37 protein-coding genes and 1 riboswitch (1 of these 38 running past the window's edge) are annotated in these 57,671 nt (G+C 55.8%); of the genes, 23 read left to right on the top strand and 14 right to left on the bottom strand.

Translation table 11 applies throughout. From position 1 onward, the window contains the following. Positions 1–146 precede the first annotated feature (146 nt). The 3 genes from VFX97_06590 to VFX97_06580 all read right to left on the bottom strand — a co-directional run bounded on the left by VFX97_06590 (position 147) and on the right by VFX97_06580 (position 4,561). Positions 147–413, bottom strand: coding sequence for a DUF4242 domain-containing protein (locus VFX97_06590; protein HEX5702847.1), 267 nt, complete (start codon positions 411–413; stop codon positions 147–149). 28 nt (positions 414–441) lie between these two features. Further along, positions 442–2,646: a S9 family peptidase gene (locus VFX97_06585; GenBank protein HEX5702846.1), complete on the bottom strand. Its 2,205-nt coding sequence runs from the start codon at positions 2,644–2,646 to the stop codon at positions 442–444. Positions 2,647–2,773: 127 nt separating this feature from the next. Next, positions 2,774–4,561 carry a peptide MFS transporter gene (locus VFX97_06580; protein HEX5702845.1) on the bottom strand — a complete coding sequence of 596 codons (1,788 nt, stop codon included), beginning with the start codon at positions 4,559–4,561 and terminating at the stop codon, positions 2,774–2,776. A 282-nt stretch (positions 4,562–4,843) separates the two neighbouring features. Here VFX97_06580 and VFX97_06575 point away from each other — a divergent pair, with 282 nt between their 5' ends. Then, entirely contained in the window at positions 4,844–5,428 is a 585-nt protein-coding gene (locus VFX97_06575; GenBank protein HEX5702844.1) for a hypothetical protein, read from the top strand. 59 nt (positions 5,429–5,487) lie between these two features. On the opposite strand, the gene VFX97_06570 is transcribed toward VFX97_06575, so the two are convergent. The 4 genes from VFX97_06570 to VFX97_06555 form a co-directional block, all read right to left on the bottom strand. Beyond that, positions 5,488–5,985, bottom strand: a complete 498-nt coding sequence (locus VFX97_06570; GenBank protein ID HEX5702843.1) for an ankyrin repeat domain-containing protein — start codon at positions 5,983–5,985, stop codon at positions 5,488–5,490. A 741-nt stretch (positions 5,986–6,726) separates the two neighbouring features. After that, complete coding sequence (locus VFX97_06565; protein ID HEX5702842.1) at positions 6,727–12,249, bottom strand: RHS repeat-associated core domain-containing protein; 5,523 nt, start codon at positions 12,247–12,249, stop codon at positions 6,727–6,729. A gap of 142 nt (positions 12,250–12,391) precedes the next feature. Next, positions 12,392–14,275 (bottom strand): hypothetical protein, encoded by a 1,884-nt coding sequence (locus tag VFX97_06560; protein HEX5702841.1) that lies wholly within the window; start codon positions 14,273–14,275, stop codon positions 12,392–12,394. Positions 14,276–14,331: 56 nt separating this feature from the next. After that, positions 14,332–16,539 carry a hypothetical protein gene (locus tag VFX97_06555; GenBank protein HEX5702840.1) on the bottom strand — a complete coding sequence of 736 codons (2,208 nt, stop codon included), beginning with the start codon at positions 16,537–16,539 and terminating at the stop codon, positions 14,332–14,334. Positions 16,540–17,340: 801 nt separating this feature from the next. Further along, positions 17,341–17,416, top strand: a riboswitch (SAM riboswitch). A 147-nt stretch (positions 17,417–17,563) separates the two neighbouring features. Here VFX97_06555 and VFX97_06550 point away from each other — a divergent pair. Continuing rightward, a complete protein-coding gene (locus VFX97_06550) occupies positions 17,564–19,450 on the top strand; it encodes a bifunctional homocysteine S-methyltransferase/methylenetetrahydrofolate reductase (GenBank protein HEX5702839.1) in 1,887 nt (628 codons plus the stop codon). A gap of 118 nt (positions 19,451–19,568) precedes the next feature. On the opposite strand, the gene VFX97_06545 is transcribed toward VFX97_06550, so the two are convergent. Next, the gene (locus VFX97_06545) at positions 19,569–20,162 is read right to left on the bottom strand and encodes a hypothetical protein (GenBank protein HEX5702838.1); all 594 of its coding nucleotides are present in this window, start codon (positions 20,160–20,162) and stop codon (positions 19,569–19,571) included. 41 nt (positions 20,163–20,203) lie between these two features. Then, positions 20,204–21,955 carry an amidohydrolase gene (locus VFX97_06540; protein ID HEX5702837.1) on the bottom strand — a complete coding sequence of 584 codons (1,752 nt, stop codon included), beginning with the start codon at positions 21,953–21,955 and terminating at the stop codon, positions 20,204–20,206. Between the two features lie 192 nt (positions 21,956–22,147). On the opposite strand from VFX97_06540, the gene VFX97_06535 reads away from it, so the two are divergent. Next, positions 22,148–23,284 carry a hypothetical protein gene (locus tag VFX97_06535; GenBank protein HEX5702836.1) on the top strand — a complete coding sequence of 379 codons (1,137 nt, stop codon included), beginning with the start codon at positions 22,148–22,150 and terminating at the stop codon, positions 23,282–23,284. Positions 23,285–23,292: 8 nt separating this feature from the next. Here VFX97_06535 and VFX97_06530 read toward each other — a convergent pair whose 3' ends face one another. Then, complete coding sequence (locus VFX97_06530; GenBank protein HEX5702835.1) at positions 23,293–24,186, bottom strand: TIGR01777 family oxidoreductase; 894 nt, start codon at positions 24,184–24,186, stop codon at positions 23,293–23,295. 149 nt (positions 24,187–24,335) lie between these two features. Between VFX97_06530 and VFX97_06525 the strand changes: the two genes are divergently transcribed. The 3 genes from VFX97_06525 (at position 24,336) to VFX97_06515 (ending at position 36,904) form a co-directional block, all read left to right on the top strand. After that, complete coding sequence (locus tag VFX97_06525; protein ID HEX5702834.1) at positions 24,336–33,311, top strand: Calx-beta domain-containing protein; 8,976 nt, start codon at positions 24,336–24,338, stop codon at positions 33,309–33,311. Positions 33,312–33,514: 203 nt separating this feature from the next. Continuing rightward, entirely contained in the window at positions 33,515–34,195 is a 681-nt protein-coding gene (locus tag VFX97_06520) for a Crp/Fnr family transcriptional regulator (GenBank protein HEX5702833.1), read from the top strand. A 1,005-nt stretch (positions 34,196–35,200) separates the two neighbouring features. Further along, entirely contained in the window at positions 35,201–36,904 is a 1,704-nt protein-coding gene (locus VFX97_06515; protein HEX5702832.1) for a hypothetical protein, read from the top strand. A gap of 30 nt (positions 36,905–36,934) precedes the next feature. On the opposite strand, the gene VFX97_06510 is transcribed toward VFX97_06515, so the two are convergent. Both VFX97_06510 and VFX97_06505 read right to left on the bottom strand, forming a co-directional pair. Then, complete coding sequence (locus tag VFX97_06510) at positions 36,935–38,503, bottom strand: alkaline phosphatase family protein (GenBank protein HEX5702831.1); 1,569 nt, start codon at positions 38,501–38,503, stop codon at positions 36,935–36,937. Positions 38,504–38,712: 209 nt separating this feature from the next. Next, positions 38,713–39,504, bottom strand: a complete 792-nt coding sequence (locus tag VFX97_06505; protein ID HEX5702830.1) for a thiazole synthase — start codon at positions 39,502–39,504, stop codon at positions 38,713–38,715. A 214-nt stretch (positions 39,505–39,718) separates the two neighbouring features. Between VFX97_06505 and VFX97_06500 the strand changes: the two genes are divergently transcribed. Together VFX97_06500 and VFX97_06495 are read left to right on the top strand one after the other, a co-directional pair. After that, complete coding sequence (locus VFX97_06500) at positions 39,719–40,012, top strand: RDD family protein (GenBank protein ID HEX5702829.1); 294 nt, start codon at positions 39,719–39,721, stop codon at positions 40,010–40,012. Continuing rightward, complete coding sequence (locus tag VFX97_06495) at positions 39,994–40,260, top strand: RDD family protein (GenBank protein ID HEX5702828.1); 267 nt, start codon at positions 39,994–39,996, stop codon at positions 40,258–40,260. Before VFX97_06500 ends, VFX97_06495 begins: the two co-directional genes overlap by 19 nt. Positions 40,261–40,335: 75 nt before the next feature. Here the strand turns inward: VFX97_06495 and thiS are convergent, their stop codons facing one another. Both thiS and VFX97_06485 read right to left on the bottom strand, forming a co-directional pair. Continuing rightward, on the bottom strand, positions 40,336–40,554 hold the full coding sequence (gene thiS / locus VFX97_06490; GenBank protein HEX5702827.1) for a sulfur carrier protein ThiS: 219 nt from the start codon (positions 40,552–40,554) through the stop codon (positions 40,336–40,338). 13 nt (positions 40,555–40,567) lie between these two features. After that, complete coding sequence (locus tag VFX97_06485; GenBank protein ID HEX5702826.1) at positions 40,568–41,299, bottom strand: hypothetical protein; 732 nt, start codon at positions 41,297–41,299, stop codon at positions 40,568–40,570. 309 nt (positions 41,300–41,608) lie between these two features. On the opposite strand from VFX97_06485, the gene ndhC reads away from it, so the two are divergent. From ndhC to VFX97_06410, 15 genes are all read left to right on the top strand, one after another. Continuing rightward, the gene (ndhC, locus tag VFX97_06480; GenBank protein HEX5702825.1) at positions 41,609–42,091 is read left to right on the top strand and encodes an NADH-quinone oxidoreductase subunit A; all 483 of its coding nucleotides are present in this window, start codon (positions 41,609–41,611) and stop codon (positions 42,089–42,091) included. A 41-nt stretch (positions 42,092–42,132) separates the two neighbouring features. After that, positions 42,133–42,762 carry an NADH-quinone oxidoreductase subunit B family protein gene (locus VFX97_06475; protein HEX5702824.1) on the top strand — a complete coding sequence of 210 codons (630 nt, stop codon included), beginning with the start codon at positions 42,133–42,135 and terminating at the stop codon, positions 42,760–42,762. A gap of 24 nt (positions 42,763–42,786) precedes the next feature. Then, positions 42,787–43,326: an NADH-quinone oxidoreductase subunit C gene (locus VFX97_06470; GenBank protein ID HEX5702823.1), complete on the top strand. Its 540-nt coding sequence runs from the start codon at positions 42,787–42,789 to the stop codon at positions 43,324–43,326. A 79-nt stretch (positions 43,327–43,405) separates the two neighbouring features. After that, a complete protein-coding gene (gene nuoD / locus VFX97_06465) occupies positions 43,406–44,623 on the top strand; it encodes an NADH dehydrogenase (quinone) subunit D (GenBank protein ID HEX5702822.1) in 1,218 nt (405 codons plus the stop codon). Positions 44,624–44,685: 62 nt separating this feature from the next. Next, positions 44,686–45,216: an NADH-quinone oxidoreductase subunit NuoE gene (nuoE, locus tag VFX97_06460; GenBank protein HEX5702821.1), complete on the top strand. Its 531-nt coding sequence runs from the start codon at positions 44,686–44,688 to the stop codon at positions 45,214–45,216. A 71-nt stretch (positions 45,217–45,287) separates the two neighbouring features. Then, positions 45,288–46,568: an NADH-quinone oxidoreductase subunit NuoF gene (nuoF, locus tag VFX97_06455; protein HEX5702820.1), complete on the top strand. Its 1,281-nt coding sequence runs from the start codon at positions 45,288–45,290 to the stop codon at positions 46,566–46,568. Between the two features lie 44 nt (positions 46,569–46,612). Further along, positions 46,613–48,883, top strand: a complete 2,271-nt coding sequence (locus tag VFX97_06450) for a molybdopterin-dependent oxidoreductase (GenBank protein ID HEX5702819.1) — start codon at positions 46,613–46,615, stop codon at positions 48,881–48,883. A 125-nt stretch (positions 48,884–49,008) separates the two neighbouring features. After that, positions 49,009–50,082, top strand: a complete 1,074-nt coding sequence (gene nuoH, locus VFX97_06445) for an NADH-quinone oxidoreductase subunit NuoH (protein HEX5702818.1) — start codon at positions 49,009–49,011, stop codon at positions 50,080–50,082. A 97-nt stretch (positions 50,083–50,179) separates the two neighbouring features. Continuing rightward, complete coding sequence (locus tag VFX97_06440; protein HEX5702817.1) at positions 50,180–50,845, top strand: NADH-quinone oxidoreductase subunit J; 666 nt, start codon at positions 50,180–50,182, stop codon at positions 50,843–50,845. Between the two features lie 10 nt (positions 50,846–50,855). Next, positions 50,856–51,161: an NADH-quinone oxidoreductase subunit NuoK gene (gene nuoK / locus VFX97_06435; GenBank protein ID HEX5702816.1), complete on the top strand. Its 306-nt coding sequence runs from the start codon at positions 50,856–50,858 to the stop codon at positions 51,159–51,161. Positions 51,162–51,256: 95 nt separating this feature from the next. Then, positions 51,257–53,428, top strand: a complete 2,172-nt coding sequence (nuoL, locus tag VFX97_06430; GenBank protein ID HEX5702815.1) for an NADH-quinone oxidoreductase subunit L — start codon at positions 51,257–51,259, stop codon at positions 53,426–53,428. 59 nt (positions 53,429–53,487) lie between these two features. After that, on the top strand, positions 53,488–55,044 hold the full coding sequence (locus VFX97_06425; GenBank protein ID HEX5702814.1) for an NADH-quinone oxidoreductase subunit M: 1,557 nt from the start codon (positions 53,488–53,490) through the stop codon (positions 55,042–55,044). Between the two features lie 158 nt (positions 55,045–55,202). Beyond that, on the top strand, positions 55,203–56,750 hold the full coding sequence (locus VFX97_06420; GenBank protein HEX5702813.1) for an NADH-quinone oxidoreductase subunit N: 1,548 nt from the start codon (positions 55,203–55,205) through the stop codon (positions 56,748–56,750). A 1-nt stretch (position 56,751) separates the two neighbouring features. Next, positions 56,752–57,243, top strand: coding sequence for a hypothetical protein (locus VFX97_06415; protein ID HEX5702812.1), 492 nt, complete (start codon positions 56,752–56,754; stop codon positions 57,241–57,243). Between the two features lie 22 nt (positions 57,244–57,265). Further along, positions 57,266–57,671 carry the 5' portion of a hypothetical protein gene (locus tag VFX97_06410; protein HEX5702811.1) on the top strand. Its footprint extends 527 nt past the window's final position, so the window shows 406 of its 933 coding nt (coding positions 1–406); its start codon is at positions 57,266–57,268; its stop codon lies off the right edge, out of view.

Genomic DNA, 57,671 nt, shown 5'->3' with positions numbered 1-57,671 from the left:
GCGAACCAATGTTGGACAAACTAGCAGCAGCCAAAGCTTCAGTAGATCTGTCAGAGTACGCCCTTGAAAGAGGAATCTATATGAAGATCAATTACTTCAACGCGGATCACACTCACACTCCCTCACTCTGCACCGTTGATTGGTTGTTACTGCGGTGTTAAATCCAGCGCTTCAACCACGCGAGTAAATGGGATGTTCGCTTTTTCGTTGACTGCCTTAACGTCATCAGCATTGCCAGCCTCAAACAAACACATGCAATGCGCTTCACCCGGAACAAAGGTCGTTCTGATGTAGCGAACAGGTTTACCGTCAGCGGTGAACTGGTTACTGGTTTCGATTGCAGCCTTCTGCGCCGCGGCCAATTGATCCATCTGGATGCCGGGCAATTCGCGCTCAACCATATAAACAGGCATTCTCAGGTCCTCCTCATGTAATGAAATCCTACAAGTTCGCCAAAATGAAATCCGTCATCATCTGTCGCATGTGCTTGAGCAGCAGCGGATCGGTCACGCCGTGGCGCGACTTGGGATAAACCATTAGCTGCACTGGCTTGCCGCTCTTCTGTAGCTCGTAAAGAAACTGAATCGTGTTCGACATGTGCACGTTGTCGTCGATGGCGCCGTGAATCAGGAGCAGCTTGCCGTTCAGGTTTTTGGCGAAATGCAGCGGCGCCGACTTGCGGTAGCCCTCCGGATTATTCTGCGGCGTGTCCATCAGACGCTCAGTGTAAATGGTGTCATAGTTCCGCCAGTCAGTGACTGAGCCGCCGGCAATTCCGACCTTGAATGTCTGGCTGTGGGTGAGCGCATAGGTCGTCATGTAACCGCCGTAGCTCCAGCCCCAGATGCCGATTCGGGAACCATCAACGTATGATTGTGACTTCAACCAAGCGAACCCGTCTTCAATATCGCGCAGTTCCAGTTCACCCAGATTCTTGTAAGCCGGCCAGGCGGAACCGGCTCCCTTGCTACTGGCGGTGCGGTTGTCGCAAATCCAAATGATGTAGCCTTTCTGCGCCAGCATCTGATGCCACATGAACGTCGCTCCGCCCCACGCATTGCGAACCTGCGGCGCTTGCGGACCGCCGTACGTGTAAGACCACACCGGATATTTCTTCGACGGATCGAAATCCGGCGGCTTGATCATCATCGCTTCCATCGTGAAGCCGTCGCGCGTCTTCACGTTGAGCAACTCAACCTTGCCGAGCTTGTACTGCGCCAACGCGTCGACTTTGTTCTCGTCGATCACGCGTACGAGTTTCCCGGCCGCATCGTAAAGCCGCACCTGGGTCGGGGTGTTCACGTCAGACCAGGTGTCGATGAAGTGTGTCGTGTTGGAATTAAACGACGGCCGATGATTCCCTTCCGTCGTGGTCAATCGGCTTAGCCCGGTTCCGTCGAGCTTGATCGAATAGGCGTTATTCGCAATGTAGCTGTGTTCGGTGCCGGTGAAATAGATCGTTCCCTTCCCGTCGTTCACTTCATCAAGGGTGCGGACGTCCCAATCACCTTTCGTCACCTGCCGGATCAACTTTCCGTCGGCGCCATAGTGATAAATGTGCTCCCAGCCGTCACGACTGCTGAGCCAGAGAAACGAACCATTGTTCAGCCAGCGCAGACCTTCATCGACGACTTCGACCCAGGCCTTGCTCGTCTCGCGGAAGAGATTGGACGAGCTGCCGTTGTCGGGATTCGCGGTGTTCAGGTCGAGATACGACTGAATGCGATTCTGCGCCTGATACCAAACCTTCTTGCCGTCGGGAAACCAACCGACGCGCACAATCAACAAATCTTCCGGCATGTACTTGCCGGTGTCGACCCAGGTGATGTCGCCGCCGGCTGCGTTGACGACGCCCAGCTTTACAAGCGGATTCGCTTCGCCGGCTTTTGGATAGGGTGTGTTCTCGAGAACTTGGTCAATCGGAATGTGATCGACGACCGGAAAATTAGGCACGGGATTCTCGTCGAGACGAAGAAAAGCAAGTCGTGTCGAGTCCGGACTCCACCAGTAAGCGCCGAAATTACCGCGGCCGTAGAGCTCTTCCTGATAAACCCAGTCGAGCCGTCCATTAAAAATCTTTTCGCCCCCATCGCCTGTCAGGGCCCGTTCGCGTTGGGAAGCGAGGTCCGCCACATAGAGATTTCCGCTGCGCACGAAACTTATGAACTTGCCGTCCGGGCTGAAGCCTTCGCCGACTTCTTCCTGCGGACTGTGCGTCACCCGAATGGCGCGATCGTTTCCGAACTCGTAATAGAACAAGTCGTTCGCGTGGTTAATCAGCACGCCGGTCTCTGCCGGATTCATTTGATAAAAGGTCTGGTTCGCCAACCGCCGGGCCGCGTCTTTCATTCCGGGGAGCGCGGCAAACGCAGCTTCCATTTTCGCCGCGTTGTAGTACGGCTCAGACTTTCCGGACACGGCATTGACCTTCAACAAGCGCGGGAATGCGTTTCGATCGCGGCTGACCACCGTGAAATGGACGCCGTCCTTCAGCCAGCGGGGACTGACTGGCGAGCCGCCAAAGCTGACGCGCTTCTGCGGATCGAAGATGTCGTCAATGGTTAATTGCTTGTTTTGCGCGAGCGCCTGGGCCGCGACGCCGGTAACGATGAAGAATAGAAGAATGCTTCGTCGGAATATTTTCACTTGATTCATCTCCAGTAGAGATTAGGGTAAACGCAGCGCGGAAAAGCAAAGAGGCAACAAAGGCTTTCACCCTTGCGCCTCTCTGCAACTTATCACGAGCTTGCTCCCAATTCAGTTTACGAAAAGCTCACACGCCCGGCATCGCTCTCTTCAGCGGCTTCAGCAGTACTGCGAGCACAATCGCCATGAACAGGGCCATACACGCCAGGACCAGGAAGAAGCTCGACTGCAGCCAGATGTCCCAGTAGACGCCAATCTGCGTGAGCTTGTTTCCGATGGCCGTAGCCACAAACCACCCGCCCATCATCAGACCGCGGATACTTATCGGCGCGACCTTCGAGACCAGCGACAGACCCATCGGCGAAAGCATAAGTTCGCCCAGCGTCACGATCATGTAACCGAGGAAGAGCCAGAACCCCGATACGTGAAAAAGATAGGCGTTATCCAGAATTGCAGCCCGGTGAGAATCTCCAAACCCGGGGGCGACCGAGTTGACGGCCGCGATCATCTTTTCCTGACCGCTCCTCATACGCGCCTTCTCAGCCTCCGTCAGCGGGGGCTTCCCGGCTTTTGCATTTTCTTCGTCCGCCTTCTTGATGTCTTCCTCGCTTGATGCAGAGAATTTCACGCCGCTGACTATCTTCTTCCCTTCCGGTTTAGCGGCAAAGAAGCCCTTCACCGAATTCCAGAGCCCCGGTTCGACGGGCGCCGCGGGCGGGGCCGGAGTTTCCGCATTCATGATCTTGTCAACCACGTCTTTCGGAGCGCCTTGAGCGACCAGATTCGTGGCGACGCGTTCATTTATCCGGAACGCGCCAGAAGCAAATTGATCAGGAGTTTTCGGTGCGCGTTCACCCATACTTGCAGCCATCCACAAAACCAGGAACGAGAGTCCCGTAAGGGTCATGCCAAACGCCATCTTTGTCGGTGTGGCGGGTTCCTTGCCCTTGCGATCCAGCCAGCCCCAAAACCAGACGAGCGGAAACGTGAGCGCGAGCACCCACATGGCATTTATCGATTGAGAAATAGTTCCGGGAATGCTCGTATTGTCTTCGGCGAAATAGGTCAGGGTTGAGCTGTTTTGGTGAAACACCATCCAGAAGACAATGACGATTGCGAAAATGACAAGGAGCGCAACCACGCGTTTCCAGTTCGGGACAGCCAGCATGTCCGCGCTTCGCCCCGCGTCTCCGCCGGCGCCTTTCGCGTGACCACCTTCGTCCTGATCGCTAACACCATGTGGCGGAGCATCTGTCGCAGTGGCGGCCGTGTCGGCAGCCTGTTGGGCATCGCGGGACCCCTTCTTTCGGTCGGCGCTCAGCACATGCTGTTTGAAGTACCACAGAGTTCCCACCGAAATCAGCATTCCAAATGCGGCGACCGCAAACGCGGCGTGAACATTAATCGTCGACTTTACAATCTGCATCACGATCGGCGCCGCAAATGCACCGACATTGATGCCCATATAAAAGATGTTGTAGGCACGATCCTTGAGGTGACTGCCCTCGGGATAGAGGTTGCCAACCATCGTTGACACGTTCGGTTTGAAGAAGCCGTTACCGATCACCAGGCAGACAAGAGCACTGTAAACCGCCCACAGTGCTTGAATTGAGAGCAACCCATGCCCCGCCATGAAGAAGAAGCCACCGATCATCACGGCCTTGCGATAACCAGTGATGCGATCGGCGACGAGTCCGCCGATCAGCGGGCTCGCATAAACAAACATCAGGTAGTTGGCGTTGAGCGTGGTCGCCTCAGTCGCCGTCCAGCCAAATCCGCTGATCGGGTCGCGCAGGTACAGCGTAAATAACGACAGCATCGAGTAGAAGCTGAACCGCTCCCACATCTCGGTGGCAAACAGGACGTACAGACCCTTCGGATGAGTCGTAACGCCAACCTGATTGTTGGTGGCCATATTGTTGTTTTTCGCTCCTCTTCAGTCGTTCAACGAACTAGCGGAGAGAGATGGTTAATTATTTAAAGGCATTCAGCCAGAAGCTACCTAGGGCTGTCAACTTGAAAACGGTCTAAACATTGGCTTTGGGCGCGCTGAATTCTCACATTTAAGTTGTGGACGATCTTCGGATTCTCACGATACGATGCCCTGGCGCGCGCGCCTCGCACCCGAAGTCGCCGCTTGAAAAGTATTAATCGGCGGCTTCAGGCAGTGGCGAAACTGGTTCATAAAGGAGCGATGATGAACAAAATCTTGTTTGTGGCCCTAGCGGCGCTTTGCCTGACCGTCGCCGGCGCTGTTCTGCCGCAACGCGTCGTGGCTCAACCAAAAACGCAGGATGTCGTCTTCGGTCCCGTCAGTACTTACAATCACAAAAGCGGTTGGTTCTCGCTCGCGCGGCCCGGAAATTGGAATGTGACGGACGTCAGTGCTGCGGGCGAAGCAGTTGTCTCAATCATCGATCCGACTGAAAACGGCGTCGTCGTGGTGCGCGTCTACGAGCCCAGCCGCGTCTATACGCAAGCGGAACTCGGTGAAACGCTCAAGGCCTTTCTCCGCTTACGCCTGGGTAGTTTCGACGCTTTCGAGATGGGCGATTCGAAGTCGCAAAAGGACGGCAGCCTGGGACTTTATTTCAAATACAACTCGGTGGTGAAGGGCGTCACCTACAAAATGTACGGGGACGCGTTCATCGAGCAACACAACGGCTTAATTGGCTTGATCACCCTCATCATGCCGCAAGACCAATATGATGCGAAGCAGAAGGATGCTTACGCGATGGTGAACAGCTTTCGGGTAACCGGGACAGCGCCGAAAAAGGGGTGAGATGTCAAGGCTTAGTGGTCGTATCTTTGCGATCCTTCGCAGTCGGGTAAGACACGTCTTCATTTGCACTTTGTAGATTCTGCGGCCTTCAACAACTCGGCTAGCGACTGATGACCCTTTGCCCGAGCAATCTCTCGCGCAGTACCGGCCGAGCTTCTGTAACAGACGTCGGCTCCCTGGATAACCAGCATCTTGATAACCTCTGTGTGTCCCCCAGAAGCAGCGGCGTTCAGTGGAGTATTCTGAAACTCTGCAACCCGATTCAGATCCGCCCCATTCTCTATAAGTAGACGAACTGCCTCATTTTTCCCCTGCATCGCAGCAGTTTGTAATGGCGGGTAGTAGTCGTAGACGGACCCCTCAACGTTTGCCCCGTCACGAAGCGCCTCTCTCATCTTCTGAAGGTCACCTTCCAATGACGCTTTGACGAGTTTTAACTGAAGCTCGTAACACACCGGACTGTAATCGTCGTCACCCGAAACGTCGGTGAAGTAGCGAGGACCGCAACGCTCACCTTTGTTTTGATCGGTTTTTCGCAAAGGTATTGGATTTCGCATGATTTCCTTCTGGCCGTGCGGTGATATCCGATAGTCAGACCCTTTCGTTGAGCCGTTACTGCATGAAGGAGTCAAACTTCCCATTACCAAAATACCTATGATGAGAAACATAAGCAGTTGCTCGTCTCCTTTCGGTGTTGGGACTCTTCTATCGCTTCCCATTACGTCTCCTCACAACCGCAGGTTCGTGGGAAGTGTTCGCCATGTTGTTCGTAAAAGAAAAAAGGGGGGTCAGGCCTGCGATTTTTTGATAATGCTCCAGTCTCCACCAGTCTCCAGTGGCTTCATCGAACTCGACGCGATTGATAGCGGAGAAACGGAAAGCCGGCACCCACCGCGAATTGAAGAATCGAAGGCCTGACCCCCAGTTGAGTTGAGAGAAGGCGTGACCCCATTTGAGTTGAGATTCGCGGAACTGATACTCAACGGAAATCGGTCTACTCGGCAGTTTGTGTAAAGTGGAGTAACGCCCGGCTCACGTATATCAGACTGCAGCACCATGTTCGCTGTATACCTTGCAAGCGGACAGGCTTGTCGAACGCTAGTGACTCAGTAAGTTTGCTTCTCAATATTTCATTTGCGTTCGGTATCGATGGCAGATCGAGCTCTTCGGCCCATATTCTCGGCGCTTCCAAGTAGTTTCGGGCGCGAATCTGCGAAATATAAGTACCATTGCGAAATTCAAAAAAAAACGTATAGAGGGCCATGTTTTGCTCCAGTGTTAAGTCTTTACCGACATCTCTAGCGCTTGCCCTTTCTGCCGTGGGATTCCGACTTTTTCATGCGGTCAAGCTGCTTTCGAATGGCGGCCTTTATTTTTTCAACCAGCTTTTTATCGTCTGGTGATTTGTTCGGTTTCGAATTCGCCTTTGCAAGTTCTTGCTTCAACTGTTCAAGCAACTGCCGCGCTGCTTCCACGCGATCAGGGTTGGCCTTTCTCGCGTCTCTATCGCCCTGGCTGTAAAAATTAGGATCGACAATCGGCAGTCCTTGATTCACAGGCTCGCCGAGTGCCCATATCGTCGCAATGACAGCGGTACCAAGAAATAAATATGCGTTACCTCTGCCGCCACGTCTAGCCGCTATAGTTAGGCCAGTGGCGAGTGCTACGCTGTACTCAGTTTGATTTTGCCCAACAATCGAAAACCCATAATACGCGTCGGAACCGGCCGGAGCGTTCCGATCAGGCCCATTTGGATTTAGCCTAACCCGCCCGTAGTTCGTGTTGAATTCCATTTCACTCGCCGTTAAAGGCGTGTACAAAGGGTTCCCGTTTGCGTCGCGGGCCTTGGAGATTTCGTTGTCCCAACGCTCTTGTGAAAACCAGACAATATGTTTTCCGTCGGAAGACCTTACCCAGATTTCGCCGGTCGGATCAATGTACATAAGGGGACTGTTGAGCGCGTATGTGTAACGATTCCAACTTTGCGGAATTTGTCGCTCGGCGCTTGCTAACAGCGGATCGACAGACAAAAACCTGCCTTGCGTACTCGAATAGTAACGTGCTTCGAAGAAGTCGAGCTCGGTCTCGCTGTCCCGCTCTTTAGAGGTGAACTTTTGGCGCACGTTGTCACCGGCAGGGTAGCCGGGAACACCCGTACGCAAATTCGACGGCACCTCTTCACCAAACGGCAAATAATCATGCCGTGAAGCATTGGCCAGCGATCCCGTCTGATCGAATACCATCCGCGGCGTGCCCAGGTGATCTGAAACGAGCCAACGGAGATCGACACTAGTGCCGCTTCCGGCCGTAAGTGCTTCATTGGCCTTCGTGCGGAGTTCAGAGATGTGGGCAGCCTTGATATCGTAACCGTTCGCCAACGCCGGGTCTGTATAGCCACCGGTTGAAAGTGCCAGCTCCATCCGCGCTTCATCCAATTGCGTACGTAACTCAGTTACATGCGACGCTTTGATCGTTGTGACGCCCGCCGTGATTGATTCAGCCCAGCTGGCCGGCTGAAGTCCGGCATGGACGCGCGCTTGATTGATGGCCGTTCTTAATTCGTTAAGATGCGCAGCCTTAACGACTGATGTTCCCACAACCAAAGGATGGTCGGTAAAGGTGAACGCACTTCCGCCCGAACCAACCGTCACTGTCGCGGTAACCAACAACTCGTCGTTGCGATAGCCATACTCTTTGGAGAGCTGGGTTCCGTTCGACGTATATTCCGCCAGCAACTCGCCGCCGAGGCCATAAACCTGCCATGTCTCAAATCCGCCGACTTTCCGCTTCACCCGGCGGCCGTCACCATCGTAAAAATATTCTCCGGCGACGTAGTTACCTGATTGGGTCTCTTTCGTCATCCGATTCTCGGCGTCGTAGAGACGTTCGATCGCCTGCTGTCCGGTTACCGCGCCACTGTAAGTATCTTTCCAGAGATTCCCCCCGGCATCGTACCGCATGCTTCGGGAAGATTCGGCCAAAGCCAAGTCGCCCGGCGCATACAGCCGGTTCGTACCTGTCTCTAGTTCGAAGTTAAGATTGTTAACACCGCCAAAAGTTTGACTTGTATTAGTGTCAATACGGCGATTGCCGTAGCGATCATAGAAGTACGTTTGCTTGAATGTGTCGTTGCCGGTCCCGTTGAGTTTCTCGCTGACTGAAGTCAGGCGATTCAGCGCGTCGTAGGCGAACCTGTCCTGGAAAAAGCTGTTACCGGGAATGTAGTTCTCCTGCCGCAGAAGGTTTCCGTTATTGTCCGTGCCGCTTCCACCCTGAACAAAGTTGCTGCTGTAATAATTCACAATGGCGCCACGGTCGCCGTTGGCCGGATCGGTCGCAAACGAAACTGTGCTGGCGCGCAAATCCCAGAGTTGCCCGCGAACGTTGTAGCGTTGCTTGTGATAGATCGGTGTCGTGGTTCCGAGCTTCTCTTCCTGCAAGCCACCGAACGTCGAATAGCTTAGGCCGCTGGCGTACGTCCGCGGCGCTCCTCCTTGACCAAGATTTCCCGTGAACGCGAGGTTCTGGGCGTCCTTGTCAGCCAATCTCCCGGCGCCATCGTAATTGTAGGTAACTGAATGACCTGACGGGTAGGTCATCGTCTTTACATGTCCCGCGAGATCGTATGTGTAGCCGATCAAGTAACTCTGTGCCCCGATCGTCTGGGTCGCACCGAGAGCACGGCCCCTCGCGTCGTAGCCGCTGTAGCTGTAAGCGGACACACTGGAGCTAACCGAAGCCAGACGGCCGTTGCCATTACTAATGGCCCCAGAGTCGTACACGTAGGTTACTGTGGGTGTGCTGTCTGAATAGGTGCGGCTGGTCACGCGATTCAGGTTGTCGTAAGCAAAGGTTGCCCGCACTCCGCGCGCGTCGGTCTTGAAAAGGAGGTTGCCGTTGGCATCGTATCCATTTGCCTGGCACTGACCGGCAGTGACGGTGCCATAGCAGATCGTCCCGCTCTCGGGATTGGTTGCTGAAGTAAGTTGCGCCAATGAGTTGTACGTGAAGGTGCGGGTCTGCGAACCTTGGGTGACTTCCAACAGATTCCCCAGTAGATCGTACGTGTAATTCGTGGGCTGTATCGGAGCGCCATTGCCATCGTCCAGGGCGCCTGTGATCTTATCGGGCTCGTCAACTCGCGCCAATCGTCCCAGGGCATCCGTAAGAGTGCGTCTAAGCTTCCCGGCTTGATCGGTGACTGTCACCATCGATCCAAGTGGGGTCGAGGTGCTTCCGGTGTAAGCGTTGGTGAACTGGGCGCCATCCGGCGTGGTTACCGAAGTGACGCGCCCCAGATAGTCGTGAGCATTCGTCGTCCAGTGATTCTCTGGATTGATGGCCGCATTCAGACTCGTAGTGCGATAAGGATTCGACGTCCGCCATGACCGGCCCATCAAATCGTACTGGATGTCCTTCGTCAGGTAGGTGCTGCCTTCGTTCAAAAACGAGCGACAGGGCCTGCCTAATTTATCGTAGTACTGGTAAACCTCTACCACTCGGGTAGAGTCGAGCGACGTTTGAGTCCTCACATAGAGGTCGCCGGGTAAATCGCCGTAAGCATAGCTGGTCGATCCGCCGCCGCTCGGTCGCGTGATCGTCGCGGGCCGATTAGCTGAGTCGTAGGCATAGCTGGTGGTTTTCCCGTTGGCGTCAGTAAGTGAAGTCATCAATCCGGTGTTGGCGTTGTATTCCGCAGTCGTGATCAGAGCGGTCGTTGAACCATGTTCACCCGTTGGATCCGGCACGGCTGTAGTGGCGGTAGTTTGATAGGCATATGAATAGCCGCTCGAGTAAGTCAGCTGAGACTGATTGCCTTTCGCGTCCCAAATGTTTCTCACGTTTCCAAATTGGTCATACTGCACATGTGATTGCCGATAGCTGTTGGTAGTGTTCAACCAAACGCCTGTGGTCGTCGGGAGCCCGCGCAGATTGGTTCCCGGATCTGTCCAGCCGCCGATGGCGCCGCCGTACGTTAATAGCGGATAAGTACCCACCTCGTCATAACTTGTCTGTGACTGGGCCGCGATGGTTGACCCTATCGTCACCCGAGTGGAGGTCGGCAGGCGCAGCAGATTCCGATCACGGTAGGCGGCGCGGGTACTTGAGCTGATGCCTGAATCGTTTACCAGATAGGTAGCTTCCTCAGAGCGTAGCAGCGATCCCGGGGAAATTGATCCGATCGCCAATGTTTGTGCGCTGCTTTGGCTGATTGACGTGAAGTCGTAATGATTCGTTGCGATGACATTCAAATCATCGTCGTAGGACATCGTAGTGGTGGAAGTAAGGGCGTTACTTGTTCCTGTATCCAGCAGGATGTGTACCTGCTTTGTCACTCGCGGGTTGCGGGCCGCCGTGGCCCAACCTCCTGAAGTTGGTCCCGAAGTTGTCCAGTGGCTGAGTGTTCGTCTAAGCATTGCGCCACCGGCGATCGGCGGGGCTGGCTCTAACAGACGTTCTTCAAAGGGCAGGCTCAACTCTGCCCACCCAAATCCAAATTTGTCATAGCCTTGAGAAGTTTCCGCTCTTATCAGTTGTTCATTGACAGTTTTGTCGGGAGCAGTGGTGCTGACGGTTAGTACAAAATTGCTTTTGGCAGCGGCATAGTGCCAGTGAACTTCATCCGCGCTTGCTCCGGTTGGGCTGAGCCATCGATCAACCACTCCCCGATTACCCTGATCATAAGGCGTCTCTAAAAAGCTCGCCCCCGATACTGCTGCATGATCGAACCGCTCGTACGCGCCGGTGGGATATACAACCTTCGTGATCTCGGCAAAAACATTGTATGTGAACAGGTAATGCTGGCCATTGGGCAGTATGATTTCGGCCAGCACGATGGGGTTGAATTTTACCGAAGCGGGAAATCCCGGACCGTCGTAGAGGCGGCTTGCGCCATCGCCGATGAACAATCCTGGCGAACGCGGGTTCCAGGTCTCACCGAGTCCAAAGGTCATATTAGTCTTGTAGTGCAATTCATCGCTGGGGTTCGTCAACGCATTTTCAAGCGTGCTCCAGCGCACACTGTATGAGGCGGGGGTGCTGGTGGTTGAGGGGATGTTGTAAGTATAGGTATTAGCGCTCGGTGTCGCAGGCAGTGGCACATCCAGAACCCGGCCCTGAGTATCAGTCCATTGCCGACTCGACGCACTGTAACTAAGCGTGTTGCCATTGCGATCGATAAACTGGGCATTCGTGCTGCTCAAGACATAACGCGCGCCGTCAGGCATGTAAAGGATGCCGTCGGTATAGGATGATGCGTCGTAGCGCAGGTTCGAACCGTCTACTGAATAATATATACCTGCAGTTGCCGGCGAGGTTGTGGGCGTGTCATTAATCCTTAGTTCGTGGGACGACCCGCCTGGCATGTGTACTTGAATCCGGTTGATGTAATAACCGCCGGAGTCCCCACAGTCGCCGCAGAAAGGAGTACCATCGCTGTTGTAGTGCTGGCTCTGACCCGTCCACTCTATGATTGGAATATCGGCAGATGTGGTCCAGCCCGCTTTGGCCCACTCGCTGAACATTGGAATAGATTCCGTGCGCAGTAAGCCGCCATTGCTCAGCCATGATTCCTCGTAAGCAATGCGCCACTGCTTGGAAGAGTAAGACAAACTTATAGGCACACCTGTGCCCCCACGTCCTGGATAATTGCCAATTGGGACCTCAATGCTCAACGCCAGCGTCGACGGGTCTACTGTCATGGCACTCCGCAGCGCTTGGTCCGGCTTGTTATGCGTGTACTGGATCGACTGCGCGCTACTGAGAACCGGCAGTGTTAGCAGGATTAACTCAACTGTGAAGAGCAAGAAAACGGCCGGCATTAAGGCACTTCGCTCGAAAGAACGAGCTGCCGCTTTTCTTTCAAGCGAGAGTGATTTGGTTGTTCTTAACAACAGATGCAGTGACATAATGACTCCTACGCTTAAGTGCGAATTTCCGCGAGTTGTAGGGAATTCCTGGTAACTACTGCAAGCTCAGCAACACCAGAATCTCGCCCTTACCTTTGGCAAGAGGTTCGAGTGCCTTGCCGATGATGGTGCCGGGGCGATGAATCTGAACGCCACCGAGATTGACTGCGTCTGATTTCATCGCGACACCGGCGATGTCACTCGTTACGAGCAGATCGCCGATCTGTATTGCGCCGCGTGACGCATCAACTTTCATGCGCACTCGGCCGGTCGTGGCGACCAGAACTTTGCCCTCGCCGCCTTCACCCAAAGTGATGCCGGGCTGTGCCGAGATCACTCCCGCTACGCGCGTGTCGTATGCCTGCGCTGAAGCAATGACTTGATTGGATTTGGTTGTGTCGAGAACTACGACGGTACCCGCGGCAAGTTGTTCAGACGATGGTACCCATTCGGCGAGGTCCTGGTACTTAGCCTTGATGTTGCCGGCTTCAATTGTTCCCGTCGCGTTGAGGTTGCCAGTTCCCGATAATTTTAGATTGCCATTGATCTCTAATTTTTCAGTCGGCGCATTCGTGCCGATGCCAACGTTGCCGCCATTCGGTTGCAGTACGGTGCCACTCTTGCCGTATGCGCTACCCCCATCAATAACGATGCCGGTCTGAAAGTTTACGGTTAGCTGCTGGTAGTTCGGCGCGCTCCATGACCCCGCCGATTTGTAGATTCCGTAGTTAACGTTATCTGCGGCCCAGAAGAAACCGGGTGAAGCCGTGGAGCTGTAACCGCTGTTGCCGAACGTTAGCTGTCCCGAGGTGCCAAGATCCAGCGTTCGCTGCGGGTTCGAAGTCCCAATGCCGACGTTGCCGCTCGTGTAATTAATGTTGCCGCTGCCGTTCGCCCACTGGGTGTTGATAATGGGCGACCCGTTGACGTTGAGAGCAGTCGCGTTAATGGCGCCGTTTACGTCAAGCTTGTATGAAGGATTTGGATTGGATAGGCCGATGCCGATCGTGCCGGTGTCGAGAATTCTCATGCGCTCAGTTGCGGCTGACGCTGGGCCACCCGTATAGAACTGCAAATCCTTGTTAGCTCCCGACCAGATAGCTGCCCGCCAGAAACTGCTAGAGGTAAATTCAAGCTTGGAAGTTGCCAGGTCGCCGGAGATGACTCGCCAGATTGAATTCGAGGAAGCGCTGCTGTCGTCGGCGTGTTGAATTCGCCCAATCAACTCAACGCCGGCGGTAAGATCGTAAATGTGAAGTTTTCCCCCAGGGGCGGTCGTGCCGATCCCGACTTTGCCGCTAGAGTCAATGCGCATTCTCTCTGCGGTAGCACCTGCAGTGGGCCTGGTATGGAATACCAAATGACCGCCCGCGTTTGCTCCTGAAGCAAGATTGATAGATCCAATTGCCGCTTGAAACTGTGGGAGCGCGTTTCCGAATCCGATCAAGGCATAGTTATTAGCCGTGGTATTTGAATTGTTTATGAACATTCCCATGTCAGAACCGGTGGGTGTGCCTGTATTAGGACTGCTTAACTGACTATGCAGCTTGACTGCCGGATTCGTCGTTCCAATGCCGAAGTTGCCGCTGTCGGTTAGCACCATGCGACTCTGCGCTGGATACGCTATACCTCCGGTTTGAAAGGCCAGACCGGGCAAGTCAGGACGATATTGAATTGAAGCCCTTCCGGTACCTGTTGTAGAAAACCGGAATACCGGAACAATGGTGCCGGACGTCGCGGTATCGAGCGTCAGCCCGCCGTTGTCCTTCACAATCTGCAAGGCGTCTCCCGGGCTGGTCGTCCCGATTCCGGCGTTGCCGCTGCCGGGAAAAAGGTTTGTGTTTTGACCGGCCGCGCTTACCCACGCCGCAGCCAGGAATATCGACGCGAGAACTAGTCGCGTGGTGCAGGTGATGTTCAATTCGGAATGAACTGTCATAGAGAACCTCTTTCGGAAAGATTCGATTTACAACGCTTGAGCTGATTAATCTGAAGCTACTGCAAACTCAACAGCACCAAAATCTCACCCGAACCTTTAGCGAGCGGCTCAAGCGCTTTGCCAATAAGCGTGCCGGGACGGTGAATCTGCACGCCGCCAAGGCTGATTGGTTCAGACTTTTTCGCCACGCCTTCCTTGTCGCTGGTGACCAGGAGATCGCCGATTTCAATCGGGCCGGCTGATGCGTCAACTTTGATCTTGACGCGTCCGGTGGTGGCGACCAGCACTTTGGTGGCGCCGCTTTCGCCCAACGCGATTCCGGGTTGTACGGAAATCACTCCGGCAACGCGCGTGTCATAAGCTTTCGAAGAAGCGACCACCTGATTGGATCTGGTGTGATCAAGAACGACGACTGTGCCGGCGTCGAGGGCTTGGGAAGACTCGACCCACTCGGCGACGTCCTGATATTTGGCATTGATTGTGCCCGAGATATTAATGTTGCCGGCATTGGGGCCAGTCCCGGTTACATTGATGTTGCCCAGAACTTCAAGCTTCGCCGTCGGGGCTGTTGCGCCGGTTCCGATCCCCAAATTGCCGTTAGCGCCAAGAGTCATCTTGTGCGCGCCACCGGAATACCAGTTGTAGCCGGCGGTAGGGCTGACACCAAAGTCCATACTTCCTGCGGAGACGCCAAGGCCATAGATGTTGCCGTCGACGCCGTCGTCATAAAGTCTCAATTTGAAATTAGTGCCTGCGGCATTGCTATAAGTTCCACCCAGTGACAACCTCGAGGGGTTGGCGCTGGGACTCCCGGTCTGCGCGCCGATTTGCAGATTGCTGGCCGGATTGGTTGTGCCGATGCCGACGTTGCCATTACCGCGAATAATTGCTTGAACACCGCTGGAGTTTTCGAAAGCCGCGATTGTGTCACCACTGGACACCGTCGCCGCCTTCGCGCGAAAGCCATTGACACCACCGTTCACATCAAACGAGTAGACCGGGGTTATTAGGCCGATGCCGACAGAGCCCCCATGTGGGTTGATCACGATGTTCCGCCATGCGACGCTTGGATCATGATGCCGAATGGAGAAAGTCGTGGCGTTCTCTTCTATGAACTCGAGACCTCTCGATCCCGCGACCGCACTCGTGCCAAGGTAGACTTTTCCGCTTGTACCATCCACACGTGTGCCGCCCGCCACGTGTAGTTTGGTCAAAGGCGAACCAGTGCCAATCCCGACGTTGCCGGTGTTGAAATAAATATTGGATCCGGCGGTGGTCCACTGCGAACTACCGCCCCCTCCGACCTGCGACCACGCAGTCTTGCAGTCCCCGGCGATACAAAGCCCTCCGGATGCATTGATTTGCCCGCCTTGAACATCGAACTTAAAGCCGGGACCTGCTGTACCGATCCCTACATAGCCATCGTCGCGGACGTGCAGGAGTGAGCTGGCGGCACTGTTCTTAACGCTAAGCCCCACACTTGCGGAGGTACTCCCCGTACCAATGATTTCCACGCGCGCTACGGGCGTCAGGGTCCCGAAGCCGGTACGGTTGTCCCGAGTGACTGCTAAGGCTTCTCCTGTTCCGACCACTCTCAGCATGCGGACGGTGCCTCCCGAATAGAGCCCGTGATTTGCTAACCCCGTACCGTTGATGAGTAGTCCATCGGCAGTACCTGCGTAATAGGCGTTGGAGGAGTCGACGTGAATGTTAGTAACCCAGGCGCGGTTTGACATGTCACCGCGAAGAGTAGCCATGCCGATTTTATTGACCTCAAAGGCGTTGTATCCGTTCACGTCTTTGATGAGAAACATACGTACAGTCGGGCTGGTATACAGCCCGTAGTTAGCCATGTTGGCGCCATTGATAGTAAAGGCATTATGCTCGGCGGTGGCGTAATAAGCGCCATTGAAGTTTGGAGCGATCGTGAGGGCGGAAGGCACCTGATCCATGGCAGGATTAAAGAACAACGCTCCACTCGGATTGATGTAAGACCTCAAGGTGTCATCCGAGGTGCGAAATTCCAACAGGTTTGCGGTCTGCGATGTGGCGCCCTTAACTTTCACCGCCGCCACCCCAGGCGTGCTGCTGTTAATCTGAAGGGCGGCGGAAGGGGTAGTAGTGCCGACGCCGACATTGCCAGTGGCGGGGAAAGTGTTCGTCTGTGCATCAGCATTCTGGTGACAGACCGCTAAGAATAAGAATGCAACGCCCGCGGCTCCCAGCCGGAATCGCAAACTCAGTTTTTGTGAATAGTGTTTCATCGAATTCTCCTTGAGCGAATTATTGAAGACGGAGTACCAAAATCTCTTTTCGAACCTTTCTGGAGCGTTCGAGCGCTTTGCCAATCAACGTACCTGGCATGTGCATCAGTTGCCCCGGCTTCGATCGGCGCTGACTTCATCGCAAATCAGGAACGTCTCTGGTAACCAAGAGATCGCCAATTTTGAATTGGGCCGGTCACACAAGTCGGGAAATAAAGGGTGTTTGCTTCGGCTGGATCCGGCGAGAGTGCAACTCAGCAGGTTCGAGGGATTCAGCCCACGCGAATGCGCGCACCATAGTGCGAGCTGTTGCAGAAGTCAATAAGATTTTTGTTTTTAATACGTGATCTAGGTCCGTCGGCTCTCGCAGTCAAGATGAAGGTCCGTTTCATTAATCGCCCCGATGAGAGACAGACTTGACCAACGACGAAGGTGTGACTACGACACCCAAACGATAATGTGCATGCCGCACCTCCCGATAGCCCGACCGCAATCAATAGTTCCTGACGAGGACGACCTTTCTCCCTCGTCGCCATTGTCACCCTTCCTCATCGGTGACATAGGCCCTGTCGGTGCTACACAATATCTCTCGCTAATCCTTCAAGTGAACGTCAGTAGTCCTGCGTATCGGCAAGGTCAGTACGCCGTTTACATATCCGGGGCGATCATCCTGATTTGAGTCCTGATTACGTCGTCATGAACAATCTCAAGAAGTAAAGAATGTTTGCTTCAAGGGTTCGCGGCAGACTAGCCAGGTTAAGGCTTGCGGTTGACAGGATTAACGGTTGAAGCGTATAAGGGCTGAGAAAACGTGGTGAGTTAAGGCGACTTGCGGCCACGTAAAACAAACGGCTAAACAGCTCGGGCAAGTTCGAAAAGGCGAACCCGAAAAAAACTTCAGACGACTTTGAAGTCCCGCGTTGTTTAGCGCGGGATTTTTTCGTTAAGAAGGACTTTGGTCTTAGGTCCTTGGTCTTCGCTTATCAAAGGCCAAAAAACCCAAGACCGACCCAGGCCCAACACGATGCTTAACTTCCGAGACCTGCTCGAATCCGACGGCATCCACGTCTTCGACGGCGCGATGGGAACGATGCTCTATTCCAAGGGCATCTACATCAATCGTTCCTACGACGAACTAAATCTGGCCGCACCCGACCTCGTCCGCGAGGTGCACGCCGAATACATTCGGGCGGGGGCCGACATTATCGAGACGAACACGTTCGGCGCCAACGTCAACAAACTTCAGCCTTACGGACTGGAAGGTAACGCCCGCGAAATCAACATTAGAGCTGCACGTCTGGCCCGCGAAGCCGCCGGCAATCGCGTCTACGTCGCCGGCGCGGTCGGCCCGCTGGGCTTGCGCATCGAGCCCTACGGCCCTACCTCATTCGAAGAAGCGAAGACGATGTTCGCGGAACAGGTTTCGGCGCTGCTCGAAGGCGGCGTTGATCTGTTTGTCCTCGAAACGTTTTCGGACATTTCAGAGCTGCAGCAAGCGATTCGCGCAGTCCGCGAGTTGTGCGATTTGCCAATCGTCGCGCAGGTGACGATTCAACTCGACGGCAATACCGTCTTCGGAACCACCGCCGACGTGTTCACTTCGCGAATCGATCAATGGGGCGCGGACGTAATCGGGCTCAATTGCGGCGTCGGTCCGGCGATCGTGCTGGGCGCGATCGAGAAGATGCGCACTTTCACTGAGCGCAAACTCTCCGCGCAACCCAACGCGGGTCTTCCGCGCGACGTTGGCGGCCGGCAGATTTACATGTGCTCGCCTGAGTATATGGCTGAGTACTCGCGCCGCATTGCCCAATCCGGCGCCAAGTTCATCGGGGGCTGTTGTGGCACGACGCCGGCGCACATCAAGCTGATGGCCGACGCGCTGCGCATGCTGAATCCGCGCACACAAAAGTCCGTCATTCCGGATATCGCGAAGGTCAGCGTCAACGACCTGACGCCGGCGGACGTGACTGTTGTGCCGGCCGAGGAGCGTTCGAACTGGGCACGTAAGATCGCGACCGGTGAGTTCGTCACCACGGTTGAAGTGCTGCCGCCGAAAGGCTGCAATCCGTGGAAGACTTTGGATTCGATTCGGCTGTTAAAGGACGCCGGCGTCGACGGCGTAAACATTCCGGACGGGCCCCGCGCGCAAACGCGCATGGGCGCAATGGCCACGGCGCTCATGGTGCAGAAGGAAATCGGCATGGAGGCAGTGCTGCACTACTGCTGTCGCGATCGAAACTTGCTCGGGATGATGTCCGACTTGCTCGGCGCGGCAGCGATGGGCTTGCGGAATCTGCTTCTGATCACAGGCGATCCGCCGAAGATGGGACCTTATCCTGACGCGACGGCGGTCTTCGACATCGACGCGATCGGCTTGACGAACATGGTGAACAAGCTGAATCACGGCCTGGACATCGGTAACAATCCGATTGGCGAGCCCACCGCGTTCTCAATTGGGGTTGGAGTGAATCCGGGCGCGGTGAATATGGAAGAAGAGATGCGCCGCTTTGAATGGAAGATTGAGGCGGGCGCTGAATACGCCATCACGCAGCCAGTGTTCGACACGGCGCAGCTGCGCGAGTTTCTGAAGAACATCGAACACTGCCGCATTCCGATTGTCGCCGGTATCTGGCCGCTGGTTTCCTATCGCAATGCCGAGTTCCTGCACAACGAGGTGCCGGGCGTGCACGTTACTCCCGAAATCATGGAACGCATGCGCGCGGCGTCGGCCATCAGCAAAGAAGCCGGACGCGACGAAGGCCTGAAGATCGCGCGCGAGTCACTTCTGGAAGTCCGCGAGTTCATTCAAGGCGCGCAGGTGTCCGCACCGTTCGGAAATGTGAAGTACGCGCTGGAAGTGTTTGAGGTGCTGCCGGAATTTTCCGCACACAAAGTGGCAGCTCCGTAGCTTCTGAAAACGAACTTCACCCCTCCACAAAAGAATACAAATCCAGACGCCGCCGAGCCAACTCTGGGGTGCCTCGACTTCGCACCGACGCGGTCGTTTACGAAGAGTGAATCAGCCGCTACTTATCGGTGATATTCAGATAGAGCGTGAATATCTTCGAGTTACACTTCACTCCGACCTTAATAAGCGTCACTACGCCTTTGATGAAAAGCCCGCTGGTGTTGATCCCGTTTCTGAAGTCGTCGTTCAGCTGACTGATCTTCACTGTCAAAGTACACTCGTTAACCGTGAAGTACGGATTCGGCCGATTCGGGTTTATCTGGGCCACTTCGAGAATCTGATCGAACTTGAAGTCTTTACGCTTCAGGCGCGTCGCAATAGTTCCAATCGCTATGGCCACGTACTCGATGTTTACGTTGGACCACGTGCAGGGACAGTCGGCGGGTTGGCGCGTCGCGCGGATATCGAAAGTATTGGTGTTCTCGGTGATGTACGCGGTCGCGTTGTTTTTCCCTGCCGGCACTGGCTGACCGTTGACGCTCGTAATCCTGCAATTACGGCAATTAAGTCTCGGACCGCCGCGCCTGCGGGGGAAGGCCTTCGCGGGGACGGGAATCGGCTCGCCTTTTTTTAAGCCTTCGACCACGATACCTTTGGCGGACTTGCTAATCGGTTTAGCAGCCTGGGTTTGCTTTCGTCGGGATTGTTTCATGGGTGTCCTCCTGAGGTGGTGATGCGGCGGGCATTCGGAAGCTACTGCGCTCGCCGCTGGTACACGATCCGGCCATTCACGATCGTGTAAACAACTTCAGTCGTGAGTATGTCCTTCGGCGGAATTCGCAACAGATTTCTTGAGAGCACTGTAAGATCCGCCAACTTGCCGACTTCAATGGATCCTTTGATCGTCTCTTCAAAGTTCGCGTAAGCCGTATTGTAGGTGTAGGCGCGAATCGCGTCCTGAATACTTATGCGCTCATCTGGAAACCAACCTGCATCGGGTTTGCCGTTTGTCGTTTGGCGAGTGACCGCGGCATATAGCCCAAGCATCGGATTGATCGGATATTCAGACGCTGAAGTTCCCGGCCAGTCTGTGCCGAAACTCAAAACCGCGCCGCTGGCCTGAATGCTCTTGAAAGCATAGGCACCCTTGCTTCGCTCAGCGCCGATGCGTTCTTCCATCCAACGCATATCGTCACTGAGATGGAATGGCTGAACTTCAGCAACGATTCTGAGCGGACCGAGACGTTTGAAATCCTTTGCCGCCAGTACCTGCGCGTGCACTAATCGAAACCGCCGATCACGCTTCCCATTGCGGCGATCAAGCTCTTCGAGATAGTCGAGCAGCACACTGTTCGCCTCGTCCCCAATCGCGTGCACGGTGAGCTGCAAACCGGCTTTGTCCGCGTCGAGCATGTGGCCAAGAAACTTGCCTTCAACGAAATCCCCTTTGTCGTTCACCATCAAAGGCCGCCAGCGTCCGCGGTTGTTGGGATTGTTCGAGTAAGGGTGAAAGAAGCGCGCCGAACTGGTTCCCATAATCCCGTCGATGTGGCCCTTCAAAGCGCCGAGCCGAATCCATTCATCGCCTGCACCTACCTTGATTCCCTTCTCTGACATTTCTTTCCAACGATCGAGGCCGGGGCGAAAATGCACGCGGACGGTCAGCTCGCCCCTGCTGTGCAGCTCGCGATAGATATCGAGCTGTGTGTCATCAGACATGTCGCTGACGTTCGTGACTCCAAACTTAGAAATCTCAGCGAGCGCGTTCTTAGTTTGCTGAATCCTGCGGGCGCGCGAGAATGTCCGCGGGACAGCCGAAGCAAAAAGGCGCGTGACGCCTTTTCCGCGCATGTGTCCGGTGAAGCGGCCTTGTCCATCTTTCAGAAACTCGACGTCCGGCGCGCTCGGATTTTCCGGATCAATTCCGGCGGCACGTAAGGCAGCACGATTCGCGGCGAACTGACTGTCATCAAACTTGCGAATGAACATTGGATAGCCGGCGGTGAGGCTTTCGATCAATTTCATGTCAGGCGCAAACGGTTCGCGCTTCTGACTGCCGGCGCTGCCCACCGTCCATTGATCGTAGGCGCCCCAGAAACCACCGACGATCCACTCGCCTTTGGGCAAAGCCGTGGTCACGTCTTTGACGCGCGCGACAAACTGGTCCTGCGTCGAGACCGCCATGATATTGAATTCGAGAAATTGTGCCGCCGAAGCGAAGTGAACGTGATTGTCGTTAAAGCCAGGTGTAACAAACCGTCCGCGCAAATCGATGACCTGGGTCCGCTGGCCACGATACCTGAACGCGTCTTTGTTCAAACCGACGGCGACATACTTACCGTCACGAATAGCGACCGCCTGCGCCGTCGAGTTCGTATCGTCGACCGTCCAAATTACACCGTTGTATAGAATGAGATCAGCGGCGGCGGGCTTCCGACACCAAACCGTGATGGCCGAATAAGAGCTAAGCAGCGCGCAAACCGCGAACATGAAGGCTCGTCTCATCGGAACCTCCTGAAAAGGCTGGGCAATATTACTACGCCGGACTGTAAGAATCCGTAGAAAATCATTCCGATTCGCCGTCTAGTTTCTGTGTGGGCCCAAAGCACCGTGAAAGACCAAACTTCCATGGAAGACCCAAGCACTCAAAAGCCTGAACAAAATGTAATGGGGCGCGAAACGCGAAACGAGCACGCGATGAATAGACCCGTAGCGCCTCATGCCTGGCTATTCTTCGATCACCTACACGGCGAATATCTAGCGCTCAAACCGTCTATCAAGGATTACGGCGCGCTGAATCACCTCGAGGGGATAGCTGAGAAGCGAGTGCAGCAACAACTGACCTGGAGCGACATCTACACATTCGATCTGCTGCTGGTAGAGCTCCGGCCCGCTGAAAGCTTGATCCGCAAGGCTTACGACGCCCGCGCCCGCTATCGGAGTGTCGCGGGGCAGAGAGAATATGACGCGTACCTCGCCTCGCGGCCCGTGGATCTGGGCGCCGTCGACATGGACAATGCGGCCATCAGTCAGCAGATTGAACGCGACCTGCGGGCTGATATTAGATATTTGTTGGGCCAGTTCTATCTTTATTCAGCCTTGCTTCCGCTCCGAGAAGGACTCCGGGACGAACTGACCAGAAAGGCTGTACTCATCACGGCGATCGTGTGTACGGTGATCGCAATCGCCTTGGCACTTAATCTTGGTGTCCCCGCCCTGGACAGGTATTCAGCCGTCGTAATTACAGTTCTGACAGTGATACTTGCCGGAATCGTAGGCGGCTGTGTCAGCATGTTGCAGCGGATTCAATCCGCGCCGAGCGATGGAGATGCACTTTTCAACCTGGCAGCGCTAAACAGCGGCTGGCGAGGAATTATGCTCTCGCCGCTGTACGGCGGAATCTTTGCTTTTCTATTGTTCGTGCTGTTTGCCGGTAAGGTGCTGGACGGCGCGGTCTTTCCAACGATCGTCACGTCATCGAAACCGCCGACGACAGCGACTTCTTCAGCACCACCCGCAACGCGCCCCCCGATTACTGCGTCATCATCACCTTCGACCTCGACCACCACGCAAGCCCCGGATGCGGCGCAGTCTCAGGCTTCCAGCTCACCCGCAGCGGAAGTGAGTACAACCGTGCAACCGGCGGCATCGTCTACAGGGCCGCGAACTGGCGTCTTACATATAAAAGACTTTCTCAAAGACACGGGACCGTCGAGCGGGATCGCGTATGCGTTGCTAATCTTGTGGTCGTTCCTCGCCGGGTTCGCAGAGAGACTCGTCCCGGACACGCTGAACCGTCTGGTTAAGAAAAATATCGACCAGGGCGGTGGTTAGCCACCCAATTACGCATTGAGATAGTGATGGAGAGCGTTCTGAAGAGTTGGATATACAAACTGAAAGCCGGCTGCCGTAAGCCTTTTCGGAACTACGTGCTGGCTTACGAGCAACATCTCGTCTGCCATTTCGCCAAACGCGAGTCGCGCCGCGAATGCAGGCATCGACATGACGGTTGGGCGTGACAGCGCTTCGCCCAGCGCGCGCGTGAATCGCTCATTCGTGACCGGCTTCGGCGAGACGATGTTCAAAGGGCCGCGGATCGACTCATCATTCAGCGCTAACTTTATCGCTGCGACCACATCATCGATCGCGACCCAACTTATGTACTGCTTGCCGGAGCCGATTTTGCCGCCAAGGCCCATCTTAAAAGGCGTCAGCATCTTCTCGAGCATGCCACCGGCGCGCGCGAGGATGGGGCCGAAACGCAGGTTAACGACGCGCACACCCGCGTTGCTTGCGGGTTCCGACGCCTTTTCCCATTCGCGACAGACACCAGCGAGAAAGCCGCCGCCGGATTCGCTCTGCTCGTCAAGAGTCTCATCGCCGCGGTCACCGTAAATTCCAGTCGCTGATGCGCACAGAAAAACCCGCGGTTTCGTCGCCAGCTTGGCGATCGCTTCGCTTATCAAGTGGGTGCCATTAACGCGGCTGTCGCGAATCCTTTTCTTCTTCTCGTCAGTCCAACGGCCCTCGGCGATGCTCTCGCCGGCGAGATTAATGATCGCCTCAAAACCATCGAGGGTCGCCGGATTGATCTCGTCCTGGTTCGGATGCCATTCGATCTCGCCCGCTTTCGGCGTACTGCGAACCAGACGAACGATCTCGTGACCGTCGCTTTCAAGTTCCGGAATCAGCGTCGAACCAACAAGGCCGCTTGCGCCTGCGATGGCAATTCTCATGAGTCTCCCCGTAGCCGAATATTCGAAGACGATAAGCATCCTAACTCAGCGCGCAAAGCCGCGTCACCTGAGCCCGGCGCCTTTAACCATATTGCATTGTAATCGGGTGAAAAACGTATAGAATTCCAGCGCTCTTACCCACTCAGCTTGTGACGTCTCGCCCGCGCATTGTCTTCTTCGCTTTGGCCGCCGCGGTGGCCATCGGTTTTGTGTGCCTGCGCTCGGCCGAAACACAGTCCTCTCTCCGACGCATCACCAATACCACCGATGAAGGCATCAGCATTAATCCGTCGATTAGCGGCGATGGACGAATTATCGGTTTTGAATCGACTGAAGACGTCGCTGGAGCGGGTGGCACGAACCACTTTCGCGCGATTCGCGCAAACATCTCGGTCGATCCGCCCACATTCTTTCAGATGGGTAGGACGCGCGCGGTCGCCCCGGGCGTTTCGCAAGACGGATCGCGGGTCGCTTTCGCTTCAAAAGACGACCCGCTGGGAACGAACGCTGATGGAAACTCAGAGATCTTTCTTTTCAACGGCTCTAATCTCGTTCAGGTCACCAACACCACACCGGGCAATCCGGCGAATCGAGTCACGGAAGGCAACTTTCAACCTTCGATGTCTGACGACGGCCGGTTCGTCGCGTTCTCGTCAAACCGAAATCTGACTTCACAAAACGGCGACGGAAATCTCGAGGTCTTTGTCTTCGATTCAACCGCCGCCGCGTTCACGCAACTGACGAACTCGACGGGCATTGTTGGTTTCAGTGACGCAAAGATTAGCGGCGACGGCTCAGCCATCGCGTGCATCCGCGATCTGGGCGCGACGGCGAGCACGAATCGCGACCTGCTCAGAATAAATCGGACAAGCGCGGCTCAGACAGTACTTTCGTTGAATGTTACGCGGCTCGCGATGACCTACGGCCGGGCCATCAGCGACGACGGCGCGCGCGTCGCCTACTCCGCAGAGACGGCCGCGAATTCGACGCAGGTCTTTTATTACGACGGGCGCATTGGCAATGTTAACCGGCAGGTAACAACGCTCGGCACGCGCGTGACTGAAGTGCCGCTCCACCCGACGATCAGCGGCGACGGCTTGCGCATCGCTTTCGCCACGCGTCGCGCACTGACCGGATTCAGCAACTCAGACGCAAGCGTAGAGCTTTACACTTACGACACACCGACGGGCACATTCGCTCGCATCACAAACGTCGTGGACAGCGACGCGGATTGCTTTGATGGTAGCAACGCGGCTTGTGAGGTTGTCTCGTCCCTCAACGATGACGGATCGACGGTCGTGTTCAATTTTCCGCGTGCTCTTTCCGGCACCGTGACAGCCGGCCTGGAAAACAAATCTGAAATTTATGCGACTGGTTTAGTAGCACGGCCCCCGTTCGGCGCGCTGACCTCGATCCTGAATCAGGCATCACTCGGCCATGAGCCATCACCCATCAAAGCGGTGGCGCCAAACAGCATCGCCGCTGCGTTCGGCACTGTGCTCGCCAACACCACGCAGCAGTCGCAGAAGCAACCCAACGGAGAATTTCCGACTAACGTGGGCGGGACCACCGTGACGGTCAATGGCCGCGCGGCGCAGATATTCTTCGTCTCGCCCACGCGCGTTCACTTCCTCGTACCGGACCAGACTGAGATTGGCAACGCCGAAGTAGTTGTCACGAATGCGGACGGCTTTGCTTCAAAAGGAACGGTGCCGGTTTTAGTCGCCGCGCCCGGCATCTTCACCAAGACCGGCGACGGCGTCGGCGAAGGGCAGATTCTTAATACTGAGACGCAGGCTGAAGGGCCCTTTGATCCGAGCGGCGGAAACCTGCGCCTATCGATCTTTTCGACCGGCGTCCGCAAAGGAGTTGTTCGAACGGTCAACATTGGCGGCCGAGTCGTCACGCCGGAAGCCGTGATTGAGTCACCGGAAATGCCAGGGCTCGATGAAGTTGTCGTGCGCGTGCCCGCGGATTTGCGCGGCGCAGGCAACGTCACCTTGTTCATTCAGGCTGATGGACGCGACAGCAATCCGGTGACGGTAAGGTTCCTGGGCGACTCGACACGCAATGTCGTGATCAACGAAGTCCTGGCCGATCCGCCTGAGGGGATAGCCGGCGATGCGAATCACGACGGCGTGCGCGACGGCACCGATGATGAATTCGTCGAACTCGTCAACGGCACTTCGGGAGAAGTAATTAGTTTAGGCGGATGGACGATTCGCACGCGGGCCACTGGCAGCACTACAGAAACCACGCGCTTTACTTTCGCTTCGGGCACTTCCCTGCCCCCGGGCGAAGCGATCGTCGTGTTTGGCGGCGGCAGCTTCAATTCTTCGGACGCGGTCTTTGGTTGTGCGCAGGTTGTGAAGGCCACGACGACCGCCGGTTTGTCGCTCACCAACTCAGGCGTGACGATTCTGGTTCGCGACGCGTCCGGAAACCTGATTACAGAATTCAGCTATGGAGGCAGCACCGGACGCGATGGCGACAACAACCAATCGCTGACGCGATCGCCCGACATTACCGGCGCGTACGTTCAGCACACCGCGGCGGTAGGCGCGAGCGGAAGATACTCGCCGGGGCTGAGGACCGACGGCACGCCGTTTGGAAATTGCCCGGGGATTCTGACGACGGTCACGATCTCGCCGCCGTCCGCAACGATTGGCGTAGGCCAGACTCAGCAATTCACCGCGCAGGCTTTCGATCAATTCGGTCGAGTGATGACTGGCGTTCCAATCGATTTCATCTCGGACAATACAAACGTAGCATTCGTCGAATCCGTGTCGCTGAACTTCATGACCGGTGTCGCAACCGCTACCGTGAAGGGGCAGAATCCGGGAATTGCCAACATTACCGCGTCGGCAACGAACGGTTCGAATACTGCCAGCAGTACGCCCGCTGCTCTCACGGTCAGCGGTCCGGCCTTAAGCATCAACGACGTCAGCCAGAACGAAGGAAATGCCGGGACGACGATATTTACTTTCACAGTTAGCTTGTCTACCACGTCGGTTGCACCGGTTACCTTCGACATCGCGACGCAGGACAATACGGCGACAGTAGCGAACAACGATTACGCCGGTCAGTCGCTGACGGCGCAATCCATTCCGCCGGGCCTGCAGACTTATCAGTTCAAGGTCACTGTCAACGGCGATGTATCCATGGAGCCGACGGAAGTGTTCTTCGTGAATGTCAGCAACGTCTCGGGCGCGAGCGTCACCGATGCTCAGGGAACCGGGACGATTGTCACCGATGATATTCCGCTGTTGACCGTGAACGACGTTACGAGAGAAGAAGGCAACGCCGGCACGACGACATTCACTTTCACGGTGAGCTCAAATCTTCCGGCGCCACCGGAAGGCATTACTTTCGACATTGCGACGCAGGATAGTTCCGCGACCGTCGCCAACAGCGATTACGTGGCGCGCAGTCTGACTTCACAGAGCATTCCATCCGGCCAGTTCAACTACACCTTCGATGTCACTGTGAATGGTGACACTACGGTCGAGTCAAACGAGGAATTCTTCGTTAACATCTCGAACGTTTCCGCCAACGCGGGCGTCGCGGATGGTCAGGGATTGGGCACGATTCAGAATGATGACGCGTCAGGTCTGGTCATCTCGCAGGTTTACGGCGGCGGAAACAATGCAGGCGCACCGTTCCGGAATGACTTCGTCGAAATCTACAATCGCGGCACGACCACGGTCGATTTCGCCGTCACGCCCCATTCAATTCAATATGCGGCCGTCGGTTCCAACTTCGGAAGCCAGACCAATCTAACCAGCGGCAGCATCGCGCCCGGGAAATACTATTTGGTGCAGGAAGGCGGCGGCACGACTAATGGAGTAGCGCTGCCAGCGCCCGACGCGATCGGCACGATTGCGATGGGCAATACAGCCGGAAAGGTTGCGCTGGTCGCTGGCACTGCGGCTCTGCCGGCCGCGGCCTGCCCCGGAGATGATCTCGCGACGCCGTTCAATCCGAACAACTCAACCATTGTTGATTTTGTCGGCTATGGCAACAGCCCAACGACCACGGGCCATTGCTATGAAGGAGCTGCCCCCGCTGCCGCGCCGTCGAACACGACTGCCGACTTCAGAAAAGCCGGCGGCTGTGTTGATACGAACGAGAATGGCGCAGACTTCTTCGTAGCGTCACCCAATCCGCGCAATAGCAGTTCACCCGCAGGTAACTGCCAGCCTGAGATCACGATTAACGATGTCACCGTGACGGAAGGAAATGTCGGGACCGTGAATGCGACGTTTACGGTTTCGCTCTCATCCGCCAGCGCCCAGACTGTCACCGTCAATTTTGTGACGGCTGACGGCACTGCAACGCTCGCCGGAAACGACTATCAAACAAACAGCGGAATGCTGACGTTCAATCCCGGTGACTTAACCCAGACGATTACGGTGCTGGTCAACGGCGATACGCTCGATGAAGCGAGTGAAAACTTCTTTGTAAATCTTTCCGGGGCGACCAATGCCGTGCTGCTCGACAGCCAGGGCCAGGGCACCATCAGCGACAACGATCCGGCGCCTTCGCTCTCGATTAATGATTTGTCGATTGCCGAGGGAGACAGCGGCACCACGGCGTTCACTTTTACGGTCACGCTGTCGACGGCCAGTGGTCAGACGGTCACCGTTAATTTTGCGACCGCGGACAACACGGCAAGTTCGGCGAGCGACTATCAGTCCAACAGCGGTTTACTGACTTTCGTTCCCGGAGATACGGCGGAATCAATCACGGTGTTAGTCAACGGCGATGGGACTTTTGAGCCGAACGAAACTTTCTTTGTAAACCTTTCGATTCCTACGAATGCGAGCATTTCTGATGCGCAGGGCCAGGGCACGATCACGAACGACGATGCCGCGCCGCCGACGCCAACTCTGTTCATCGACGACCTGGTTAACATTGCCGAGGGCGACAGCGGCACGTCAGTGGTCACGTTCACCGTCACGTTGACGCCGACGAGCAGCAATACAGTTACTGTCGATTACACGACCGCAAACGTGACTGCATCCGACAGCTCGGATTATGTAGCGACCAGCGGCCAGCTCAGCTTCGCGCCGGGCGAGACCAGCAAGCCGATTAACGTCACGATCAATGGCGATATGCTGGTTGAGCCGGACGAGACCTTCAGAGTCAATCTGTCGAATTCGACCGGTGGCGCCGGGATAGCGCCACCGGGATTCGGGACTGGCACAATTAAGAATGACGACACGGCGAATTTAGTGATAAGTCAGGTTTACGGCGGAGGAAACAATTCTGGAGCGACCTTCAAGAACGACTATATCGAGATATTCAATCGCGGCACGACAACCGTGGATCTTGCTGGCTGGTCAGTGCAGCAAGCTTCCGCCACGGGTACGAGTTGGTCAGTTACTCAGTTGTGTCCGCTTGGTCCCTGCCTGATCGCCCCTGGCAAATATTTCCTCGTGAAGGAATCGCCGACGAGCCCAACGATTGGAGCCGATTTGCCGACGCCGGATGCGACCGGCACATCCAACCTGGCGACAAGCGGCGGCAAGATTGCGTTGGTGAACAATTCGACCGCGCTAACCGGCGGCGGTTGTCCGTTCGCGCCCTCTATCGTCGATCTTGTCGGTTATGGAGGGGCAGATTGTGCGGAGAATTCTGCTCCAGCCCCTGCGCACAGCAACACGACCGCAGATGTCAGAAAACTTGGTGGCTGTCAGGACACTAATGACAACGCCGCAGACTTCTTAGTCTCGGCCCCATTCCCGCGCAATTCAAGCTCGCCTGCGAACAGCTGCACCGGCGGAGCGACACCGAATCTCACCATCACCGACGTTACGGTTGCCGAAGGAAACAGCGGGACCGCAATAGCTACATTCACGGTGAGTCTCTCAGCGCCGGCACAGGGAACGGACGTGACTTTCGACATCGCCACGGCCGACGGTACTGCGCAAGACGATACGCCCGCGACCGAAGACAACGACTACGTTGCGAAGACGTCGACGAATCAGATCATTCCCGCCGGACAGACGACTTACACGTTCAGCGTCACTGTAAATGGCGATGTCGCAGTAGAGCCCGATGAAACGTTCTTTGTCAATATTACGAACGTGCTCGGTGCGACGGTCAGCGACGGACAGGGTCTCGGCACTATCCAGCATGACGATTTGCCGACGCTTTCAATCAACGACGTATCGCAGGCTGAAACTAACAGCGGCACAACCACTTTCACCTTCACGGTGAGTCTATCGGCGCCTGCGCCCGCGACAGTGAGCTTTGATATTGCGACGGCTGACGGGACCGCGCAGGATGATAATCCCGCTACTGAAGACAACGACTATCAACTTCGCTCTCTCACGGCACAAACCATAGCTCAGGGCGGCTCGTCCTACACCTTTGACGTCACCGTCAACGGCGACACGGCCGACGAAGGCGTTGAAACGTTCTTCGTAAATGTCTCGAATGTCTCAGGCGCCACGGTTTTGGACGGGCAAGGGCTGGGAACTATTCAGAACGACGATGCGCCGCCTACGCTTTCGATCGGCGACGTCACCCAAGTCGAAACAAACGCGGGCACGACCACGTTCACTTTCACAGTCAGCCTTTCCGCGCCCGCACTTGCCGGCGGCGTTAGCTTCACCGTTAATACGGCCGACGGTACCACCGACCCAGCCACGGCCGGGAGCGACTATGTCGCCATCGTCAATGGCAGCGGCAGCATTGCGGAGGGAAACACCTCAACTACTGTTGACGTCACGGTGAATGGCGATACGGTCTTCGAGTCGAACGAGACCTTCTTTGTGAACATAACGGGCGTGACGGGCGCTACGGTGTCCGACGGACAAGGCCTCGGCACGATCACCAATGACGACACGCAACCGTCGCTGGCAATCGCCGACGCCATCATAACGGAGGGTAACGCCGGCACGTCGCTCATGACCTTCACGGTCACGCTCACCGGCACGTCACAGTCAACCGTAAGTGTTAACTACGCCACCGCGGATTCGAGCGCGACGGTCGCTAACACCGACTACGACACGGCAAGTGGCACGCTTAACTTCGTCTCCGGCGATACCGCAGAGACTTTCACCGTGACGATCCACGGCGATGTGAACCCCGAAGGCGATGAGATGTTTCTGGTGAACCTGTCCGGCGCATCCGGCGCGACCATCAGCGACAGTCAGGCACTCGGCATTATCTTTCTTGACGATCCGTTCAGCATCGCCGCCGTGAATACTGCTTACTCAGAGAACTTCGACGTGCTGGCCCAGAGCGGTGTTTCCGCCACCACACCGCCGGCGTGGCCGCGAGCCGAGAGCGGCACGAGCGCAAACAGCACTTACACAGCCAACGACGGCGGCAGTACCACCGGCGATACCTACAGCTACGGGACGGGCACATCGACCGAACGCGCGCTGGGCGGACTCCAGACCGGCACTCTCGTGCCAACCATCGGCGCCTTTTATCGCAACGACACCGGAGCTACTTTGAATTCGCTTCAGATTAGCTACACCGGCGAACAATGGAGATTAGGCACCGCCAGCCGCACCGACCAACTCGACTTCCAATACAGTACGAACGCCACCAGCCTGACGACGGGAACATGGACCGACGTTAACGCGCTCGACTTCACGACGCCGAACACAACCACAGCAGGCGCCAAAGACGGCAACAACGCCGCTAACCGTACGGCGATCACGAACACTATCACCGGGCTCTCGATTGCGCCGGGAGCGACATTCTGGATACGTTGGACAGATTTCAATGCTTCCGGTGCAGACGATGGACTGGCGGTCGATGACTTTAGCATTACTGCGGGAGTGGACACACCGGCGCTTTCAATCAATAACGTTACGCAGGCTGAGACCAACAGCGGCACGACCACTTTCAACTTCACTGTCAGTCTGACATCACCCGCACCGCCCGGCGGCGTCAGCTTCACAATTAACACCGCCGACGGCACCACGGATCCCGCTAACGCGGGCAGCGATTACGTGGCCATCATCAATGGCAGTGGCAGCATTGCGCAGAATGGCACGTCCACCACCATTAGCGTCACCGTTAACGGCGACACCGATATCGAGCCCAACGAAACCTTCTTCGTAAATTTAACCGGTGTCACCGGAGCAACGGTTACTGACGCGCAGGGTCTGGGGACGATTACGAATGATGATGCTGCCACTAGTACGACTGATCTCTCTGTTACCAAGACTGATGCGCTCGACCCCGTAGCAATTGGGAACGACATCACTTACACCATCACTGTCACAAATGGCGGGCCGGCCGTGGCTAGCAACACGCAACTCTCAGATACAGTTCCGACAAACACTACTTTCCGATCAATCTCGGCGCCAGTCGGCTGGACCTGCGGAACGGTCCCAGCGGTTGGTGGAACAGGCGCGATTAGCTGTACCAACGCCACCTTCGGTGTGGGCTCGGCAGTCTTTACTCTCGTTGTGCGTGTAGGCACCGCGGTCGCGGACGGGACGATCATAACCAACACGGCTTCGGTAAGCTCGAGCACCACCGAATCGAATCCCGGGAACGAGTCGGCGATTCAGACAACCACCGTCAAACAGCCTCAACTTGCTATTAGCCAGGTCTATGGTGGTGGTGGGAATGCGAGCGCCACGTACACAAATGACTTCATCGAGATCTTTAACCGCGGGACAACGACCGTCGATTTTTCAGCGACGAACTATTCGGTCCAATACGCTGCAGCCACGAGTAACTTCACCACCAACAAGACCGATATTACTTCCGGAACAATCGCTCCGGGCCAATACTTCCTTATTCAGCAGGCTTCAGGCGGAGCGAACGGAGTCGCATTGCCTACACCTGACGCTACTGGCTCGATTGCCATGTCAGCGACCGCCGGCAAGGTTGCTTTAGTGCTGGGCACAACTGCGCTGACTGGAAGTGGTTGTCCCTTTGGCGCGACGATTGTCGACTTTCTGGGCTATGGCACCACGGCCAACTGCTCCGAGACAGCCCCAATTGCGATGTCAGGTACAAACTCAAACGCTCGCTCAGCGATTAGAACGGTAAGCTGCACCGATATCAACAACAACTCCACTGACTTCAGCAATCCGACTACACCGCCCGTCGCCCGCAATTCAGCGACGACTCTTGCCCCGTGCCCCTAACACACGCGTGTGTCCCTAAGATGGATCCACATTCCTCATGTAATTCTTCTGTACAGGCCGCCTTATCCCAAGCCCGCTAAGGCATAAGAAACGCGGCAGGAAAATCTTGTTGCCGCTAGTCGAAAACGCTGCTAGATTACGCGCCCGGAATCCTCGCTTATCGCTTCCCAAAGTCGCTGGAAGCGTCCCGTTGGTGCATGATGATGTCGAACTTCTCCCACGATTCTCGATCGGCAGGCGGCGAGCTTGGCAGCGCTGCGCTAGGCAGCGACTCACACACTTACCCACCAGCCGTTGAACTCTTCAGCCAGGGTGCCTATCCAGCCAATGTCTATCTCGTCCAAACAGGTATCGTGAAGTTCACGCGGAGTGAAGCGAATGGCCAGGAGATTCTACTGGACCTGAGATTCCCCGGATCGTTGGTGGGCTCGGCGGCGGCGATCAGCGAAAAACCGCACCCGTTTGCGGCCGTCACGGTCACGCATTGCACCCTGACCAGGTGGGGTGCCCGAAATTTTGTTTCGCTATTAGATACCGATAGCGGCCTCGCGGCTCGCGTCAGAGAGATTCTTAGCGACGACATTCTTGATCATGTTGCGCGCATCTCGCAGCTCACATGTCTGCCCGCACGCCAACGTTTGGAGCAACTGCTTTGGCAATTCTGCGAACGGCTCGGGCCGCACACAAGCGGCCAACCATCGGAAACGACATCGAAGCTCCAATTGCCGCTGAAGCATTACGAGATCGCAGACCTGCTTTCCATTACGCCGACGTACCTTTGCCGGCTGCTGAATACACTGGAGCAGGAGAATGTCATCACGAGAAGTAAAGGCTGGATCATTGTTAGAGAGCCGGAGGCGCTGCGGCCGATTGCGCTTTCGTAGGAATGCTTCAGCTCACGATTGGATTAGGTTGATATCGAGATTCACTCAGTTGCATGACGGCGATTACGCGTTTTGGTAGAACGGCGCCGCGCTGAAATCAGATGATGAGTAAAGAGGATCCAGGAGGCCTTTTCGCCATCAGAGTGGCGATCGCATACGTTCCCGCGTCGATAACGACGGGCATTGCAGTTACCTGGTTGCCTAAGCCGTTATCGTGGGCTTTGAGCATGTTCGTTTGGCTGATACTAGCCTATTGGTTCCCTCCAAAGTCCAGGATGAAATTTGGCCGGTGGCTCTTGATCGTAACGACATTGGCCTTCGTCACGTGGCTCCTCGTCAGACTTCAGCCGCACATGTTCTAACAACAAAACTCTGGAGGTTCCCATGACATTACGCCGCCTACTGTTTGGAATTGCCGTTCTTTCAATTTCCGTATTAACGAGCACGTTCGACACCCAAGCCAAGGATCAATTGCGGCTTCAGCGTGGCGCACATGCGCAAAACAACAGCGCTGTCTATAAGAAAGCGCACCGGCTGACTTCAACGGAAACTGGACGTCGGATTCGCACTAATTCGTTGTCGAAGCGCGAGTTCGAGAAACTGATCAAATCAGCGGTGCGAAAGTGTGGCTGCACTGCCGCTACCCAGGATACAGAGTTTTCCGGATCATGCTTTCAAAGTTGCGTCGCTCGTTACGTCGGCTGGCCGACCGCATTAGCGTGTGGAACTGTCTGTTTGGGCGGAAACGCCCCTGGTTGTGCATTTTGCCTCGGCGCCCACGAATGGGTCGTCCTCGGTTGCGTACAGTACTGTGTTTGGCGCAACGTCTTTCGCGCTGCTGAAGGACCCGAATCCAGGAATCGAGCGATTCCGTCCAAGCGACAACCGAAGTACCTGGTTAGATCACCGGGAAGCGCTTCGTCGATTTGAGCGTAACAAACAGTTTTGCCTAAGGGGCACGACCTCGTAGATCGCTGCCCCTCAATCCCACAGAAGGAGCATCACATGTTGCCACGATGGTTCATTGTCGTCAGTTTGCTGCTTAGTCCGATCCCGCTTTTGGCTCAACAAGCCGCCGAGCTTCCGAACGAGAATCCAAGCTCTGTCGCTCAGGAGCTCGAGGCGATTGTTACAGAAGCAAAAAGTGTCACGAATGAAAACGCAGTCGTTAGTATAACGGCACGCGCGGCCATGCTCCTTTTCTATTCGGATCCCCCACGAGCGGAAAAGATGCTTCTGGATTTGTGGAAATTCTCGAATGAGCAAAGGGGTAAGGGTTTTGATCGGTCACAGGCTAAGTTAATAATCCTTAAATCACTGTATTCCCGCAACGCAAAGGTAGCGAGGCGACTCATGTCTGAAGGGCAGGGGCAGAGCGGATCTTCTTTACCGGGTTTTGACGATGAATCAGAAGTACCCGGCAGGCTCGCCTCCGCCTTAATGGACGTCGATCCCCCATCCGCAGCATCGGTCCTTCAACAATCCCTTTCGCAGGCAGTTACGCCCGCGACGCTTGGCGCTCTAATTCGGTTGCGCGAAAGGGACTTCTTGCTTGGCGACTATGTCGCGACACAAGCGGTAGATGCCCTGACAACTCAACCAACGTTGTCGTCGTTGCCGGGGTTGCACATGTTAGGCGCTTATGTTTTTCCTGAAGGGCCGGCACCCTCACTGGACGCCGAATCTTCCAGGCTATCTCTGCAATATAGATATTTCTCTGGCGGTTACGACATATTACGCGCCTCACTCAACGAGTCGCCCGAAGCACTGCTAAAGGATCAGCGTTACACCCAACGTCACTTACAGTTTCGGGGCGCCTACCAAGCCGAGGTGGCGGCGATCCTGGCCGCACTAGCACCACGACTTCAGCCATCCCTGGCACCTGAATTAACAGCGATTGCGAACCGGTTAGCGCCGCAAGTTCCCGCCAACATGCCCCGTCTTCCGCAATACACGCTCGCAAAACTAAGCGGCAGCTTTACGTCCGAAGACCCCGAACAAAGATTTTTCTTCGCGTTGTCGAACGGCGACTTTGCCGCGGGGCGTGCTGAGCTGGAGCGCGTCAAGGAGAGTGATAAGCGGAGCATCTACGCACAATTGCTAATCAAGAGCGAAGCGAGAGCTTTCTTGGCGAGAGGCGAGTTAATGGAAGCAGTGACGGCAATTCGAAAGCTGGAAGATCCAACCGCTCGTCTTTTGATGTACATGGACGCTATCAAAACTGCCAAATCCAAACGAGACGCTGACGTGTCGCGGGTAATCATCGACGAGGCTCGATTGTTGATTCCGCAAACCGACCGAAACGGATTGCACTTGCGGGCGCTGCTGTCTTTTACGTCTCAATTGGCTAAATCAGGTGCGACCCATGACGCCCTGGATTTTCTCAAAAGCGCTGTCAGTACGATTAACTCTCTCGGTCCCCCGGCCGAAGAGAGTGCGTCTAAATCTCTCGCTGAATCGGCCATGGCCCAACTCAATGATCCTATTAGCCTGCTCGATGAGCCAGAGTTTGAAAAAGCGTTCGTCGTGGTTGGTATGCTGGATTTGAATCTCGGCCTGACCCAAGCCAAAAAGATTCAACCTAAACCGGTACAGCTAATGGCCAGACTGCAAACGATCCAGGGCGTTATAAAAAAGGACGCCTCAAAACCAAAGCCGACGGCGCCACCAACGAAGGTGGCACCGCGGGTAAACTCTAGCAAGCCATAACAATGCCGGACACGGATTAGTTGGTGGAGGCTAGGAAAGATGCGCTCGCACCGCCGCTTCATGAGCGTCTAGTTCCGTCACCACGTCATCTGTGGTCTTCAAAGCCTCCAGCTGGATTTTCCGTCCACTGGTGGCCGCCACAAATTGAGCGGCAGCGCCCAGCATATCGGCATGCAGATGCGACAAAGGATGTGCGCCGCATCCATTAAATGGCGGCGGTGAGTTTGGCTTGATGTCGGGAGCGTCCTGGCGCGGAGACGACAGCGTCAAAAGCTCGCTGAGATCGTTTGCCGCTTTGTCGCGCTCGTTTAGGTGCTTCCCCGGCAGCCAACGGTTAGCGACCGTCTTGATAATCGAAGTGTGATCGAACTGAGTATGGCAAATCGTTCCAGCTTCGATCAGCGGCGAGACGACGACGGCCGGCACCCGCACGCCAAATCGATTGAAAAGAAATCCACTGCCGCCCGGCTGGCCATACGGAATTACTTTGCCATCCGGAGAGCACGTCCACGGCAGTGGTGTCGGCACGTGGTCGTAGGTGCCTCCATGCTCATCGAAAGTGATAATGAACAGGGTGCTCTCCCAGTCAGGACTGTTGCGCAGCGCTTCGTAAATCGTGTAGATCAGCTCGTCGCCGTACAGCACATTCGTGGCTGCTCCAGTGGCTGTGACCGCAAACGCCGGATGCATGTCATTCTCAGGTCCATACTTTCGACTGCACAGCATGTTTGGCTCGATGAACGTGTAGGCCGGCAGGCCTCCCGGTTTCTTTGCGTCTTCGAGAAACTGTTTGAAGGGAAAGAAGTGATCGAGCGGCAAGTATTCCCAAAGCCGTTCCTGAGTTATCAGCGCATTACAGAGCAGTAGAGGTCCGCCGTGATATACCCGCCAATCGAAATTAGCCTCTGACAACGCGTTATAGATCGTCTTTGTCTTGTTGAGCAGATAGGCAATGTCCCAGGGGTGTGGGCCTGTCTTCCAACCGTTCGTCACGTAACCCGAAGAAGTAGCCGCGTGCACGAAAGATCGATTCGGAAAAGTCTGTGTCGGCACTGAGCTGAACCACTGGTCGCATACCGCATAAGCGTTCGCGAGTCCGTTAATCACGGGCAGGCTCGCGGGCGTGAAGCAGTTCATGATGATGCCCGGATCAAAGTCCATCGGTGTGTTACCGCGAAACAGCCATGACAGCAAGCGACCGCAACCCTTCTGCGGCGCGCCCGCAGCTTTGATTGCATTGGCGTAATTGATTACAAAACCGTTCATCTCGGGTGAAGTCGTCGGATTGGGAATTTCGTCCGGCGGTGGGTTGTGGCCGTACATCTGTCCGTAAACTTCAGCGTAGGGTTCGAATGGATCAGGATAAGGATCCGTCATCACCGTGCCCTTGCCCACGTAGGCCTTGCCCCCGCTGGGCGTCGGATTCCACAAGTCCTTGCCCGATACTCCGTCGAAGGTTTGTTCGCGCGGCGGCTTGTCAAACGGCGGTTTGTTAGCCGGGTCGTACAGCCAGCCCAGCACGTTGTCGAACGAGCGGTTCTCCATCATCAAGGTGACGATGTGATTGATCCGGTTCAGTTGAGAGTTTGAGGGGGCCATTGTTTTCTCCGGTCGACTATGCTTGTATGGAAGGTTTTCCGTCCGCTCCGTTTACTACTATTGGAGCACGACCGCAAGCTAAAAATTTCTGAAAGACTGAGGACGAGTTGGGTGACCGTTCCAGTTTAGAAGCCAAACTCAATCAGAGAGACGCCGGCTGAACCGGCATGTGCCGGAACAACAAACGTGATTTAGAGATGACGTCTGTTTTAACGAACCACACCGCTGATTGGGCTCGACGCGCTGGCGTACAGCCGGCGGCTCATTCGGCCGGAGAGAAAGGCGAGCCTGCCCGCTTCGATCGCCAGCTTCATCGCCTCAGCCATCTTCGCTGAGTCCTCGGCCTCCGCAATGGCCGTGTTCATCAAAACCGCGTCCGCGCCGAGCTCCATGGCAATGGTCGCATCGCTGGCAGTGCCGACGCCGGCATCGACGATGATCGTCGCATCAGGCAGTTGTTCGCGCATGATGCGCAAGTTGGTAGGATTTTGAATGCCGAGGCCTGATCCAATCGGTGCCGCCAACGGCATCACCGCTGCGCACCCGGCATCGAGTAGCTTCTTCGCCACAATCAAATCATCGGTGAAGTACGGCAGAACAATAAATCCCTCTTTCACCAGGATTCGAGCGGCTTCGATCGTCTGTTCGTTATCGGGGAACAACGTCGTTTGATCGCCGATGACTTCCAATTTGATCCACTCAGTCTCCAGCGCTTCCCGCGCCAGCCGCGCCGTGCGCACCGCTTCCTCTGCTGAGTAACAGCCGGCCGTGTTCGGCAGAATCTGCAAAGCCGGATCCAGATGATCCAAAAACGATTCGCTGCTGTGATCGAGTGGCACGCGGCGCACGGCGACCGTAACCATCTCTGCGCCCGAAGCGCGGTGCGCCGCTTTCATTTCGTCGAAGCTGCGGTACTTTCCCGTCCCGATAATCAGACGCGAGTTGAACGCCTTCCCTGCTACTTTTAATTGATCGGTTATTGCGCGAGCGGGTGACGACATTAAGGCTAATTCCCTTCCTTGAAGCTACTGACGACTTTACACCGCCCGAAGCTGAAATAGAAAACTGCGACAGTAATGACGTGCTTCTCGTCTTCGGGTATGGACTTTCGGCTAGCCCGTCTATTTCTAGCCCGTCTATTTATTGATGGTTCGCATCGGACCGATTCTCTTGCTGAATGGGAATTGCACTTATACACTGCGGCAAATTCTCAGCATGAGCAGTCCTGTCGTCCAAAATTCATATGCGGGCGTTATTCGGCGTCTCGGGGCATATGCTGTTGATGCAGTGCTGCTTTTTGTTGCTTTCGGTCTGCTGCTCGGTTCAATTGTCGGCTTGGTGATTTATCTCACAGTTGGCTTTGACTGGATGCAGAACGGCTGGCTCTTATGGGCGTATGTTTTCACGGTCATTTCATTCCCTCTGTGGCTGTATTACTCACTCTTTGAGAGCAGCGCGCGGCAGGCGACCATCGGCATGAAGTGTTGGGCTTGCGCGTCACACGCTTGAATGGTGAGCGCATCAGCTTCGGGCGTGCCTTATTGCGGACGGTTGTAAAGCTTATCCCGTTTGAGGTTAATCATGCGGTGATGTTTTTACCTGTGCCGATGGCGGGCGAGCCGAACCCGGGGTTCCGCCCCGGTTTCATTCTGGTTAGCTTGCTGATGATGGTGTATTTGGCGAGCGTGATCCTGACGCGCCGCAAGCAAAGTATTCATGACCTTGTCGCAGGCACAGTGGTCGTGCGTAACAGATAAGGCCGCCTCTAACAACGGCATGTACACGATCCCGGTTATTTTCTTATCTCTTCCGCAGGCGCGCCTAACAACTGATTAGATCCTGTCTGTGCATCCGCCCCCGACGAAATGAACAATTTCGATCTGATCTCCGTCTTTCACCGTGGTCGTAGGCCAATCGCTTCGTCGCACAATCGTCTTGTTGACTTCCACCGCAATTCGCTGCGGTGGTAGCGCCAACGTATCGATCAGTTCGTTAAGCGACCGAGAGTCCTGTGGAAATTCGCGCGGCTCGCCATTGATTTGAATACGCACGTGGGTTCGACAGTTAGGCGGGATGAATGATGCGGCGCAGCTCAGCAACTTCGCCGTCAGCTTCGGCGCGAATTAGAATCGCGGCCCGGCCGGTTTTGAAATTAGGCAACGTGACCGAAATCGCCGAGCGACCTGCACTATCTGTCGTTGAATAGGTCGATGACGGTTGAAAGCTGCTGCCCAGGACCTTCATGGTTATGTTTGCTTTTGCCGCCGGTGCTCTCCCTGATTCTGTTCGCTTCGTTACTTCAATACGCAGAGTGACGGACTCGCCCGGGCGCAGTTGCTTTTCGTCCAATAGACTAACCGTTAGGGCATCCTCAGCTTCCTCGGAAATCGAAAAACGCTCTAATGGAACGACGGCGGGTGCCTCAAGCGCCGGAGTGCTCTCAGGCGCGATGCGCTTAGCCACCTCTTCGCCCATCTTAAGCGGCGGGGTGGGCGCCCCAACTGGTACTTCAGGTGAAATGGGCGCGCGCTCACCCATCCGCTTTAACTCTTCAATTCGGCCCGCGTGCACCGCAGCACAAATCAGCTTGTGCTGGCGTTCCAGTCGCTCAACCAAAACCTTCTCTTCAAATCCGCTGGCGATCAGATCATCGTAGGGAGCACGCTTACTGGCGAGAATCGCACCACCCGTGTAAACGAGCGACAGAATCACCGGCGTGCGCAAACCCTTGTCTTCGGTTTGCACGTGATAGACGACACCATTGTGCTCGACGTCTGTGTTGTAGCCGGTAATCACTCGATGGTCAGTAGTTCAGGTTCGTCGCTTGGGATGCATTCGTATCTAACATCAATCGGACGGTAGCACAGCGATTTTTGGACGGTCAATCATCGGTTAATGATCGCGATTTCAAACTTGAGATTACGGCAGATTGATCGCTTGACACCCCTCTGACGCAGCATTAGGATGAGGCTTGTACAATGATTCTCAAGCAGTCGGGCGGCAAAGCGCCAAGAGCGAAGGGCAAAGTGTGAAAACCTTCGGTCTGCTTCTCAGTACTTTGCGCTTAGCACCTTGCGCTTGGCCACTTAGCTCTTAGCACGCGTCATGAGTTTCAATCTAGCTGACTACTTACCCGTGCTTCTCATGTTCGTCGTCGCCGCCGGTTTCGCGGTGACGATGGTGGGGCTGTCGCAGCTTGTCGGGCAGCGCAAGCGCACGCGCACAAAATTGATGCCCTATGAATGCGGCAAAGACCCGGTCGGCTCAGCCCGTGAACGCTTTTCGGTTAAGTTCTACCTGATCGCGATGATCTTCATCCTGTTCGATATTGAAGTCATCTTTCTGATTCCATGGGCGGTGGTGTTCCGCACGCTCTCATCGCCACAGTACGGACTGGCTAATCTGATTTTCTTCGAGATGATCATTTTTATCACGCTGCTTGCGGCGGGTTTGGTTTATGTGATCAAGAAGGGCGCGCTTGATTGGGGCGAGCGCGCGCGCCGCGAGGCTGAAGCGGAAGCTCGCTTATTAGATGCCGCTGTTTCACGTTCCAAGTTTCAAGTTTCAAGTTCGTCGAAAGCGGCTTAACTCGAAACCCGAAACTCGAAACTCGAAACCTGGATTTAGTTATGGGACTCGAAAATGTCATAGCCGAAGCGCTGCCTGAGGTACTGACCACGCGCCTCGATTCGCTGATCAACTGGGCGCGCAAGTCTTCGCTCTGGCCGGCGACTTTCGGCCTGGCCTGCTGTGCGATCGAGATGATGAACGTCACGAGCTCGCGGAACGACCTGGCCCGCTTTGGCGCGGAAGTCTTTCGCGCCTCGCCCAGACAAGCGGATGTAATGATCGTTTCCGGGCGCGTTTCCCGAAAGATGGCCCCGGTGCTGCGCCGAATTTACGATCAAATGCCTGAGCCAAAGTGGGTCATTTCGATGGGCGCGTGCGCGACGTCGGGCGGCGTCTTCGACAACTACGCGATCGTCCAGGGCGTAGATAAGGTTGTGCCGGTTGACGTTTACATCCCCGGTTGTCCCCCGCGGCCTGAGATGTTGATTCATGCGGTGATCATGCTCCAGGAAAAAGTGATGAAAGAGTCGGTGCGCGATCGTCGCGACGCTCAGGAAGACGAAGCGCGCGAAGCGATCACCCCCGGAACGCTGCCCGTCACCGACGGATCGACTTTAGATCAGCCCGAAAGAATTCAGCCCCAACCGTACACAATCGCTTCGACACACGAGAAGCGCCGGTCGTTTTAGAGCTTGCGCAAAGGTCAAACGTAAATGTCTGAACTGCAGCAGCCAGAACACCCCCACACGCAAACTTCAGAACCCAACCAGAATCAGACGCCGTCGCAGATTGCGGAGGCGTTGCAACGCGATCATCCCGAATGGGTGGGCGAAATCATCAACGCCCTGGGCGAGACCACCGTCATCGTGCCGCGTGAGCACATAATCGAAGCTTGTAGTCTCCTGAAGACTACGCCGGGTCTCGACTTCGATCTGTTGACCGATTTGTGTGGGTTCGACCGCGGGCCCGAAGAAGAGCCGCGCTTCGAAGTGAACTACCACTTATTCTCGACCACTCGGTATCACCGGCTGCGTTTGAAGGTAGTGTTGCATGAAGAAGATCCGCACGTAGCGACGGTCACCGGCGTCTGGCGCACTGCCAACTGGCACGAACGTGAAACTTACGACTTGTTCGGAGTAGTTTTTGACGGACATCCGGACTTGCGGCGCATCCTGCTGCCTGAAGATTGGCAGGGGCACGCGCTGCGCAAGGATTTTCCGTTGCGAGGATATGAACCGTATTCGCTGACTTAGTTTCAAGTTCCAAGTTTCAGGTCAAGTTACTCTCGCGAACTTGCAACTTGGAACTTGTAACTTGAAACCTGAAACCGCAATGAGCGCAGTCGCCAACATTCCGCCGCAGTTCGAGGTCGTTGATCGTCCGCTCGACTCGCAGATGACGATCTCGATGGGGCCTCAGCACCCCTCGACGCACGGTGTGCTGCGCCTTGAACTGGTGCTGGACGGCGAAAGTGTAGTCAAAGCCACGCCGGACATCGGCTATCTCCACACCGGCATGGAGAAGCTGTTCGAATATCGCAAATACCAGCAAGGCATCGTCATTACGGACCGGATGGATTATCTGAATCCGCTCGGCAACAACCTCGCGTACGTGATGGCGATCGAGAAGCTTCTGCAAATCGAGATCCCGGAGCGTGCCCAGGTGATTCGCGTGATGATGTGTGAACTTCAGCGTATCGCTTCGCACCTCGTCTGGCTCGCGACGCACGCCCTCGATCTCGGCGCGATGACGGTTTTCTTCTACTGCTTCCGCGAACGCGAAAAGATCATGAATTTGATCGAGGCCGCTTCCGGAGGGCGCCTGACACCGTCATATTTTCGCGTCGGTGGTTTGATGATGGACTTGCCTGCCGGCTTTGACCGGCGCGTCCAGCAGTTCCAGGCCGATCTTCCGAACGCGTTGGACGAATTCAACACGCTGGTCACCGGCAATCGGATTTTTCAGAAACGAACGCAGGGCATCGGGTACATCTCGGCGGAAGATGCGACTGACTGGGGCTTGTCAGGCCCGATTCTACGCGGCAGCGGCGTGGCGTTGGATGTTCGTCGCGCTAATCCGTACACCGGCTATGAAAAATACGATTTCGAAATTCCGGTGGAGCACGATGGCGACGTCTGGGCTCGTTATCTGGTGCGCATGCGCGAGATGCGCGAGTCACACAAGATCGTTCAGCAGGCTTTGGCGCGCCTGAAACCCGGACCCGTGAAAGCCGACGCGCCAAAGGTGGTGCTGCCCGATCGCGAAGCGATGAAGCGGCACATGGATGCGCTGATTCACCACTTCCTTTTAGTCGCCGAAGGCGTGGATGTGCCGCCGGGTGAGGTCTATCACCCGATTGAAGCGTCGAAAGGCGAGCTCGGCGTTTACATTAAATCGACCGGTGGGCCGAAACCTGCGCGCGTGCATTTCCGCGGACCGAGCTTCGTGAATTTGTCGGCGCTACCGCACATGGCGCGCGGCGCGATGATCGCGGACATCGTGGCGATCATCGGATCGTTGGATATTGTTCTGGGCGAAATTGACCGATAGTTTCGGGTTTCGAGTTAATTCATAACCCGAACTCGAGACTCTGAACTCGAAACTGTTAAGCGATGACGACCGAGCTAGTTAACATTCAGCCACTCTATCAACCGGTGAAAATGTCCGGCGAGATGGCGGTGTTTTCGCCGGAAGTGGAAGCGGAAATTGATTGGCATCTGGCGAAGTATCCATCGAAACGTTCCGCGATTCTGCCCATCATGTTTATCGTCCAGCGCGAGCGCGGCTATCTGGATGGCCCGGGCGTTTCCTACCTGGCGAATCGGCTCAGTCTGCGCATCACGGACATCTGGGAAGTTGCGACCTTCTATTCGATGCTGCACACGAAGCCAATCGGCCAGTACCACATTCAGGTTTGCAAGACACTCTCGTGCAAGCTGCTTGGCGCGGACAAGATTACCGAACAGTGTTCGCAAAAGCTGGGCATCAAACCCGGTGAGACGACGGCGGATGGAAAGTTTTCATTGTCTTTGGTTGAGTGCCTCGGCTCGTGCGGCACGGCCCCTATGTTCCAGGTGAATTTTGACTTTCACGAGAACCTAACGACTGAGAAGGTTGATCAGATTCTCGATTCATTGCCCTGAGAATGTCAGTAGTCAGTTGTCCGTCGTCAGTTGTAGCGACGGACTACTGACTACTGACAACTGACAAAAGCATGTTTATCGGCGCCATCGGATGTGAACCTCTTCAGCTGCGGCGAGTTCATCTCGAGAACTCGCATTCGCTCGACGTGTATCGTGCGAACGGCGGCTATGAAGCGCTCAAGAAAGCCCTCGATTCCATGTCGCCGGACGACGTCATCAACGAGGTTAAGAAGTCGCAGTTGCGCGGCCGGGGTGGCGCTGGATTTCCGACGGGCATGAAGTGGAGTTTCGTTCCGAAAGATTCACCGAAGCCCAAGTACGTCGTCTGCAATGCCGATGAATCTGAGCCCGGCACGTTCAAGGATCGCTATCTGATGGAACGCGATCCGCACATGTTGATTGAGGGCATGCTGATCGCGGCGTACGCGCTCGGCGCAAAGACGAACTACATCTACACACGTGGCGAATACAAGTACCTGATCGACATCATGGATGTGGCGTTGGACGAAGCGCGGGCGGCGGGATTGCTCGGGCAAAACATTCTCGGCACGAACTTCTCCAGCGAAATCTACACGCACACCGGCGCGGGCGCTTACATTTGTGGTGAAGAGACGGCGCTGCTCAGTTCGCTCGAAGGATATCGGGGGCATCCGCGGATGAAACCTCCCTTCCCTGCGGTCTCTGGCTTGTACGCATCACCCACGGTGGTGAACAACGTCGAGACGCTCACGGCCGTGCCGGACATCATCACGATGGGCGGCGAGGCCTATCAGAAGCTCGGCACGGAAAAGAGTGGCGGCACGAAGCTCTGGTCGGTATCCGGTCACGTCAATCGGCCCGGCGTATACGAATTGCCGATGGGCTATGACGACATGGAAAAGTTCATCATGGAAGACTGTGGCGGAATTTCTAATGGCAAACAGTTGAAGGCCGTGATTCCCGGCGGCTCATCCGTTTACATCATGCGTGCCGATCAGATTATCGGGAAAGACGTGCGCATGGATTACGAAGGGCTGGTCGCGGGCGGCTCCATGGTCGGCTCAGGCGGTTTCATCGTGATGGACGAAACGGTCGATGTGTTTGAATCGACGAAGAACCTGACTGAGTTTTACAAACACGAATCGTGCGGCTGGTGCACACCGTGTCGCGAAGGCACCGATTGGCTGGTGAAGATTTTCAAACGGATTGAAAACGGCGGCGGCCGCGACGGCGATATCCAGTTGTTTCTGGATCTTTGCGACAACATCGAGGGCAAATCGTTCTGCCCGCTCGGCGATGCTGCCGCCTGGCCGATACAGTCGGCGATCAAGAGGTTTCCCGAAGATTTTGAGAAGCACATTTTAAAGAATTGATTCATTTGTTCATTGATTCATTGAATCAATGATCCAATGACCCAATGGATCAATCAGACTCAATAAAGGTCACTATCAACGGCGCGGACTTTCAGGTCGCGAAAGGCGCACGCCTGATCGACGTCTGCCGCGACAACCGGTTCGATATTCCGTCGTTCTGCTATTACGCGGATCTCGCTCTCCAGGCGTCGTGTCGCATGTGTCTGGTGCGCATCGAGAAGATGCCGAAGCTGCAAACCTCCTGCACGATCATCTGCACCGATGGCATGGTTGTCACCACCCAGAGCGAAGAGATTCAGAAAGCCCAACGCTCGATGCTCGAGTTTCTGCTCGCGAACCATCCGCTCGATTGCCCGGTGTGCGATCGCGGTGGCGAATGCGAGCTACAGGAGCAGACTTTTGACTGGGGAAACCTGGAAGAGCGCTTCACCGAACAGAAAAATTATCATCCGGAAAAATATCTTTCGCCGATGGTGGCGAACGATCCGCAGCGGTGCATTCTTTGCAAACGCTGCACGCGCGTGTGTGACGAGTGGATGGGCGAGCAGGCGATCGAAGCCGGCAATCGCGGCGCGCACACGGTTATCGGCACTTATGGCGGCTGGCTGAATTGTTCACAGTGCGGCAACTGCATTGAAGTTTGTCCCACGGGCACCCTGCTGGACGGAACCTATCGGCATCAGGCGCGGCCGTGGGAACTCAATCAAAACGTTTCGACATGCAACTTCTGCTCGGATGGCTGTCAGTTGTCGATCGGCTCGCGCGGGACCGAGGTGCTCCGCGTCGTCGCGCGCGATCGTTACGTGAACGGATTAAACGGCGAGTTCCTCTGCATCAAAGGCCGCTTCGGACACCCCTTCATCGATCATAGCGAACGCATTCGCACGCCGCTGATTCGCCACCAGAAAGGCGGAAAGCTGATTCCCGCAACCTGGGATGAAGCGTTGAGCTTCGCAGTCCGGCGCCTCAGCGAAATCAAGCAAACGCACGGCGCTAATTCGATCGGCGTGCTTGGCAGTCCGCGGCTGACGAATGAAGCGCTCTATTCGCTGCGCAAGTTGGCCACGGAAGCCATCGGAACTGAGAATTACGGAATCTCTGATGCCTTTTCGTTAAAGCCGTTCTTCGACAATCTGGGCGGACCACTGGCTACACATCGCGACATTCGTTATGCGAAGACGATCGTGTTGATTGGCGGCGAGCCGGAAGAGTTACAGCCGCTTACCGGAAAACAGATTCGCCAGGCGGTCCGCAACGGCGGCGCGCAATTAATTCTCATCAACAGCGTCCGCATACGTTTGCGCGAACAGGCCTCGCAATTCATTCACCTTCGCCCCGGCAGTGAAGACGCAGCCGTGCTCGCATTGGCGAACGCAAGCGATGAGCTCCTGGCAAGCCGCAAGATGGATGTCGACGCCGCCGAGATCGAAGCCGCACGCAAAGCGATTACCGATACACAGGGCGACGTGATCATTATGTTTGGCGCCGAACTCAGCGGCGCCTCCCAGGCTGTCGTTGCACAAATGCCGTACACGTTAGGTGGCGAAGACCGCCGTGTGCTGCTGCATCCGCTGCCGCTCTACAACAACAGCGTCGGCGCGCTCGACATGATGAGGGATGGCAAAGAGGGCGTTGAATTGCTTCGTAGCGAATCGCTTCGCGCCATGATTCTGGCGGGCACGCCTTTGACGAACGTCGCGGGCGACGCGGGTCTTATTCCGAATTGCGAATTCATCGTCCTCTCGGAATTGTTCCTGACCGCGGCGGGCGAATACGCCGACGTCGTTTTCCCTGCTGCTTCATATGCCGAAGTTGACGGCACGTTTACCAACAATGACGGATTCGTGCAACGCGTGCGGAAAGCCATCGAACCCCTTCATCAATCGAAAGCCGATTGGCTGATTGCGGCGCAGTTGGCCAGAGAACTCGGCGTGGACTTCGGTTTTGAAATGTCGGCCAGCGCAGTGTTCCGGGAAATCGGAGAGCGCGTGCCTTCATATTCAGGTCTGCGTTATCCGTTGTTGAAGGATGAAAGTAACCCGGTTCAGGTGAAACACGCGATTGCGGCACAGCGCGAACTATCAAACGATTTCTCAACGATCCGCGCCGCAGTCGAAGCGATGGATGAAACGGCAAACAAAGAGCAGCTGACGCCCGAAGTTGGCCACGAGCTCTTCAAGCTTGGAACGCTGACCGAAAAGGTGCCGCAGTTTCATTTGCTGGCGGCCGGTAACCCCAAACCCGAGAGTGTGTTGGTTTCACCGTTGTATCAGATAACGGTCGATGGGAAATTGGGTAAACGAGCCGTCGCCTAACGACCGTACTTTGTATTTCGTGCTTTGTACTTTGATGTCTGTTCAAAGAGGTTCGCTTTGTGCGAACTAAGCTTTTGGGTCCGGACAACAAAGCCAAAGCTCAAAGTACGAAGTACTAATCTCGAATGGCAGATTTAAAACACGTCGCACTGCTAATGGTGGGCATCCTGATCGCCTTCTTCGTCGTAATGACGATGGTGGCTTACACGGTGCTGGCTGAGCGGCGCGTGCTTGGATTTATTCAAGGCCGTCTCGGTCCTAACCGCGTCGGGCCCGGCGGATTTCTGCAACCACTCGCTGACCTCATAAAGTTCATCTTCAAAGAAGACATCGTCCCCGACAAATCGACCCGCTTCATTTATTTCCTGGCGCCGATCATCGCCACCGTTGCAGCGCTGATGACGATGGTCGTTTATCCGTTCGGGCCCGAAGTCAATCTTCCGGTTCTGGGCCCTATTCGCCTCGTGATCGCGAGGTTCGACGTCGCCCTGCTCTACGTGCTGGGTGTCACGTCGGTGGGTGTCTACGGAATTGCGCTCGCCGGCTGGTCGTCGAATAACAAGTACAGCCTGATGGGCGGCCTGCGTTCGGCGGCGCAGATGATTTCGTACGAACTGGCGCTGGGCCTGGGACTTATTGGCGTAATTCTGCAATCCGGCACACTCGATCTTTACAGCATTGTCGAGCAGCAAGCCGGGCACCTGGGCATTACCGGATGGAACATGTTCTGGGTGCAGCCGCTCGGCTTCATCATTTACTTAATCGCGGCGATTGCTGAGACGAACCGCGTACCTTTTGATTTGCCTGAGGCGGAGACTGAATTAGTCGCCGGCTTTCATACTGAATACAGCGCGATGAAGTTCGCGCTCTTCTTCCTCGCCGAATACGTCAACATGTTCACCGTGTCGATGCTGGCGACGACGCTTTTCCTCGGCGGTTGGAACGGTCCATTCGTTCAGCAAGTGCCGTGGCTCGGCGTTTTCTACTTCTTCGGTAAAGTGATCCTGTTCCTGTTTCTCTATATTTGGCTGCGCGGAACTTTGCCGCGCTTTCGTTTTGATCAGTTGATGGCCTTCGGTTGGAAATACCTGGTCCCGGCCGCAATCATCAACATCATCCTGACGGCGACGGTGCAGTGGCTCGGGGTGTTCGATTATGTGGGCCAATATCTGAAGACTTCGAACGGTTGGTGGGGGTAAGCCTCCGTGCCGACTCTGTGTATCTCTGTGTCTTTGTCGTAGAGCCTGCTTTTTAACCACAAAGACACAAAGGACCACAGAGGTTCACAAAGAATTAATGACAGCAGCGCTCTTCATTTTGTTTGCCGGCATGGCGATTGGTTGCGCGATTTCAATGGTCGTGCAGCGCAATCCGCTTTACAGCGCCATTTCGCTTATCGGTGTCTTCATCTCGCTGGCCTGTCTCTATGTGATGCTGTCGGCGCCCTTCATCGCCGCTGTCCAGGTCATCGTTTACGCCGGCGCGATCATGGTGCTGGTCGTGTTCGTGATCATGCTGCTGAACGTGGAAGACGCAGAGTTAAAGCTTCGCATGCGGGCCCTCGTCCCGATTGGCATGATGCTGGCGGCAATCTTCTTTGCCGAGACGGCCTTCATCATCTACTTCGTCCAGGCATCGCCGGCCACACCCGCGGCTACAGTTTCGGATATTGGACAAACCGCCTCAATCGGCGGCGGGCTGTTCACGACCTATTTGCTGCCGTTTGAGATAACGTCGATTTTGCTTCTGATGGCGATTGTCGGCGCGATCACGCTCGCGCGCACGGGCGGGTTGTTGTCACCGCGAGCCGTCGTGGTGCCGGGTCATCAGGTGCTGGCGAAGGATATTTTGGATCCCCTGGCGGGTGACGATCCGACCCCAATTCAATCACGCACGACTGATGAAGTGGAAAGAGTCCTGGGCATCGAAGGGGTCCCGCACGCAGAAGAGAAAGACGTTTAGATCGAAGTCAATGGAACCACAGCTTTCATGGTATCTCGCGCTTTCGGCCGTGCTATTCACGATCGGCGTAGTCGGCGTCATGCTGAAGCGCAACGTCATCTCGATGTTCATGTGTATTGAACTGATGCTGAATGCCGTGAACCTGACCTTCGTCGCGTTTTCGAGTTTCTTCCGCGATGTCTCAGGTCAGTTGTTCGTTTTTATCGTCATGACGGTAGCCGCCGCGGAAGCCGCCGTGGGTCTGGGAATCATCATCGCCATCTTTCGCAATCGCGAGTCGTTGGATGTCGATGATGCGAGCAATCTGAGATTGTAGTCAGTCGTCCGTTGTCAGTCGTCAGTTGTTCGAAGGCCGTGACTCTGAGATTTCGTTAAAACTGACCACTGACAACTGACTATTGACGGTTTTTGATGGAGAACAACCTCCTCAGTTTAATTATCTTCGCTCCGCTGGCCGGCGCAGTCATCAACTGGCTCGTCGGGCGGCGTCTGCGCAATGAACGATTCATCGGCATCGTAGCTTGCGCGGCGGTGGGAATTTCGACGGTTATCGCTTTCTTCCTGGCCTTCAAATCAGACGGCGCGCTCCACGCAACGCAACCGATCATGGATCACCTGTTCACGTGGATCCACGTCGGCAGCTTCCGGGCCGACTTCGGCCTGGCGATGGATCGACTCAGTGGTATCTACGCGCTCTTCATCACCTTCGTTGGCTTCCTGATTCACGTTTTCGCAACCGGCTACATGCACGGTGATCGCGGTTATTACCGCTTCTTCGCGTATCTGAACCTGTTCATGTTCGCGATGCTGACGCTGATACTGGCTGACAATTTCCTCCTGATGTTCGTCGGTTGGGAAGGCGTCGGGCTGTGCTCGTATCTGCTAATCGGTTTTTACATCGACAAGAGTGAAGCCGCGCCCGCAGCGAAAAAAGCGTTCATTGCCAACCGCGTCGGGGATTGGGGATTCATTCTCGGCGTCATGCTGATCTTTTGGCTGACGTCTGGTGCAGGAGCACCCTCGATTAGTTTCTTCGATAAGACGGGATTAACCAGCGCGCTGACGACTATTGCCGCGATGCCCATGGATCCGTTTGGCTGGCGGATTATTTTCGCCGGCGGCATCACTTCGGTGGCCGTACTTCTCTTCATCGGCGCCACTGGAAAGAGCGCGCAGATTCCTCTGTTCGTATGGCTGCCGGACGCGATGGCCGGCCCCACACCCGTGTCGGCGCTGATTCACGCCGCGACGATGGTTACCGCCGGCGTGTACATGGTGGTCCGTTGTTCGGCGATTTACACGCACGCGCCCACCGCGATGTTCATCGTCGCGATTATCGGCGCGGCCACGGCGCTCTTCGCCGCCACGATCGGGTTGGCGCAAAACGACATCAAGAAAGTTCTCGCGTACTCAACTATTTCACAGCTCGGTTACATGTTTCTCGCGTGCGGCGTCGGCGCGTTTGTTGCGGCGATCTTTCACGTAATGACGCACGCTTTCTTTAAAGCGCAACTGTTTCTCGGTTCCGGCTCAGTCATTCACGGCATGCATCACGAGCAGGACATGCGCCGCATGGGTGGGCTGCGCAAGTACATGCCGGTTACTTGGATCACGATGTGCGCGGGCTGGTTGGCGATTTGCGGCGTGCCGATCTTTGCCGGCTTCTTTTCGAAAGACGAAATCCTTTGGAAGACTTGGAGCGGGCATAACCCTGGCATCCCGCCGGGTCTCAACAAAGCGCTGTGGTTCATTGGCGCGGTGACGGCGCTGCTCACCGCCGTCTACATGACGCGTTTGATGGTGATGACCTTCTGGAGCAACGAGCGTTTTCGCGACAAGAGTCAAGACCATCATCACGGCGAGCACGGTCACGAGGTCGCGCATGAACCGCACGAGTCGCCAAAGTCGATGACGATTCCGCTGATCGTTCTGGCAATCCTTTCGACGGTTGGGGGGTTGGTTGGCGTTCCCTACGCGCTCAGTTCGATGGTTGGCGGTCATCCGAGGAACTATTTTGAAGAGACGCTCGCGCCGGTGATCAGCAAGGCTCCGGCTGCCGACGCGCACGGCACCGAGCCGCCGAAGGATGTGCACTGGCTTTCGCCCGAGCCTGAACACACTGATGGTAAACCTGCATTCACGCCGGCCCGAGAAGCATCGACGCATGGAACAGAACACGCAGTGCACAGCCCGGAGGAAATTCGCACGGAACGGCTGCTCACTCTTGTCTCAGTGCTCATCGCGCTGACCGGCATCGGGATTGGATGGGTAATGTTTAATCGCAAGCCGCTCCAACAGATGCCGCGGCTGCTCGAGAACAAGTATTACGTAGACGAAGTGTACGACGGCGCTGTTATCAAGCCCATTCATGTCCTTTCGCGCGAAGGTCTTTGGAAGATTTTCGATGTCGGTGTAATTGATGGAGTTTTGCACACGCTGGGTCGTTCGATAGTCGATCTCGGCCGAACATTTCGTTACATGCAGTTCGGGTTCCTGCGCGGCTACGCTGCGATCATTCTGACCGGCGCCCTGATCATCATCGGCTACTTCGCGTATCAAGGCGCGCAAATGTTGACGAGATAGTGTTTAGAGTCGGGCTACTGCCCGACAGTAGCGGCGGTAGCTCGCTGCTAAACAGAAACATGCAGAGTTACCTGCTGACAATTTTGATTCTTCTGCCCGTCATCGGCGCGGCGACGGCGCTTGTGTACGGCTTCACCCCGGGCGCGCGCGAATCGCATCACCGTTGGATTGCCCTCGGCTTCACGACGGCGGTGTTCATCGTCTCGCTGCTTTTGCTGAAAGGCGGAGGCGGCACGCTCGGCGGTTTTCAGTTTGAAGAAAACTATTCGTGGATTCCTTCGATCGGAGCGCGTTATCACGTCGGAGTCGACGGCATCAGTCTCTGGCTCGTCCTGTTGACGACGTTGCTGATGCCGATCGCAATTCTTTCCAGCTGGACTTCCGTCACAAAACATCAGCCAACGTACTATGTGCTCCTGTTGCTGCTCGAATCAGCGATGATCGGCGTATTCGTGTCGCTCGACCTGCTGCTGTTTTACCTGTTCTTTGAAGCTTCGCTCGTGCCGATGTTTTTCCTGATTGGCGTTTGGGGTGGCGAGCGGCGAATCTACGCGGCCGTCAAATTCTTCATTTACACGGCGGTCGGTTCGCTGCTCATGTTGGTCGGCATCATTGCGCTGTATTTCATTCATCAGCGCGCGACCGGCATCGGTACTTTTGATTACACGGTGCTGTTGGAAACGCTCCGCACAACCACCGGAGTGATTTCGCCGCGCGCGGAATTCTGGCTGTTCCTGGCGTTCGCGTTTGCGTTTTGTATTAAGGTGCCGCTGTGGCCGCTGCACACCTGGCTGCCCGATGCGCACACCGAAGCTCCCACCGCCGGCTCGGTGATTCTTGCGGGCGTGTTGCTGAAGATGGGCACCTACGGACTGCTCCGTTTCAACTTCGGATTGTTCCCAAATGCATCGCGTGACTTCGCCTGGCTCATGATCACCCTCGCAGTGATTGGCATCATCTACGGCGCGCTCGTGGCGATGGTCCAGCCGGATGTTAAGCGGCTGGTCGCCTACTCCTCTGTTAGTCACATGGGTTTTGTCGTGCTCGGCTTGTTCTCATTTACTGAGCAGGGGATGCAGGGCGCCTTATATCAGATGTTGAACCACGGTGTTTCCACCGGCGCGCTGTTTTTGTTCGTCGGCATGATTTACGAGCGGCGGCACACGCGCATGATCAGCGACTTCGGAGGCCTGGCGCGGCCGATGCCCTGGTTCTCGACACTCTTTGTCATCGCGTCACTTTCATCGATTGGCTTGCCGTTCATGAACGGTTTCGTGGGTGAATTTCTGATCATGCTTGGCGCCTGGCTGACCACCGCCGTGCAGAACGCATGGATTGTGACGATGCTCGCCGGCACCGGGGTGATTTGGGCGGCGGTTTACATGCTCTGGATGTTGCAGCGCGTGGTTTTCGGCACCAAAACAAGCGAAGAGAACGCGAAGCTGCACGACCTGAATCTGCGCGAAGCCTTATTGATTCTGCCGCTGATCTTTTTAATGTTTTTCATGGGAGTTTATCCGCAACCGTTCTTGAATCGTTCGCGCGAGAGCGTTGAAGCGGCGCGTCAACGAGTAGCTTCACCGCAGGAAGCTGCGCCGACGGTGGCGCACAAGTAGTTATGATTTTCGTCGTCAACGCAGTTTACGATCTGTTACTTCAGAGGATGAGGGCGCGCATGTGGCACAGACTTCAGTCTGTGAATTCATCCGGCGAAAACACAGACTAAAGTCTGTGCCACGCCCAACCCTCTCCCAAAGGGAGAGGGAGTAAAAGAATGCTTCTATTTCAAGTCGCTAATCCGGACGTTAACCTGGCGCTCATCCTGCCCGAGCTGATCGTCGCGCTCGCCGGCGTGATCGTGATGATCGTCGATGCGTTCAGTAACCCGCGTCAGCGACTGGTCACCGGCACGTTATCGGTGCTCGCTATGCTCGCGGCCGCCGCCGCGACAATTTGGTTGTGGGTGGCGCGTCCCCTAACGGCCAGTGCCTTCAACGGCATGATTGTGCTCGACGAGTTCCGTCTGAGCTTCACGATGATATTTATCGTCGTAGCGATCCTCACTCTCTTGATCGCGACGATTTGGATCGAGACGGAAAACCTGCCGGCCGGTGAGTTTCATGCACTGCTTCTGTTCGCGACCGCCGGAATGATGCTGATGGCTTCGGCCGGCGACCTGGTAATTGTCTTCCTCGGTCTCGAGATTCTTTCAATCGCGACTTACGTACTCGCCGGATTCAGGCGCACCGATACTCGATCGAATGAATCGTCTTTGAAGTACTTCATTCTCGGCTCGTTCGCTTCGGCGTTCTTGTTGTACGGGATCGCTTTGATTTACGGGGCGACGGCCACAAACACTCTGCCCGGCACGACGAACATCGCCACAATAGCCACGCGCCTCGATCAATCGTTGTATCCGCCGCTGCTGTTCGCCGGGATTGCGATGCTGATCGTCGGTTTCGGATTCAAAATCGCGACTGCGCCATTTCATGTGTGGACGCCTGACGTTTATGAAGGCGCGCCGACTCCGGTCACGGCGTTCATGGCCGCTGGGCCGAAGGCTGCCGGCTTTGCCTCTTTCATGCGTGTCTTCTTGTTCGGCTTTCCCATCGTGACGGCTGCAGCCAGCACCGCGGGCTTTGCGCATGCGGCGTGGGTCGGAGCACTCGCCATCATGGCCGCGCTGACTATGACAATGGGGAACGTCGTCGCCATTGTGCAAAACAACGTCAAGCGCATGCTGGCTTACTCGTCGATCGCCCATGCCGGCTACGCGCTGGTGGGATTTGTCGCGGCCGGAGCGGCAACTGATCCAGCACAGAGAAGCGCGGCCGTTACTGCTGTCATCTTCTACCTGCTCACCTACGCGGTGATGAACATGGGCGCCTTCGCGATCGTCACGCTCATCGCCCGCAAAGGCGACCAGCGAAACGAAGTCGAAGACTACAACGGCATCGGTTTCAGCTCACCGGTGCTCGCGTTCTCGCTCTCGATCTTTCTGCTGAGTCTGCTGGGAATGCCGCTGACCGCCGGCTTCATGGGCAAGATCATGGTGTTCAGCGCGGCCGTGAACCAGGGCTATGTCTGGCTGGTCGTGCTGGGTGTGCTGAACACGGCGATCTCGGCTTACTACTATCTGCGTTTGATTATCGTGATGTTCTTTAAGGAACGGACCGCGATCTGGGAACCGCCGCGTGTTCCGGCAGGCGTCGCCGTCGCGCTGATCCTCACAATCTTAGGCGTGTTCTATCTCGGTCTATTTCCCGGGCGCGTGATTAACGCCTTCAGCCCCAAGCCGGCGGGCCCGGTTGTAGTTCGCTAACATGTCCAACTCAGCGAGCGAACTCGCCTCGGCAATCCAGGACACCATGGGTGATTCGTGGATACCGCGGATTTACGGCGATCGGATTCTGAAAATGCGCACCCGCGCTTACGAATTCCCTGCCCTGGCGAAAAACGCTGAGCCGCAAATTCATCACACTCTGTTGGGAATTGAATTGAAAGTTGGGCGGCGGCGAATGCTTTGCCCGGATCTGGCGACCGCGCGCTATCTTTGCGTGTTCGCTCGCGTCGGCTGCAAAGCCGTGGCGATCCCCTACGACATTACGAAGATCTCTCACGTTGCGGACGAGCTCGAGAGCTCCTGGTATCGCATACTGCTGCTCGCGGACGAATCGACGCGCCAGGGGCCAGAGACACTTCGCGCGCGCGTGCGGCGCCTGCTGATCGAGCGAATGCGCGACGAAATCACACAGGCAGGCGCTGGAACGCGCGCTCCTGAGTTTGCCCGAAGTACAAAACAGCGCCAGCGATGATATAATTTCTCTTCGATTTCTTATGGAGCCGAACTTACAGCAAGTCCAAACGGAACAGCCGCCGGCAGACGGCGATCACACGCTGCCTTTTCCCTTCAACCAGCAAACGTTCTGTCGCTACGAATCGATTGAGCAAACAATCGATGCGGCGCGGGTGCTGGTCGTCGACAATCTGCTGCGTGATGAAGGCGATGTGTCTGACGTCGCGCGCAGCGAATGGGGCAAGGAAATCGGCGCTGAGTTAAAGCGCGAGCGCGAGATTGCGTCGCTGGCGATGCAAAACATCGTCACCAACGTCAAGCGGCTGGTCAAACAGCCGGCCACGCGAATTGCACACGTCAGCGAAGTCGCGGAAGCCGTGAAGGAATTCCAGCCTGACGCAATCGTCCTGAGCGGCACCCTCCGCGATTTCGATTACTACAAGCCGG

The sequence above is a fragment of the Pyrinomonadaceae bacterium genome, assembly GCA_036277115.1.
Taxonomy (GTDB): domain Bacteria; phylum Acidobacteriota; class Blastocatellia; order Pyrinomonadales; family Pyrinomonadaceae; genus UBA11740.
The sequence above is the reverse complement of the archived record's forward strand: the minus strand, read 5'-3'. Positions and strand labels throughout refer to the sequence as shown.

What these genes read in the sequence shown, in the direction of transcription:
- VFX97_06590 (HEX5702847.1), bottom strand. Translation starts at nt 413, where the DNA reads ATGCCTGTTTATATGGTTGAGCGCGAATTGCCCGGCATCCAGATGGAT.
- VFX97_06580 (HEX5702845.1), bottom strand. Translation starts at nt 4,561, where the DNA reads ATGGCCACCAACAATCAGGTTGGCGTTACGACTCATCCGAAGGGTCTG.
- VFX97_06575 (HEX5702844.1), top strand. Translation starts at nt 4,844, where the DNA reads ATGAACAAAATCTTGTTTGTGGCCCTAGCGGCGCTTTGCCTGACCGTC.
- VFX97_06570 (HEX5702843.1), bottom strand. Translation starts at nt 5,985, where the DNA reads ATGCGAAATCCAATACCTTTGCGAAAAACCGATCAAAACAAAGGTGAG.
- VFX97_06565 (HEX5702842.1), bottom strand. Translation starts at nt 12,249, where the DNA reads ATGCCGGCCGTTTTCTTGCTCTTCACAGTTGAGTTAATCCTGCTAACA.
- VFX97_06560 (HEX5702841.1), bottom strand. Translation starts at nt 14,275, where the DNA reads ATGACAGTTCATTCCGAATTGAACATCACCTGCACCACGCGACTAGTT.
- VFX97_06555 (HEX5702840.1), bottom strand. Translation starts at nt 16,539, where the DNA reads ATGAAACACTATTCACAAAAACTGAGTTTGCGATTCCGGCTGGGAGCC.
- VFX97_06550 (HEX5702839.1), top strand. Translation starts at nt 17,564, where the DNA reads ATGCTTAACTTCCGAGACCTGCTCGAATCCGACGGCATCCACGTCTTC.
- VFX97_06545 (HEX5702838.1), bottom strand. Translation starts at nt 20,162, where the DNA reads ATGAAACAATCCCGACGAAAGCAAACCCAGGCTGCTAAACCGATTAGC.
- VFX97_06540 (HEX5702837.1), bottom strand. Translation starts at nt 21,955, where the DNA reads ATGAGACGAGCCTTCATGTTCGCGGTTTGCGCGCTGCTTAGCTCTTAT.
- VFX97_06535 (HEX5702836.1), top strand. Translation starts at nt 22,148, where the DNA reads ATGAATAGACCCGTAGCGCCTCATGCCTGGCTATTCTTCGATCACCTA.
- VFX97_06530 (HEX5702835.1), bottom strand. Translation starts at nt 24,186, where the DNA reads ATGAGAATTGCCATCGCAGGCGCAAGCGGCCTTGTTGGTTCGACGCTG.
- VFX97_06520 (HEX5702833.1), top strand. Translation starts at nt 33,515, where the DNA reads ATGTCGAACTTCTCCCACGATTCTCGATCGGCAGGCGGCGAGCTTGGC.
- VFX97_06515 (HEX5702832.1), top strand. Translation starts at nt 35,201, where the DNA reads ATGTTGCCACGATGGTTCATTGTCGTCAGTTTGCTGCTTAGTCCGATC.
- VFX97_06510 (HEX5702831.1), bottom strand. Translation starts at nt 38,503, where the DNA reads ATGGCCCCCTCAAACTCTCAACTGAACCGGATCAATCACATCGTCACC.
- VFX97_06505 (HEX5702830.1), bottom strand. Translation starts at nt 39,504, where the DNA reads ATGTCGTCACCCGCTCGCGCAATAACCGATCAATTAAAAGTAGCAGGG.
- VFX97_06500 (HEX5702829.1), top strand. Translation starts at nt 39,719, where the DNA reads ATGAGCAGTCCTGTCGTCCAAAATTCATATGCGGGCGTTATTCGGCGT.
- ndhC (HEX5702825.1), top strand. Translation starts at nt 41,609, where the DNA reads ATGAGTTTCAATCTAGCTGACTACTTACCCGTGCTTCTCATGTTCGTC.
- VFX97_06475 (HEX5702824.1), top strand. Translation starts at nt 42,133, where the DNA reads ATGGGACTCGAAAATGTCATAGCCGAAGCGCTGCCTGAGGTACTGACC.
- VFX97_06470 (HEX5702823.1), top strand. Translation starts at nt 42,787, where the DNA reads ATGTCTGAACTGCAGCAGCCAGAACACCCCCACACGCAAACTTCAGAA.
- nuoD (HEX5702822.1), top strand. Translation starts at nt 43,406, where the DNA reads ATGAGCGCAGTCGCCAACATTCCGCCGCAGTTCGAGGTCGTTGATCGT.
- nuoE (HEX5702821.1), top strand. Translation starts at nt 44,686, where the DNA reads ATGACGACCGAGCTAGTTAACATTCAGCCACTCTATCAACCGGTGAAA.
- nuoF (HEX5702820.1), top strand. Translation starts at nt 45,288, where the DNA reads ATGTTTATCGGCGCCATCGGATGTGAACCTCTTCAGCTGCGGCGAGTT.
- VFX97_06450 (HEX5702819.1), top strand. Translation starts at nt 46,613, where the DNA reads ATGGATCAATCAGACTCAATAAAGGTCACTATCAACGGCGCGGACTTT.
- nuoH (HEX5702818.1), top strand. Translation starts at nt 49,009, where the DNA reads ATGGCAGATTTAAAACACGTCGCACTGCTAATGGTGGGCATCCTGATC.
- VFX97_06440 (HEX5702817.1), top strand. Translation starts at nt 50,180, where the DNA reads ATGACAGCAGCGCTCTTCATTTTGTTTGCCGGCATGGCGATTGGTTGC.
- nuoK (HEX5702816.1), top strand. Translation starts at nt 50,856, where the DNA reads ATGGAACCACAGCTTTCATGGTATCTCGCGCTTTCGGCCGTGCTATTC.
- nuoL (HEX5702815.1), top strand. Translation starts at nt 51,257, where the DNA reads ATGGAGAACAACCTCCTCAGTTTAATTATCTTCGCTCCGCTGGCCGGC.
- VFX97_06425 (HEX5702814.1), top strand. Translation starts at nt 53,488, where the DNA reads ATGCAGAGTTACCTGCTGACAATTTTGATTCTTCTGCCCGTCATCGGC.
- VFX97_06420 (HEX5702813.1), top strand. Translation starts at nt 55,203, where the DNA reads ATGCTTCTATTTCAAGTCGCTAATCCGGACGTTAACCTGGCGCTCATC.
- VFX97_06415 (HEX5702812.1), top strand. Translation starts at nt 56,752, where the DNA reads ATGTCCAACTCAGCGAGCGAACTCGCCTCGGCAATCCAGGACACCATG.